Annotated in this window: 59 protein-coding genes (2 of these 59 cut by a window edge); 28 read left to right on the forward strand and 31 right to left on the reverse strand. The window is 69.8% G+C overall.

Annotated features, from left to right (window positions below):
* The 5 genes from SK224_RS11405 to SK224_RS11425 all read left to right on the forward strand — a co-directional run.
* A protein-coding gene (locus tag SK224_RS11405; protein ID WP_320434807.1) for a hypothetical protein crosses the window boundary here: on the forward strand, positions 1-129 show its end. 288 nt of this gene lie to the left of the window's left edge; the window shows 129 of its 417 coding nt (coding positions 289-417); its start codon lies beyond the left edge, outside the window; it ends in the stop codon at positions 127-129.
* Positions 130-149: 20 nt separating this feature from the next.
* Complete coding sequence (locus tag SK224_RS11410; protein WP_320434808.1) at positions 150-638, forward strand: hypothetical protein; 489 nt, start codon at positions 150-152, stop codon at positions 636-638.
* A 50-nt stretch (positions 639-688) separates the two neighbouring features.
* Complete coding sequence (pyrE, locus tag SK224_RS11415; RefSeq protein ID WP_243226451.1) at positions 689-1,267, forward strand: orotate phosphoribosyltransferase; 579 nt, start codon at positions 689-691, stop codon at positions 1,265-1,267.
* A 103-nt stretch (positions 1,268-1,370) separates the two neighbouring features.
* Positions 1,371-1,514: a hypothetical protein gene (locus SK224_RS11420; protein WP_320434809.1), complete on the forward strand. Its 144-nt coding sequence runs from the start codon at positions 1,371-1,373 to the stop codon at positions 1,512-1,514.
* Positions 1,515-1,599: 85 nt separating this feature from the next.
* Positions 1,600-1,857 (forward strand): hypothetical protein, encoded by a 258-nt coding sequence (locus tag SK224_RS11425; protein ID WP_137418666.1) that lies wholly within the window; start codon positions 1,600-1,602, stop codon positions 1,855-1,857.
* Between the two features lie 184 nt (positions 1,858-2,041).
* On the opposite strand, the gene SK224_RS11430 is transcribed toward SK224_RS11425, so the two are convergent.
* Together SK224_RS11430 and SK224_RS11435 are read right to left on the reverse strand one after the other, a co-directional pair.
* Positions 2,042-2,368, reverse strand: coding sequence for a DMT family transporter (locus SK224_RS11430; RefSeq protein ID WP_320434810.1), 327 nt, complete (start codon positions 2,366-2,368; stop codon positions 2,042-2,044).
* Positions 2,365-2,715, reverse strand: coding sequence for a DMT family transporter (locus SK224_RS11435; protein ID WP_320434811.1), 351 nt, complete (start codon positions 2,713-2,715; stop codon positions 2,365-2,367). Before SK224_RS11435 ends, SK224_RS11430 begins: the two co-directional genes overlap by 4 nt.
* A gap of 124 nt (positions 2,716-2,839) precedes the next feature.
* Between SK224_RS11435 and SK224_RS11440 the strand changes: the two genes are divergently transcribed.
* Positions 2,840-3,463 carry a TetR/AcrR family transcriptional regulator gene (locus SK224_RS11440; protein WP_320434812.1) on the forward strand — a complete coding sequence of 208 codons (624 nt, stop codon included), beginning with the start codon at positions 2,840-2,842 and terminating at the stop codon, positions 3,461-3,463.
* Between the two features lie 51 nt (positions 3,464-3,514).
* Here SK224_RS11440 and SK224_RS11445 read toward each other — a convergent pair whose 3' ends face one another.
* Positions 3,515-4,324 (reverse strand): HAD-IIA family hydrolase, encoded by an 810-nt coding sequence (locus tag SK224_RS11445; protein ID WP_137418668.1) that lies wholly within the window; start codon positions 4,322-4,324, stop codon positions 3,515-3,517.
* Positions 4,325-4,470: 146 nt separating this feature from the next.
* Between SK224_RS11445 and SK224_RS11450 the strand changes: the two genes are divergently transcribed.
* Positions 4,471-5,424, forward strand: coding sequence for an SDR family NAD(P)-dependent oxidoreductase (locus SK224_RS11450; RefSeq protein WP_320434813.1), 954 nt, complete (start codon positions 4,471-4,473; stop codon positions 5,422-5,424).
* A 27-nt stretch (positions 5,425-5,451) separates the two neighbouring features.
* On the opposite strand, the gene SK224_RS11455 is transcribed toward SK224_RS11450, so the two are convergent.
* Together SK224_RS11455 and SK224_RS11460 are read right to left on the reverse strand one after the other, a co-directional pair.
* Positions 5,452-6,099, reverse strand: coding sequence for a metal-dependent transcriptional regulator (locus SK224_RS11455; RefSeq protein ID WP_320434814.1), 648 nt, complete (start codon positions 6,097-6,099; stop codon positions 5,452-5,454).
* Between the two features lie 9 nt (positions 6,100-6,108).
* A complete protein-coding gene (locus SK224_RS11460; protein WP_320434815.1) occupies positions 6,109-7,362 on the reverse strand; it encodes an Nramp family divalent metal transporter in 1,254 nt (417 codons plus the stop codon).
* Positions 7,363-7,449: 87 nt separating this feature from the next.
* On the opposite strand from SK224_RS11460, the gene SK224_RS11465 reads away from it, so the two are divergent.
* Both SK224_RS11465 and SK224_RS11470 read left to right on the forward strand, forming a co-directional pair.
* Positions 7,450-8,091: a TrmH family RNA methyltransferase gene (locus tag SK224_RS11465; RefSeq protein WP_320434816.1), complete on the forward strand. Its 642-nt coding sequence runs from the start codon at positions 7,450-7,452 to the stop codon at positions 8,089-8,091.
* Between the two features lie 62 nt (positions 8,092-8,153).
* A complete protein-coding gene (locus SK224_RS11470; RefSeq protein ID WP_137418673.1) occupies positions 8,154-8,579 on the forward strand; it encodes a VanZ family protein in 426 nt (141 codons plus the stop codon).
* Here SK224_RS11470 and SK224_RS11475 read toward each other — a convergent pair.
* The gene (locus tag SK224_RS11475; RefSeq protein WP_238343716.1) at positions 8,564-9,637 is read right to left on the reverse strand and encodes a sensor histidine kinase; all 1,074 of its coding nucleotides are present in this window, start codon (positions 9,635-9,637) and stop codon (positions 8,564-8,566) included. The two genes, SK224_RS11470 and SK224_RS11475, sit on opposite strands and share 16 nt — an antisense overlap.
* Complete coding sequence (locus tag SK224_RS11480) at positions 9,634-10,293, reverse strand: response regulator transcription factor (RefSeq protein WP_320434817.1); 660 nt, start codon at positions 10,291-10,293, stop codon at positions 9,634-9,636. Before SK224_RS11480 ends, SK224_RS11475 begins: the two co-directional genes overlap by 4 nt.
* A gap of 87 nt (positions 10,294-10,380) precedes the next feature.
* On the opposite strand from SK224_RS11480, the gene SK224_RS11485 reads away from it, so the two are divergent.
* Entirely contained in the window at positions 10,381-10,974 is a 594-nt protein-coding gene (locus tag SK224_RS11485; RefSeq protein ID WP_320434818.1) for a M15 family metallopeptidase, read from the forward strand.
* Positions 10,975-11,434: 460 nt separating this feature from the next.
* Here SK224_RS11485 and SK224_RS11490 read toward each other — a convergent pair whose 3' ends face one another.
* Positions 11,435-12,751, reverse strand: coding sequence for an MATE family efflux transporter (locus tag SK224_RS11490; protein ID WP_320434819.1), 1,317 nt, complete (start codon positions 12,749-12,751; stop codon positions 11,435-11,437).
* Between the two features lie 213 nt (positions 12,752-12,964).
* On the opposite strand from SK224_RS11490, the gene SK224_RS11495 reads away from it, so the two are divergent.
* The 5 genes from SK224_RS11495 (at position 12,965) to SK224_RS11515 (ending at position 21,029) form a co-directional block, all read left to right on the forward strand.
* A complete protein-coding gene (locus SK224_RS11495) occupies positions 12,965-14,929 on the forward strand; it encodes a M13 family metallopeptidase (RefSeq protein ID WP_320434820.1) in 1,965 nt (654 codons plus the stop codon).
* Between the two features lie 71 nt (positions 14,930-15,000).
* Positions 15,001-15,921 carry a serine hydrolase gene (locus tag SK224_RS11500; protein WP_413816787.1) on the forward strand — a complete coding sequence of 307 codons (921 nt, stop codon included), beginning with the start codon at positions 15,001-15,003 and terminating at the stop codon, positions 15,919-15,921.
* Positions 15,922-16,017: 96 nt separating this feature from the next.
* Complete coding sequence (locus tag SK224_RS11505; RefSeq protein ID WP_320434821.1) at positions 16,018-16,890, forward strand: PaaX family transcriptional regulator C-terminal domain-containing protein; 873 nt, start codon at positions 16,018-16,020, stop codon at positions 16,888-16,890.
* A gap of 113 nt (positions 16,891-17,003) precedes the next feature.
* Positions 17,004-19,796, forward strand: a complete 2,793-nt coding sequence (locus tag SK224_RS11510) for a DUF6351 family protein (protein ID WP_320434822.1) — start codon at positions 17,004-17,006, stop codon at positions 19,794-19,796.
* A 120-nt stretch (positions 19,797-19,916) separates the two neighbouring features.
* Positions 19,917-21,029, forward strand: coding sequence for a 5-methyltetrahydropteroyltriglutamate--homocysteine S-methyltransferase (locus SK224_RS11515; protein ID WP_320434823.1), 1,113 nt, complete (start codon positions 19,917-19,919; stop codon positions 21,027-21,029).
* Between the two features lie 6 nt (positions 21,030-21,035).
* Here SK224_RS11515 and SK224_RS11520 read toward each other — a convergent pair whose 3' ends face one another.
* From SK224_RS11520 to SK224_RS11535, 4 genes are read right to left on the reverse strand one after another with little or no spacing between them, the layout of a single operon-like run.
* Positions 21,036-22,052 carry a VOC family protein gene (locus SK224_RS11520; protein WP_320434824.1) on the reverse strand — a complete coding sequence of 339 codons (1,017 nt, stop codon included), beginning with the start codon at positions 22,050-22,052 and terminating at the stop codon, positions 21,036-21,038.
* A gap of 19 nt (positions 22,053-22,071) precedes the next feature.
* Positions 22,072-23,145, reverse strand: coding sequence for a PrpF domain-containing protein (locus SK224_RS11525; RefSeq protein ID WP_320434825.1), 1,074 nt, complete (start codon positions 23,143-23,145; stop codon positions 22,072-22,074).
* Positions 23,132-23,839 (reverse strand): 4-carboxy-4-hydroxy-2-oxoadipate aldolase/oxaloacetate decarboxylase, encoded by a 708-nt coding sequence (locus tag SK224_RS11530; RefSeq protein WP_320434826.1) that lies wholly within the window; start codon positions 23,837-23,839, stop codon positions 23,132-23,134. Before SK224_RS11530 ends, SK224_RS11525 begins: the two co-directional genes overlap by 14 nt.
* Positions 23,836-24,591 carry a PIG-L deacetylase family protein gene (locus SK224_RS11535; RefSeq protein WP_320434827.1) on the reverse strand — a complete coding sequence of 252 codons (756 nt, stop codon included), beginning with the start codon at positions 24,589-24,591 and terminating at the stop codon, positions 23,836-23,838. Before SK224_RS11535 ends, SK224_RS11530 begins: the two co-directional genes overlap by 4 nt.
* Before the next feature lie 210 nt (positions 24,592-24,801).
* Between SK224_RS11535 and ligM (SK224_RS11540) the strand changes: the two genes are divergently transcribed.
* The gene (gene ligM / locus SK224_RS11540) at positions 24,802-26,205 is read left to right on the forward strand and encodes a vanillate/3-O-methylgallate O-demethylase (RefSeq protein ID WP_307320793.1); all 1,404 of its coding nucleotides are present in this window, start codon (positions 24,802-24,804) and stop codon (positions 26,203-26,205) included.
* A gap of 93 nt (positions 26,206-26,298) precedes the next feature.
* Here the strand turns inward: ligM (SK224_RS11540) and SK224_RS11545 are convergent, their stop codons facing one another.
* Positions 26,299-27,225 (reverse strand): LysR family transcriptional regulator, encoded by a 927-nt coding sequence (locus SK224_RS11545; RefSeq protein ID WP_320434828.1) that lies wholly within the window; start codon positions 27,223-27,225, stop codon positions 26,299-26,301.
* A 128-nt stretch (positions 27,226-27,353) separates the two neighbouring features.
* On the opposite strand from SK224_RS11545, the gene SK224_RS11550 reads away from it, so the two are divergent.
* On the forward strand, positions 27,354-28,712 hold the full coding sequence (locus SK224_RS11550) for an aminomethyl transferase family protein (RefSeq protein WP_320434829.1): 1,359 nt from the start codon (positions 27,354-27,356) through the stop codon (positions 28,710-28,712).
* A gap of 1 nt (position 28,713) precedes the next feature.
* On the opposite strand, the gene SK224_RS11555 is transcribed toward SK224_RS11550, so the two are convergent.
* The 4 genes from SK224_RS11555 to SK224_RS11570 all read right to left on the reverse strand — a co-directional run bounded on the left by SK224_RS11555 (position 28,714) and on the right by SK224_RS11570 (position 32,283).
* Positions 28,714-29,142, reverse strand: a complete 429-nt coding sequence (locus tag SK224_RS11555) for a hypothetical protein (protein WP_320434830.1) — start codon at positions 29,140-29,142, stop codon at positions 28,714-28,716.
* A gap of 469 nt (positions 29,143-29,611) precedes the next feature.
* Entirely contained in the window at positions 29,612-29,923 is a 312-nt protein-coding gene (locus SK224_RS11560) for a metal-sensitive transcriptional regulator (protein WP_320434831.1), read from the reverse strand.
* 27 nt (positions 29,924-29,950) lie between these two features.
* Positions 29,951-31,582: an FAD-dependent oxidoreductase gene (locus SK224_RS11565; RefSeq protein WP_320434832.1), complete on the reverse strand. Its 1,632-nt coding sequence runs from the start codon at positions 31,580-31,582 to the stop codon at positions 29,951-29,953.
* Between the two features lie 257 nt (positions 31,583-31,839).
* On the reverse strand, positions 31,840-32,283 hold the full coding sequence (locus SK224_RS11570) for a MarR family transcriptional regulator (RefSeq protein WP_320434833.1): 444 nt from the start codon (positions 32,281-32,283) through the stop codon (positions 31,840-31,842).
* 117 nt (positions 32,284-32,400) lie between these two features.
* On the opposite strand from SK224_RS11570, the gene SK224_RS11575 reads away from it, so the two are divergent.
* From SK224_RS11575 to SK224_RS11595, 5 genes are all read left to right on the forward strand, one after another.
* On the forward strand, positions 32,401-33,234 hold the full coding sequence (locus SK224_RS11575; RefSeq protein ID WP_320434834.1) for a hypothetical protein: 834 nt from the start codon (positions 32,401-32,403) through the stop codon (positions 33,232-33,234).
* A 103-nt stretch (positions 33,235-33,337) separates the two neighbouring features.
* Complete coding sequence (locus tag SK224_RS11580; RefSeq protein ID WP_320434835.1) at positions 33,338-33,802, forward strand: MaoC family dehydratase; 465 nt, start codon at positions 33,338-33,340, stop codon at positions 33,800-33,802.
* Positions 33,803-33,841: 39 nt separating this feature from the next.
* Positions 33,842-35,473 carry an AMP-binding protein gene (locus tag SK224_RS11585; RefSeq protein WP_320434836.1) on the forward strand — a complete coding sequence of 544 codons (1,632 nt, stop codon included), beginning with the start codon at positions 33,842-33,844 and terminating at the stop codon, positions 35,471-35,473.
* 214 nt (positions 35,474-35,687) lie between these two features.
* Positions 35,688-36,215, forward strand: coding sequence for a VOC family protein (locus tag SK224_RS11590; protein WP_320434837.1), 528 nt, complete (start codon positions 35,688-35,690; stop codon positions 36,213-36,215).
* Positions 36,208-37,002 carry a MerR family transcriptional regulator gene (locus SK224_RS11595; protein ID WP_320434838.1) on the forward strand — a complete coding sequence of 265 codons (795 nt, stop codon included), beginning with the start codon at positions 36,208-36,210 and terminating at the stop codon, positions 37,000-37,002. The genes SK224_RS11590 and SK224_RS11595 overlap by 8 nt, the downstream gene beginning before the upstream one ends.
* 20 nt (positions 37,003-37,022) lie before the next feature.
* On the opposite strand, the gene SK224_RS11600 is transcribed toward SK224_RS11595, so the two are convergent.
* From SK224_RS11600 to SK224_RS11625, 6 genes are all read right to left on the reverse strand, one after another.
* Entirely contained in the window at positions 37,023-37,616 is a 594-nt protein-coding gene (locus SK224_RS11600; protein ID WP_320434839.1) for a YdcF family protein, read from the reverse strand.
* Between the two features lie 21 nt (positions 37,617-37,637).
* Entirely contained in the window at positions 37,638-38,888 is a 1,251-nt protein-coding gene (locus SK224_RS11605; RefSeq protein WP_320434840.1) for an MFS transporter, read from the reverse strand.
* The gene (locus tag SK224_RS11610) at positions 38,885-39,406 is read right to left on the reverse strand and encodes a helix-turn-helix domain-containing protein (protein ID WP_320434841.1); all 522 of its coding nucleotides are present in this window, start codon (positions 39,404-39,406) and stop codon (positions 38,885-38,887) included. The genes SK224_RS11605 and SK224_RS11610 overlap by 4 nt, the downstream gene beginning before the upstream one ends.
* A gap of 59 nt (positions 39,407-39,465) precedes the next feature.
* On the reverse strand, positions 39,466-40,239 hold the full coding sequence (locus SK224_RS11615; protein ID WP_320434842.1) for an NAD(P)-dependent oxidoreductase: 774 nt from the start codon (positions 40,237-40,239) through the stop codon (positions 39,466-39,468).
* Complete coding sequence (locus tag SK224_RS11620) at positions 40,236-41,117, reverse strand: IclR family transcriptional regulator (RefSeq protein ID WP_320434843.1); 882 nt, start codon at positions 41,115-41,117, stop codon at positions 40,236-40,238. Before SK224_RS11620 ends, SK224_RS11615 begins: the two co-directional genes overlap by 4 nt.
* 161 nt (positions 41,118-41,278) lie before the next feature.
* Entirely contained in the window at positions 41,279-42,643 is a 1,365-nt protein-coding gene (locus SK224_RS11625; protein WP_320434844.1) for an aminomethyl transferase family protein, read from the reverse strand.
* Positions 42,644-42,877: 234 nt separating this feature from the next.
* On the opposite strand from SK224_RS11625, the gene SK224_RS11630 reads away from it, so the two are divergent.
* From SK224_RS11630 to SK224_RS11650, 5 genes are read left to right on the forward strand one after another with little or no spacing between them, the layout of a single operon-like run.
* Positions 42,878-43,660 carry an ABC transporter ATP-binding protein gene (locus SK224_RS11630; protein ID WP_137418706.1) on the forward strand — a complete coding sequence of 261 codons (783 nt, stop codon included), beginning with the start codon at positions 42,878-42,880 and terminating at the stop codon, positions 43,658-43,660.
* Entirely contained in the window at positions 43,647-44,357 is a 711-nt protein-coding gene (locus SK224_RS11635; protein WP_320434845.1) for an ABC transporter ATP-binding protein, read from the forward strand. The genes SK224_RS11630 and SK224_RS11635 overlap by 14 nt, the downstream gene beginning before the upstream one ends.
* A 2-nt stretch (positions 44,358-44,359) precedes the next feature.
* Positions 44,360-45,241: a branched-chain amino acid ABC transporter permease gene (locus SK224_RS11640; RefSeq protein WP_320434846.1), complete on the forward strand. Its 882-nt coding sequence runs from the start codon at positions 44,360-44,362 to the stop codon at positions 45,239-45,241.
* Positions 45,241-46,293: a branched-chain amino acid ABC transporter permease gene (locus SK224_RS11645; RefSeq protein ID WP_320434847.1), complete on the forward strand. Its 1,053-nt coding sequence runs from the start codon at positions 45,241-45,243 to the stop codon at positions 46,291-46,293. The genes SK224_RS11640 and SK224_RS11645 overlap by 1 nt, the downstream gene beginning before the upstream one ends.
* Entirely contained in the window at positions 46,290-47,546 is a 1,257-nt protein-coding gene (locus SK224_RS11650) for an ABC transporter substrate-binding protein (RefSeq protein WP_320434848.1), read from the forward strand. Before SK224_RS11645 ends, SK224_RS11650 begins: the two co-directional genes overlap by 4 nt.
* Positions 47,547-47,692: 146 nt before the next feature.
* Here SK224_RS11650 and SK224_RS11655 read toward each other — a convergent pair whose 3' ends face one another.
* From SK224_RS11655 to SK224_RS11690, 8 genes are all read right to left on the reverse strand, one after another.
* Positions 47,693-48,352: a GntR family transcriptional regulator gene (locus tag SK224_RS11655; RefSeq protein WP_320434849.1), complete on the reverse strand. Its 660-nt coding sequence runs from the start codon at positions 48,350-48,352 to the stop codon at positions 47,693-47,695.
* Positions 48,353-48,420: 68 nt separating this feature from the next.
* Positions 48,421-49,002 (reverse strand): GTP cyclohydrolase I FolE, encoded by a 582-nt coding sequence (gene folE, locus SK224_RS11660; protein ID WP_320434850.1) that lies wholly within the window; start codon positions 49,000-49,002, stop codon positions 48,421-48,423.
* Positions 48,999-49,595, reverse strand: coding sequence for a PadR family transcriptional regulator (locus SK224_RS11665; RefSeq protein ID WP_320434851.1), 597 nt, complete (start codon positions 49,593-49,595; stop codon positions 48,999-49,001). Before SK224_RS11665 ends, folE begins: the two co-directional genes overlap by 4 nt.
* Positions 49,596-49,687: 92 nt before the next feature.
* Complete coding sequence (gene ligM / locus SK224_RS11670) at positions 49,688-51,091, reverse strand: vanillate/3-O-methylgallate O-demethylase (protein ID WP_234073899.1); 1,404 nt, start codon at positions 51,089-51,091, stop codon at positions 49,688-49,690.
* Between the two features lie 48 nt (positions 51,092-51,139).
* Positions 51,140-52,015 carry a formyltetrahydrofolate deformylase gene (gene purU, locus SK224_RS11675; RefSeq protein WP_137418715.1) on the reverse strand — a complete coding sequence of 292 codons (876 nt, stop codon included), beginning with the start codon at positions 52,013-52,015 and terminating at the stop codon, positions 51,140-51,142.
* Positions 52,016-52,027: 12 nt separating this feature from the next.
* Positions 52,028-52,903, reverse strand: a complete 876-nt coding sequence (locus tag SK224_RS11680; RefSeq protein ID WP_413816788.1) for a methylenetetrahydrofolate reductase — start codon at positions 52,901-52,903, stop codon at positions 52,028-52,030.
* A 111-nt stretch (positions 52,904-53,014) separates the two neighbouring features.
* Complete coding sequence (locus tag SK224_RS11685; protein ID WP_320434852.1) at positions 53,015-53,569, reverse strand: MarR family winged helix-turn-helix transcriptional regulator; 555 nt, start codon at positions 53,567-53,569, stop codon at positions 53,015-53,017.
* A gap of 87 nt (positions 53,570-53,656) precedes the next feature.
* The gene (locus SK224_RS11690) at positions 53,657-55,159 is read right to left on the reverse strand and encodes an aldehyde dehydrogenase family protein (RefSeq protein ID WP_320434853.1); all 1,503 of its coding nucleotides are present in this window, start codon (positions 55,157-55,159) and stop codon (positions 53,657-53,659) included.
* A 215-nt stretch (positions 55,160-55,374) separates the two neighbouring features.
* On the opposite strand from SK224_RS11690, the gene SK224_RS11695 reads away from it, so the two are divergent.
* A protein-coding gene (locus SK224_RS11695; RefSeq protein ID WP_320434854.1) for a transketolase crosses the window boundary here: on the forward strand, positions 55,375-55,849 show its 5' portion. The gene runs 401 nt beyond the window's last position; 475 of the gene's 876 nt are visible here — the first part of the coding sequence; it begins with the start codon at positions 55,375-55,377; the stop codon falls past the right edge of the window.

A 55,849-nucleotide genomic window follows, 5' to 3' on the forward strand; every position in this document is an offset into this window, starting at 1 on the left:
GAGCTGGCGATGCTGCTGGTGTGGTCGCCGCTGCACGGCATCTACTTCGGCACCGGACTCCTGCAGACCGTGCTCGCGGTGCTCGCCCTCGGCGCGTGGCCGCGTCCTCTCCTCTCGCGCACGCCGTGACGCCCTGAGACACTGGCAGTGTGCGAGCCGAACCGAGGGCGCTCTGGCCGCTGCTGGAGGCGCTGGACGATCCCGCCCACATCGAGACGCCGGCTGGTTTCGACCGGGCGGCCGCGCGGCGCGCGTTCGTCGAGCTGACCGAGCGACTGTCCGGCGGCTTCGAGGCGGAATGCGCGGCGGATCTGCACGTGCAGGATGCGAGCTTCCATGCCCAGGTCGTCGTCCCTGCTGAGGCCACGGCGACGGGGCAGCGCTTCGTGGTGCGGGTCTCCAACTTCGGCATGCTCGCCGTCATGGCCCTCGAGAACCCGGGTGTGCACGGTGATGAGGAGTTCAGGGCGCGAGCCGATCCGCACGATGTCGAGCGGATCGCGGCGTGTCTGGATGCCGGCGGGTACGTCCTCGTTCCCGAGGAGCCGCTCTGGACGCCGTATCGTGGCGCGATTCCTCGACACGTCTTCGGCAGAGGCGAGCCGACATGGTGGGACCGGTACTTCGACTACCTGTGACGAGCCCGCGCCCTCACGGTGCATCGGTCCACGCGCCTAGACTCGACGGTGTGACCGCGGCATCCACTCCCGAGCTCGAATCCGACCGCCAGGCGCTCATCGCGCTGATCGGCGCAGAGGCCGTCTTCCACGGCGACTTCACCCTCTCCAGCGGCAAGAAGGCGTCGTACTACGTCGACATGCGCAAGCTGACGCTCGACCACCGTGCGGCGCCCGCGATCGGCCGGATCATGCTCGACCTGATCCGCGATGTGGACGGGGTCGTCGCCGTCGGTGGCCTCACCCTCGGTGCCGACCCGATCGCCAATGCGGTCATGCACGAGTCGGTGCATGCGGGCACGCCCCTGGACGCGTTCGTCGTGCGCAAGGAGCCCAAGGACCACGGCCGCGGTCGCCAGATCGAGGGCGCGGATGTGGCGGGCAAGCGCGTCGTCGTCGTCGAAGACACCTCCACGACCGGCCAGTCCGCCCTGAAGGCCGTCGAGGCGCTGCGCCGAGAGGGTGCCGAGCCCGTCGCCGTCGCTGTGATCGTCGACCGCAAGACCGGCGCCCAGGCGGCCGTTGAAGCCGAGGGCCTGCAGTGGCTCGCCGCGATCGACCTCGACGATCTGGGTCTTCCCGCTCAGTGATGGCGGCGGCCCGCATCCGCAATTCAGGAGATCTCCGCTCTGGAGGACAGATGCGGAGCGATCGTCCTGTTCACGGGCTTCCTCCTGCAGGGCGGTGCTGACGATGGACGATCGCACGCTCATGCTGCTGGTCGCGCTGGTCATCACGGCGGGCGCGCTGGTGACGTTCGTCCTGCAGCTCATCCGCTTCCTGCGCCGCGAGCGCGACGATCGGGAGCATGACGACAGGGAGCCGCGCGACCGCTGACGCGCGGCTCAGTTGTGGATAATCTCTGCGCGGCCTGTGCGCCCCGTGGCACCCTTCCGGGACACCCCTCGGAAAGGACACGCACATGAAGAAGCGCACTCGCCTGGCTGCCGGGCTCCTCGCTGCCGCGACTCTGACCGGAGCCGGTGCCGCAGCAGCCGCCCCGGCGTTCGCGGATGAGACCGTCGTGCTGCACGGCTTCCCCACGAAGGGCATCTGCCAGATCGCCGAGCAGGTCACGGGCTGGGCCATCAACGCGACGGGTGGCGAGATCTTCGCCGGCGATGCCTGCGGCTATTGGGGCCCGGACAAGCTCTACGGCTTCAGCATCACCTACCGCTGATCCTCTTCTCGAGATCCCCCGGTGCCCGTGCGCGCCGGGGGATCTTCTTTGCCCGGCCCAGGCAGGGGGCGATGTCGCATATGACTCGACAGGCCACGAGATCCTGGCGAAGGCGCGGCCGGTGCTCGGGCTGCGATCTGTCTCACGTCGCAGCCCGAGCCTGGTTGGCGTGTGGGCTCGGCTGTCAGTGCGTCGCCACCCCGAGCTCGATGATGAGCACCCCGACGGCGATGAGGAGGATGCCGGCTCCCATCCTGCGCGTGAGTGGGTCCTTGAAGAAGAGCCGCGCGCCCACCGCGGTCAGTGCCACGCCGCTTGCCGCCCAGATGCCGTACGCGATTCCCACGGGCATGCCGGCCGCCAGTGCGACGGTCAACAGGCCGAATGCGGCGGCGTAGCTGATGGCGATGGGGGCGATCCATGCCTTCTTGCGGAGGCCTTCGGAGGCGCGGAGGGACAGCGTCGCCGTGACCTCGGCGAGGATCGCTCCAGCGAGGATGAGCCAGGTCACGGCGCCACCTCCGTGCTCGCCGAGGCAGGCTTCTCGTGCCCCGTCTCGACGAGCACGACGCCGGCGATCACGATCGCGATACCGAGGCCGATGAGGATCGTGAACGGCTCGCCGAACACGACAGAACCGAGTACCGCGGTCAGCGCAACGCCCGCTGCGGCCCAGATGCCGTAGATGACGCCGATGGGTGCGCCCCGTCGCAGCAGAGCCGACAGCGAGACGAAGGCGCCGGCGTAGCCGACGACGGTCAGCACCGTCCACCACGGGGTGTCGATCGCGGCACGAAGCGCCAGCGTCGCAGTCACCTCCAACGCGATTGCGACCCCCAGGATCAGCCAGTTCTTCATCCGTTGCTCCTTCCGGCGACCCCGAGCGGGTTCCGCGACAAGAGTAATCAAAGTTGGTCATCTGACAAAGTCGAACGACCAAGGCGATTGACACGCGACGGCTTCGGGGCTCTACAGTGCTGGTATGGCTGATCACGGTTCGACCCGAATGAGCCTGGCTGAGCGGCGTGCGCAACTCCTCGATGCGGCCACGGCGGTGATCAGTCGACGCGGCCTCGCGGCGGCGAGCACACGGGCCATCACGGAGACCGCCGGAGTTCCGCAGAGTGTGTTCCACTACTGCTTCGACTCCAAGGCGGCGCTCTTTCGCGCGCTGCTCGAGCGCGAGAACGAGCGCATTCAGGCGATCGTCGAGGCGAGCTCGCCGAACTCCGTGCCCCTCAGCGCCGCACTCGAGGCTGCCTTCGTCGCGCACCTGCGACGGGCGCAGGCCGACCCGTCGCACTTTCTCGCGCTGAGTGAGCTCGGTGTCCACGCGCGCACCGACGAGGAGCTCCTGGCGCTGACCCAGCGGGCCCGTCGTCGTGATCTCGACGCCATTCAATCGCTCCTGCAGGAGTGGCGCACGGGCCTTGATCCTCATGCCGTCGACGCGTGGGCATCGGTCATCCTGGCGGGTGTCGACGGGATCACCGAGGCATGGCTCACGGATCGCGATGATGAATCCGCGCTGCGCTCCACCCGGTTACTCGCTCGCGCCATGGAGACGCTTGCCGGCGATCACGCCGTGCCGCATACGAACGGCTAGTGCGGGGGCTGAGACTCGCCCCGCCGGCGTACGCGCGACGCGGAGACGCGTTCAGATGCCCTCGGGCATCTCCGACTCGACGGGCTCCGGTGCGATGAGCTCGGCGACGGAGGTGAGCACCTCGTCGGGGCGGAAGGGGTAGCGCTCGATCTCCGCCGGGTCGCTGATCCCGGTCATCACGAGCACGGTGTGCAGTCCCGCCTCGATGCCCGCGACGACGTCGGTGTCCATGCGGTCGCCGATCATGCCGGTGTTCTCAGAGTGCGCGCCGATGCGGTTGAGCGCCGAGCGGAACATCATCGGGTTCGGCTTGCCGACCACGTATGGCTCCTTGCCGGTGGCCTTCGTGATCATCGCGGCGAAAGACCCCGTCGCAGGCACGATGCCGTTCGGAGTGGGGCCCGTCGCATCCGGGTTGGTCACGATGAACCGCGCACCCGCGTTGATGAAGCGGATGGCCTGCGTGATCGCCTCGAACGAGTACTGGCGCGTCTCGCCGACGACCACGTAGTCGGGCTGCGTCTCGGTCATGACGACGCCCGCCTCGTGCAGCGCGGTCGTGAGCCCCGCTTCTCCGATGACGAAGGCCGAGCTGCCGGGCATCTGCGACTTGAGGAACTCGGCCGTCGCCAGCGCCGAGGTCCAGATGCGCTCCTCGGGCACGTCGAGGCCGGAGCGCTTCAGGCGCGCGCTCAGATCGCGGGGGGTGAAGATCGGATTGTTCGTGAGCACCAGGAAGGGTGTGCCGGTGTCGCGCCACTGCGCGAGCAGCTCGGCCGCCCCCGGGATCGCCTGGTTGTCGTGCACCAGCACGCCGTCCATGTCGGTGAGCCAGCATTCGATGTCATCGCGCGTGCGCATGGCCTCAGCCTAGGGCTCCCGCGGGCGGTATCCGAGTCTGCGAAGCCAGGTCATAGCGGTGTCCGAGGGGCGGCCAGGCTACCCGGGTGCGAAGGAGTGCTCAAGAGTGGAGGGGGCACCTCACGCAGCGCACTAGGGTCGTACGCGTGAGCGCTCGCGAGGCGGATTGGGATCCGCGCCGGCTGCCGGACCTGACGGGCCGGACCTACCTGGTGACGGGCTCGAACGCGGGCCTCGGGTACTTCGCCAGCGAGCAGCTCGTGAACGCCGGAGCGCGCGTCATCATGACGGGGCGCAACCCCAACCGGCTCGCGGCCGCCCGCGCCGCCGTGTCGGCCCGCCTGCCGCACGCGACCGGCACCGCCGAGACGCTGCTGCTGGACACGAGCAACCTCGGCTCGGTGCGTGCGGCGGCCGCCACCGTCCGTCAGCGCGGCCGCCTCGACGGCCTCCTGCTGAACGCGGGGATCGTTCACCCGCCGGCCCAGCGCGAGACCACGCGAGACGGCAACGAGCTCGTGCTCGCCACCAACGCGCTCGGCCACTTCGCTCTCGCGGGCGCGCTGCTGACCACGCTCGCCGCCCGACGCGGCCGGATGGTGTGGCTCGGCAGCATGTCGACCTCGATCTCGAAGTACGACCCCACCGATCCGCAGCTCGTCGAGCGCTACTCGCCGTGGCGCGCATACGTGCAGTCGAAGGCCGTCACCACGGTGGTCGGCCTCGAGGCGGACCGGCGGTTGCGTGAGGCCCGCGTTCCCGTGACGAGCGTGATCGCCCACCCCGGCTACTCGACGAGCGGCCGCACGGTCGGCATCCGCGGGGTCAACGAGCCCTCGCGCTGGGGCCGGTTCCTCGACAATCTGCAAGCTCCTTTCACGCAGTCCAAGGAGCACGGCGCCTGGCCGCTCGTGCGCGCCCTCGTCGACCCTGACGTCGAAGGCGGCGAGATGTGGGGACCCGGACGCATCGTGACCGGGCAGCCCCGAGCAGCGCAGCCGACGGCGTTCCTGCGGGAGCCGGCCATCGGCGAGCGGCTGTGGCTCATGTGCGAGGCGGCCACGCGGATGCGGTGGCCCTTCGACGCAGCCCGCCGCTGAGCGCGGCCGGAACCGCATCCGATCGCGTCAGGCGGAGAGCCAGATCGCGTCGTACGCAGCGGGAGGGATGCTGATCTCGGTGCCGTCCACGCGCACGCGCAGGCCGGGCGCGGGCTCGAGCACCTCCACGCGGTGGTCGACGTCCAGGCCGCGGCGTTCGAGCTCGCGCAGCAGGTCGGGGTCGCGGTCGTTGACGCGCAGGACCCGACCCACGTGCCCGGCCGGTGCGTCGGCGAGCAGCACGAACGGCACACGCTCGACCTGACCCAGCGCGTCCGGGATGGCGTCGCCGTGCGGATCGAAGCGCGGCCGTCCGAGACGTTCGTCGATGCGATCGAGCAGTCGGTCGCTGAGCGCGTGCTCGAGAATCTCGGCCTCGTCGTGCACCTCGTCCCAGGTGTAGCCGTACTCGCGCACGAGCCACGTCTCGACGAGGCGGTGGCGACGGACGATCGCCGCGGCGCGCGCCAGGCCCTTCTCGGTCAGCGTGATCGGGCCGTAACGGCGATGGCTCACAAGACCCGCCGCGGCGAGCTTCTGCACCATCTCGGTGACGCTCGACGGCGCGAGCCCCAGCTGCTGTGCGAGCTGCGACGGCGTGATCCGCTCGTCCTGCCATTCCGTGTGCTGATACACGACCTTCAGGTAGTCGTCGACGGCTGCGGATGTGGGCACCCCGTCAGGCTACCCGCCCGTGATGACGAGCCAGATGAGCAGCGCGTTGAGGGCGACCAGGAACACGGATGCGGCCGCTCCGGCGACGGTCGTCGCGATCCGGTTGCGGTACCGGCCGAGCAGGCCGCGCTGCGCCGTCAGCCAGACGAGGGGGATGAGGGCGAACGGAATGCCGAAGGAGAGGACCACCTGGCTGAGCACGAGCGCGAGCGTCGGGTCGAGGCCGAGCCCCAGGATCACCAGGGCGGGGATGAGGGTGACGAGCCGCCGAGCCAGCAGCGGCACGCGCACGTGCAGCAGCCCCTTCATGATCTCGGAGCCGGCGTAGGCGCCGACTGAGCTGGAGGCCAGTCCGCTGGCGAGCAGGCCCACGGCGAAGAGGGTGGCGATGACCGGTCCGAGTCCCGCCGACAGGGCCGCGTACGCGCCCTCGAGGGAGTCGGTGCCAGGCACCCCGGCGAGGCTGGATGCGGCAAGCAGCAGCATGATGAGGTTCGTCGTGCCCGCGACGGCCATGGCGATCGTGACGTCCCACCGCGTGGCGCGCAGCAGCCGCCGTTCGCGATCGGCAGGGGCGGCATCCGTCAGTGGGAAGCGGTCGCGCGCCAGCGAGGAGTGCGCGTAGATCGCGTGCGGCATGACCGTCGCGCCCAGGATGGATGCGGCCAGCAGTACCGAGTCGGTGCCCTCGAAGCGCGGCACCAGGCCCTGCACCAGGCCGCCCGCATCCGGCGGCGAGAAGATGATCCCGGTGCAGAAGCCGATCACGATGACGATGAGCATCGTGATGACGACGGTCTCGAAGGCGCGCGCCCCGCGTCGCGACTGCACCGTCAGCACGGCCATCGACACGACGCCGGTGATCACGCCGCCCCACAGGAGGGGAATGCCGAAGAGGAGGTTGAGCGCGACCGCGCCGCCGATCACCTCCGCCACATCGGTCGCCATCGCCACGAGCTCTGCCTGCAGCCAGTACAGCCGCCGGGCCCACGGGCGGCGGATGCGGTGGCCGAGGAGGTCGGGCAGGCTCTGGCCGGTGACGATGCCGAGTTTCGCGGACAGGTACTGGATCAGCCAGGCCATGAGGTTGCCGAGCACCACGACCCACACCAGCAGGTAGCCGAACGTCGCGCCCGCGGTCATGTTCGCGGCGACGTTGCCCGGGTCGAGGTAGGCCACCCCGGCGACGAGTGCAGGCCCCAGCAGCCATGCCATCCGACGCACGGGCGCCTGCACGGGCGCGGCGGTCAGTGTTTTCGGCATGCCGAAACCGTATCGCAGTTTTCGGGGTACCGAAAAGGGCTGTTCCGCTGGGTGAGAAGCGAGCGCGGGCGCGGCTAGCCTGGGTGGATGACGGATGCGGGCGAGCCGGAGGACACCACCGCGGACACCGCTCCCGAGCACGGCGTCGGGCCCTGGGAGGGGCCGTGGCCCGACGGCACGCACTTCGATCCCGATCTGCTCGCCGCTGGGGACCGCCGCAACGTCATCGATCGGTACCGCTACTGGCGCATGGAGGCGATCGTCGCCGATCTCGACGCGCACCGGCACGGCTTCCACGTGGCGATCGAGAACTGGCAGCACGACATGAACATCGGCTCCATCGTGCGCAGCGCCAACGCCTTCGCCGCCGCGGAGGTGCACATCATCGGTCGCCGCCGCTGGAACAAGCGCGGCGCCATGGTCACCGACCGCTATCAGCACGTGCGCCATCACGATGACGTCGCAGCGTTCGCGGCATGGGCTGCGGCGGAACAGCTGCCCGTGATCGCCGTCGACAACGTGCCCGGCTCCGTCCCCGTACAGGACGCGGAGCTTCCCGAACGCTGCGTGCTCGTGTTCGGTCAGGAGGGGCCGGGCCTCTCGCCCGAGGCCGTGGCGGCCGCATCCGGGGTCGTGGAGATCTCGCAGTACGGGTCGACGCGGTCGATCAACGCGGCCGCTGCCGCCGCCGTCGTGATGTACGAGTGGTGTCGTCGCTGGGCGCGCTGAGGCGCATACGCTCCCGCAACATCGCGTGACGTGGACTGATCCTCCCGAACCCCGGAGGACACATGCCTCACACGCGCATCTCACCAGCCCGCCTCGCCGCCGCCGTCGCGGCCGTCGCGGGCGTGGCACTGCTGACCCTCGCTCCCTGGGCCATCGTCCATCCGCTGCGGGGACGCGTCGTCTGGCTGCTGCAGGATCTCGCCGAGCCCGTCCTGATGTGGCTTCCGGGCGGGCCGGATCAGGTGCTCAACACCCTGCTGTTCATCCCCGTCGGCGCGACCCTCGCGCTGCTGCTGCCCCGCCGGGCCTGGCCCGTCGGGATCATCGCCGGATTCGCGCTGTCGGCGCTCGTGGAGATCGCGCAGGAGGCGATCCCCGGCCGTGTGCCGGATCCCGGCGACGTGCTGTGGAACACCTGCGGGGGCGCGATCGGTGTGATCGTGGTGACGCTCGTCCGCGCGGCCGGAGCGGCTCAGCGCGGCAGGTGAACCGTGATCTGCAGCCCGCCGGTGGGTCGCGCCGCCACGGCCAGCGTCGCCCCGTGCGCGCGCACGATCGAGGCGACGATCGCGAGTCCCAGACCCGCCCCGGAACGGCCGTGTGCCCCGCGGGTGCGGCCGGCGCCGCGTACGAAGGGCTCGGTGAGGGTCGCGGCGACCTCGGGGGTCAGCTGCTCGCCGCCGTTCTCGACGATCAGCGTGCCCTCCCGCACGCGCACCAGCATCCATCCGTCGTCGACGTTGTGCACGACGGCGTTGCGCAGGAGGTTGGCGGCGAGTCTCAGCAGGAGTGCCTCATCGGCGGTGACGACGGACGCCCGCAGATCGGTGTCGACGCGGATGCGGGCGGCGTCCGCATCCGGGCGGACATCCGCGAGCGCCGTCTCGACGACCGCCGCCAGGTCCACCCGCTGCAGGGCGAGGGGCGTGCCGCGGCCCACCCGCGCGAGCGCGAGCAGCGCCTCCGTCGCCTCGATCGCACGGTCGTTCGTCGCGCCGATGCGGGCGAGAGTCGTGTCGATGTCGCGTCCGGCGGGATCCGCCTGCGCCACCTCGACGAGCGTGCGGATGACGGCGTGCGGGGTGCGCAGTTCGTGTGACGCGTTCGCGGCGAACCGGCGCTCCTCGTCGAGGGTGCGCTCGATACGGTCGAGCATCGCGTCAAGGGTGTCGGCGAGCTCGGTCAGCTCGTCGCGGCGTCCGGGCAGCGCGACTCGGTGGTCGAGGCGGCCGTCGCGCACGAGAGCGACCGCATCCGTCATGCGCTTGAGCGGACGCAGCACGATCCCGGCGAGGATCCAGCCGCCGACGAGGCCGAACAGCACGAGCGCGATGATCGCCCAGACGGCGTACCGTGTGAAGACCTCGAGCAGGTCGGCGCGGTTCGGCGCCCAGTCACCGTCCATGCCGAACAGGGCGCCCTGGGGCACGAAGCGCAGCACGAGAAGCCCGACGGCCACCAATGCGCCGCCGGCGACGATGAGGAAGCCCGCGTAGCTGAGCGCGAGCTTCAGGCGCATCGAGACCCCGACGCCGCGGGGCGTCACGGCAGCATCCGGTAACCGACGCCGGGCACCGTCTCGATGACCCACGGTTCGCCCAGACGCTTGCGCAGCGTGGAGATCGTGATCCGCACGGCGTTCGTGAACGGATCGGCGTTCTCGTCCCACGCGCGCTCCAGCAGATCCTCCGCGCTGACCACACCGCCCTCGGCGCTCATCAGCACGTCAAGCACCGCGAACTGCTTACGGGTGAGGGCGACGTAGCGTCCGTCGCGGAACACCTCGCGCCGGAATCGATCCAGAGTCACCCCCGCGCGCTCGGCCGTCGGAGGCGCGCCCGCAGCGGGGCGGCGCCCCAGAGCGCGCAATCGCAGCACGAGCTCCCGCAGGGCGAACGGCTTTGTGAGGTAGTCGTCCGCGCCGCTCGCGAAGCCCGCCTCCTTGTCGTCGAGTCGGTCGGCGGCGGTGAGCATGAGGATGCGGGGAGCCGCGGCTTCGGCTGTCAGACGACGGGCGATCTCGTCGCCGTTGGGGCCGGGGATGTCACGGTCGAGCACCACGACGTCGTAGGCGTTGACGGCGAGCTGCTCGAGCGCCGTGTCGCCGTCGCCGGCGATGTCCGCGGCGATCGCCTCGAGACGCAGCCCGTCGCGGATCGCTTCGGCGAGGAACAACTCGTCCTCGACGATCAGCACCCGCATGCGGCGAGTCTAGGTGGGAGCGCATATCGCGGACATATCCGATTGTGCTGACGCTGTGATAACACGGCGACGCGTGGGATGTGGGGCATGCACAGTTCCGTCGCACCCGCGTCCGCCATCGCTCCGGCCCGGTCCCGCCGCCTCGCGCTCGCCGCGCTCGGTCTCGTCGCCGCGATCCTGCTCGCCGCGCTCGCTGGTGTGTGGCTGCGGGCCGCGCTCACCACGGACGGGTCGTTCGCGCCCGACGAGGCGAACGGCCTCATCCGGGGAGACCAGGCCGTCACCGTGGCCGACGATCACCTGCCCGCCATCGCCGGGCTCGACGCCGGGCTGCGCGACGCGATGCACGCCGCGACGACCGACGCGGCAGGTGACGGGGTGGCGCTGCTGATCTCCAGCGGATGGCGCAGCGAGGCGTACCAGCGGTGGCTGCTGGGCGACGCCATCCGCTACTACGGTGACGAGGAGACCGCGCGTCAGTTCGTGGCGACGCCGGAGGCTTCCCAGCACGTGACGGGCGACGCCGTCGACATCGGACCGCTCGACGCTCAGCTCTGGCTCGGGGAGCACGGGGCCGCGTACGGCCTGTGTCAGACCTACGCCAACGAACGCTGGCACTTCGAGTTGGCGACCACTCCCGGCGGCACCTGCCCCGACATGCGCGCGGATGCCACATCCTGACGTGGGGGGCATGACGGTGCAGGTGCCGTCGGGCCGGACCGGCGGCACGGACCGCCGAGGCACGACCGTCGAGTGGGCAGTCGATCGCCGAGTGAGCACTCAATTGGACGCTCGCTCGAGGATCGGGTGCTCACTCGGTGAGAACGACGTAGCGGTCGGACTCCGCGGCTGAGGTGCGTGCCCGCATCCGGCCTATCCCTTCGTGTCTCGTTTGTGCACGTCTGGTGCGCTCCACCCGTGCATGAGTGAGACACGAAGGGGGCGCCCGGGCATGCGTGTCTCAGTTGTGCACGGAACAGCTGGCGTTGGGGTGAACGTTTGAGACACGCAGTACGGGGGTCTCGCGCCCGCCCGCGCGCGGTGCCGGTGAGCTGCGGGCCGCGGGCGGGGATGCGGCTGAGCTGCGGGCTGCGGCGAGGCGCGGGGATACGACTGAGCGGCGCGCCTCAGGTCGGCATGTTCAGGCGGGGATGCGCATCCAGGCGCCGGTGCGCACGCGCCAGCCGAGCGTGACGGCGCGAGCGAGCATGTAGACGCCGAAGAAGGCGACCGCGAGCCAGGCCAGGCCCGCGGCTCCCGCGGCGCCGACCCACATCACCACGAGCAGCGCCGGAACGAAGGGCACCAGGTTGGCGAGTCCCGCAAGGGCGAGGTACTTGCCGTCGCCGGCGCCGATGAGCACGCCGTCGAGCACGAAAACCACGCCGCACAGCGGCTGAGCGATGGCGAGCACGATCAGCGCGGGCTGCACGAGCGCGGCGATGGCCGCATCCGAGGTGAAGACGAGGCCGATCACGCCGGAGAAGCCGCCGATCAGCGCCCCGACGATCACCCCGAACCACACGCCCCAGGCGACCGTACGGCCGAGCACACGGCGCACGAAGGCGGGGTCGTCCTCGCCGAGCCCACGACCGACCAGGGCCTGCGCGGCGATCGCGAGGGCGTCCAGGGCGAACGCTGCTGTCGAGAAGATCGTGAACGCCACCTGCCAGCCGGCGAGCTCGGGGGTGCCGAGCGCCGTCGCCACGGCGACCGTCGCCAGGAGGGCTGCGCGCAACGAGACGGTGCGCAGGAACATCCAGCCGCCACTGCGCGCGGCGCCCGACACGCTGTCGCGCCGCGGACGGATGGATGCGTCGTGTCGCCGGGCCAGGCGTCCCACCACCAGCGCGTACACGGCGACCATGCCCCACTGCGCCACGACGGTTCCGACCGCGGAGCCGGCGATGCCCCACCCGAACCCGTAGATGAACAGCCAGTTCAGCCCCGCGTTCGCCGTGAAGCCGGCGCCGGCGATCCAGAGCGGGGTCACGGTGTCTTGCATCCCCCGCAGCAGACCGGTCGCCGCGAACACGATCAGCATGGCCGGCAGACCCCACATCGAGATGCCGAGGTACGCCTCCGCCTCCGCTGCGACGTCGGCCGCGGGAGCGAAAAGACCCACGAGCGTGGGGGTCGTGAGGTATCCGGCCACGGCGAGGATGAAGCCCAGGCCGAGAGCCAGCCACATCCCGTCGACGCCGGCCGTCACGGCAGAGCCGTGCTGACCCGCGCCGAAGCGACGTGCCACCGCGGGGGTCGTCGAATAGGCGAGGAACACCATCAGCCCGACGATCGTCTGCACCACGGCCGATGCGATGCCGAGGCCTGCGAGCGGTACGACACCGAGGTGCCCGATCATCGCGGCGTCGATGATGAGGAACAGCGGCTCCGCGATGAGCGCGCCGAGCGCCGGCACCGCGAGGTTCAGGATCTGCCGATTGAGTGTCGCCGCCACCCCTCGACCCTATTGAGCCGCACCGACGCTCCGCATCCGCTCTCCCCAGCGACGCCCGTACCCTCCCGCGAGACTGCATTTCCATCGCGAGATCACGGGTAAACACAGTGATCTCGTGCTCGAGATGCAGTCTCGCGGAGGTTGGCGAAGGGACGCGGCGGCACGTCGCGGCGGCTGCAGCCCTCGCCCAGCGGCGCGGCATATCCTGTGCGCATGACCGATTCCCCCCGTTCCGGTCTCGCGCTCGACGAGCTGAGCAACGAGATCCGCCCGCAGGACGACCTGTTCCGCTACGTCAACGGCGAATGGATCGCCCGGACCGAGATTCCCGAGGACAAGGCGCGCTGGGGCTCCTTCCACCTGCTCGCCGAGCAGGCCGAGAAGGACGTCCGCGCCATCATCCTCGAGTCGCAGGATGCCGATCCCGGCACCGAGGCGCGCAAGATCGGCGACCTGTACGCGAGCTTCATGGACACCGAACGCATCGCCGAGCGCGGCACCGAGCCGCTCGCCGATCAGCTGGCCCGCGTGGATGCGGTGAGCGATGTCGCCTCCCTCCTCCGGCTCGTGGGCGAACTGGAGCGCGACGGCGTCGGCGGGATCGTCGAGCTCTACGTCGAGCCCGACCCCGGCAACCCGCAGCGCTACCTGCCCTTCTTCATCCAGGGCGGTCTGTCGATGCCGGACGAGAGCTATTACCGCCTCGACTCGTTCGAGGAGACCCGCCAGGCGCTGCGCCAGCACATCGAGCGCATCCTGACGCTCGCCGAGGTCGCGGATGCGGCCGACGCCGCCGAGCGGGTGGTGGCGCTGGAGACCGAGCTGGCCTCGCACCACTGGGACAACGTCCGCAGCCGCGACGCCGTGGCGACCTACAACCTCAAGACGTGGGATGAGGTCGTCGCACTGGCCGGCGTGGACCTCGCGCCCTGGCTCGAGGGCGTCGCCCCGCACCATCCGGATGCGTTCGCCGAGATCGTCGTCTCGCAGCCGAGCTTCATCGAGGCGCTCGGGACGGTGCTCACCGAGCAGCGCCTCGACGACTGGAAGGCGTGGCTGCGCTTCAAGATCGTGCACGCCGCCGCCGCGTTCCTCCCCGCGTCCTTCGTCGACGAGAACTTCTCGTTCTACGGCACCCAGCTCACCGGCGTCCCGGTCAACCGCGAGCGCTGGAAGCGCGCCGTCGGTCTGGTCGAGGCGGCGCTGGGCGAGGTCGTCGGCAAGGTCTACGTCGAGCGGCACTTCCCGCCCGCGGCCAAGACCGCGATGGACGAGTTGGTCGCCAACCTCATCGAGGCTTACCGCCAGTCGATCTCGCAGCTGGAGTGGATGAGCCCTGAGACCCGCGAGCGGGCGCTCGCCAAGCTCGACGCCTTCACGCCCAAGATCGGTTACCCGGTGAAGTGGAAGGACTACTCAGGGCTCGAGCTCGACGCGGCCGACCTCGTCGGCAACGTGCGCCGCGCGCACGTGCACGAGCACGACCGTCAGCTGGGCAAGGTCGGGCAGCCGATCGACCGCGACGAGTGGTACATGACGCCCCAGACGGTGAACGCCTACTACAACCCCCTCATGAACGAGATCGTGTTCCCCGCCGCGATCCTGCAGTATCCGTTCTTCGACGAGACCCGGGATGCGGCCGCGAACTACGGCGGCATCGGCGCGGTCATCGGGCACGAGATCGGACACGGGTTCGACGATCAGGGAAGCCGCTTCGACGGCGACGGTTCGCTGCGCGACTGGTGGACGGATGCGGATCGCGAGGCCTTCGAGCAGCGCACGAAGAACCTCATCGCCCAGTACGACGCACTCGTGCCGCAGGGGCTGCCCGAGGAGAACCACGTCAACGGCGCCCTCACGATCGGTGAGAACATCGGCGACCTGGGTGGGCTCGGCATCGCGATCCGCGCGTACCGGCTGTCGCTGGGGGATGCGGAGGATCCGGTCATCGACGGGATGACCGGCATCCAGCGGCTGCTGCTCAGCTGGGCGCAGATCTGGCAGCAGAAGAGCCGTGACGCGGAGGCGATCCGTCTGCTGACGATCGATCCGCACTCGCCGAACGAGTTCCGCTGCAACCAGATCGTGCGCAACATCGATGCGTTCTACGAGGCGTTCGACGTGACCGAGGGCGACGCGCTGTGGCTCGACGCCGACCAGCGCGTCACCATCTGGTAACTGAGCCGTGATCCGTCGGGCGTAGTCTCGCCCGCATCCCCGAGCCCCAACCGGTAGGAAGGACCTGCGCCGTGCCCAGCTCTCCCGAGGCCTCTCGCGGAATGGAATCGGCGCCGCCCTCGCGGCGGGGAGCGAAGCGCCTTCCGCGTCGCGCCGCCGCGGGACGGCGCTCGTTCACCTCGACCCTGAAGGCCCTCGACGCGCTCGCCGCGTCGGGGGCGCAGGTCTCGGTACGAATCGACGACCTCGACCTCGGTTCGCCGGTGCTCGCCGGCGACGATTTCCGCAGCCTTCCCATCGCGGGGCTCGGCGTCGTGCCGCTCCTCGTGGAGACCGCCGCGCAGTTCGAGGCGGGAACCCTGGATCCGCTGGAGATCATCGACCGGGCGGGCATCGAACCCGTCGCCGTGTCGGGGGTCTGGCAGCACCTGAAGGCGCCCGCGCTGCCGCTCATCGATGTGGCGCTGCTCGCAGCCTCGTCGGGCGACGCCCTTGCCGCGAACGCGCTGATGTCGCGGGTGGGGCTTCCGGCGGTGCGCGCTCGCGTCGAGCAGCTCGGGCTCACCCGATCCGCCCTCATGGACAGCTTCCGCGATACGCGCGGCCCCGACGATGCGCCGCACGTGGCGCTGGGGGCGGCGCGCGAGTACGCTCACCTCTTCGCGGAGCTCGTGAACAGCACGGCGGTCAGCGCCGGCGTCAGCGCGCAGGTCGCGGAGTGGCTGAGCCACGGTCACGACCTTTCGCTCGTGGCCGCCGCCACCGGGCTCGACCCGTTCGCGCACGACAACGATGAGCACGGGCTGCTGTTCGTGAACAAGACCGGCCGGGCATCCGGCATCCGCACCGAGGCGGGCGTGCTCGCCGGGCCCCGCGCGGGCGTCGCCTACGCGCTGTTCGTCTGCTTCGACGACCTCTCCATCGCCCATCGACTGCGGGTGCACGATGCCTTCCGTGTGCTCGGGGTGGAGCTCATGGAGTACGTGTACTGACGGCCGCAGCTCGCTGAGCCGCTTCGCTCCACGCGCTCGCGGCCGGTCGAGCGCCGGGCCCCGCGATTCCACGGCGTGCGCTGCCAGAATGGGGCGGTGAGCGACACCCGACAGGCGCCGACCGTCAGCATCGGCCGCAAGCGGTCGCCGGCGCACCAGATCCTGACCCTCTTCGGGGACTACTGGTGGGGGGTGGATGCGCCGCTGCCGACCGGGGCGTTGCTGGCCGCGATGTCCGACCTCGGCGTGAAGGCTCCCGCGACGCGGGCGAGCCTGACGCGACTGACCGACCGCGACCTCCTCGTCCTGAGCAAGTCCGGGCGGCGCACGAGCCACGCCCTCACCGACCGCGGCGCATCGGTGCTGGCAGACGAAGCCCAGTGGCTTCGGCGTTTCGGCCGGGATGATCCGGTGTGGGACGGGCTGTGGAGCGCCGTGCTCTTCTCGATCCCCGAGAAGGAGCGGCCTCTGCGCCATGCCGCCCGCACCCGACTGCGCTGGCTCGGGTACGCCCCGCTGTACGACGGTGTGTGGATCTCGCCGTTCGATTCGGTCGACGCAGCCGTGGGCGCGCTCACCTCCCTCGGTGTCGGGCAGGTCTCCACTCTGCGAGGTGCGTTGGCCACGGCGCCGGGCGACAGCCCGACGCGTGCGTGGGATCTCTCGGAAGCGGAGAGGGAGTATGCCGAGTTCCTCGCGCGCGTCGGCGACGGCGGGCAGGAGCTCACGTCCGCGGCGGCGCTCGAGCGGCGCACCTCGCTCATGCTCGCCTGGCAGTCGTTCCGCCACACGGAGCCCGGTCATCCGATGCGTCTTATGCCCGCGGGGTGGCCGCGCGAACGCGCACGCGGCGCCTTCGTCGCTGTGTACGACGCGCTCGGGCCCGCGGCAGAGAAACGGATGCGGGAGCACGTCGCTGCCATCGAGCCGGAACTCGCGCCGCTGGTCCAACCCCAGCGGCTATCCTGAGTGCAGCTTATGTAAAGATTCATTGACGCTCGTAACAATTACTTCTACTCTCATCCCCGAGGGGGTGCAACGGGGCATCCCCATGACGATGACGTCACATCGGAGGATCCTGCATGCTCAGACATCGACGACCTCGCGCGAGACTGCTCGCGTCCGCCGCTGCCGCGATCGGAGTGGTGGTGGCGCTCGCCGCACCGCTCGGGTCGGCCGCCGCCGCGGACGACCTCTCGCTGACCGTGCTCTCCGGTCGAGCGGATGCCGTGACGGGAGGCGACGCGCTGATCGCGGTGGACGGCGCGGATGCGGCGACGGTCGTGACCGCGGACGGGCGTGACATCACCGGCTCGTTCACCGCCGTGAACGGGCGCCTCATCGGACTCGTCGAGGATCTCCCCCTCGGAACGAGCGAGGTGACGGCGCGATCCGCCTCGAGGTCCGAGACCCTCGAGATTCAGAACCATCCCGCTTCCGGTCCGGTCTTCTCCGGCCCCCAGCATCCGATGTACTGCACCGCATCCGGGGCCCCGTGGAACCTCGGGCCCACGGATGAGAACTGCCACGTCGCCGAGGCGCGCGTCAGCTTCCGCTATCGCACCACGGGCGGCGGCTGGGCCGACTATCCCACCGATGGTTCCACGCCCGGCAACGTCGCCACCGCGACCGTCGAGGGTCGCGCCGTGCCCTATGTCGTCCGCATCGAGCGCGGCACCATCAACCGTGCGGTCTACGAGACGGCGATGCTCGCCGGGCCTGCCGACCCCGCCCCCACGTATGCCGCGCATGCGGCTGGGTGGAACGGGAAGCTGGCGTACACCTTCGGCGGCGCGTGCGGCGTGGGCTACTGGCAGGGCTCGAGCAGCGGCGGCGTCGAGAACGACATGCTGCTCTCGCGCGGCTACATCGTCGCCTCGGCGACCTTCAACGTGTTCGCGCAGAACTGCAACGACGTCACGAGCGCGGAGACCGCGATGATGGTCAAAGAGCACGTGATCGAGCAGGTCGGCCCCGTCACGTACACGATCGGTTCGGGCGGGTCGGCCGGCACCATGCAGCAACTCCTGCTGGCCAACAACTACCCCGGCATCATCGACGGCGTGATGGGCGACATCGGCTACCCGGACGAGCGCACCACGACCGTCGCCGGGCACGACTGCACCAACCTGCTCGGATTCTGGGGGTCGCCCGCAGGGTCGGGATGGACGGATGCGGAGAAGCTCGCCGTGACCGGGCATGCCCAGCTGTTCACCTGCACCGGCTTCACCTGGTTCACCGGTGTCGACAATCCGCGCGCGGGCTGCAACGCCGCCGTTCCGGTCGGCGACCGCTGGTCGGAGGCAAACCCCGACGGGCTGCGGTGCACGATCGCCGACATGGTGCAGAACGTCTACGGTGTCGACGACCAGGGCCGCGGGCTCCGCGTCGTCCCGGACAACGTGGGAGTGCAGTACGGTCTGGCGGCTCTTCAGTCGGGCGCGATCTCGCCCGAGCAATTCGTCGCTCTGAACGAGAACGCCGGGGGGATGGATGTGGACGGCACGCGCACCTCGGCGCGGTCCGAGGCGAGCATCGAGGCCATCGAGCAGGCGTACCGCACGGGCCGCATCAACCTCATGACCGGCGGGCTCGCCTACACGCCGGTGATCGAGATGCGTCGCTACACCGACCCGACGGGTGACTTCCACGAACGGTATCGCTCGGCGATCATCCGTGAGCGGATGCTCGACGCCTACGGCAACGCGGACACCCACGTCAGCTGGACGAGCAAGGACGCGGGGTACGCGAGCGCGATGTACACCGCGGGTCTCGACAAGCTGGAGGAGTGGCTGGACAACATCGTCGCGATGGGCGGCTTCGGTGACCGGGCACGAACGGTCGCCGCTCGTCCCGCCGGTCTCGGCGACGGGTGCTACACCGATGACGGATTCGTCTCGGAGCAGCTCGACTACGAGAACACGCAGAGTGCCTGCAACCAGTTGTTCCCGTACCACTCCGAGCCTCGCTACGTCGCGGGAGAATCCCTCTCTCGCGATGTCCTGAAGTGCCAGCTGGCGGAGCCGGTGCGCGCGGACTACCCCGTCATGACCGACGGGCAGTGGGAGCGGCTGACCGCCGCCTTCCCCACGGGCGTCTGCGACTGGTCGAAGCCCAGCCAGGGCCGGGTGGACTACGCCGGCGTCTGGCAGAGCTTCGACACGCAGCCGGATGCGGCCCTCGAGACGCCCGCGGTCGCGGGGGAGGCCCGCGTGGGCGCCGAGCTCTCGGTGTCGGCGGAGAGCGCAACGCCGGGCGCCACGCTGGGGTACCAGTGGTTCGCCGACGGCGTCGCGATCGAGGGCGCCGTGTCGGCCTCGTTCACGCCCGAGGCGGAGCGCGAGGGCGCGGTGCTCACGGTGCGTGTGTCGGTGGTCGCCGAGGGCTACCGGCCTGCATCCCGTGTCTCCGCCGCGACCGCGCCGGTGGCCGCGGCGTCGTCTCCCTCGAACCCGCCGTCGCCGTCGCCGAGCGCGTCGGTGTGGGCGACGGTCGACGTGGGTGATGGTCGATTCGAGCAGGGCGGCACCTTCGTCGCGCGGGTTGCGGGGCTCACCCCGGGTCAGCGCATCGCCGCCGAGATCCGCAGCGATCCGTATGTGCTGGCCGGGATCCCCGCCGCGGATGCGGAGGGTCGGATCACGATCCGTGCGACGATCCCGGCGAGCATCCCCACGGGTGCGCACACGCTCGTGATCGCCTCGGGCGATCTCGAGCCGCTGCGGGTGCCCATCACGATCGTTCCCGCGGGAACCCTGGCCTCGACCGGCGCAACGGTCCCGTGGGAGCTTCTCGCTCTCGGCGCAGGGGTCCTGGTGCTCGGCGCCGGCGCCTTCGTGTTCGCGCGACGGCGCGGCGGCCAGGCGCGCTCCTGATCGGATGCGGGGAGGTGCTCGACGCCTCCCCGCATTCGCCGCGGTGCGATCGACGTCACGGGGGTTAACTCAGGCCGGGCCGGTCGCCCGTACGCATCGCCGGGTCGGTAGCATCGCGACGTGAGCACTTCAGCGCCGTTCCGTGCCGACATCGTCGGAAGCTTCCTCCGCCCGCCGGGCCTCGCCGCCGCGCGTCGACGTCACGCGTCGGGGGAGCTGACGGACGCGGAGCTGGGCGCCGTCGAGGACGCTGAGGTCGTCGACCTCGTCGCCCGTCAGCGTGCCGCTGGGCTCGAGGTCGCGAGCGACGGCGAGTTCCGTCGCTCGTGGTGGCACTTCGACTTCTTCGGCATGCTGGGCGGCGTCGACATCGTGGAACTCGACCACGGCATCCAGTTCCAGGGGGTGCAGACCAAGCCGCGGGGCATCGAGATCACGGGGCCCATCCGGTTCGACGACGCCCACCCGTTCCTCGCCCACTACCGCTCGCTGGCGGCGATCACCGCCGGCACCGGACTGCTGCCGAAGTTCACGATCCCCGCACCGACCGTGCTCGACTTCCGGGTGGAGCCGGGCCACATCGATGGCGCCGTCTACGACGGACGCGAGGCGATCGTGGACGACCTCGTCGCCGCCTATCGCGACGCGCTCACCGCGTTCTACGCAGCGGGCGCGCGCTACCTGCAGTTCGACGACACCGCGTGGGCGTACCTGTGCTCGGAGGCCGAGCTCGAGAAGGCCCGCGCCCGCGGGATCGACACCGACGGCATCGCCGAGCGCTACGCCGACCTGCTCAACCGCATCCTGGACGACAAGCCCGCCGACCTCACCGTCACCACGCACGTCTGTCGTGGCAACTTCCGCTCGACCTGGATCTCATCCGGCGGGTACGAGCCGGTCGCCGAGCAGCTGCTGGGCAACACGGCGTACGACGGGTACTTCCTCGAGTACGACTCCGAGCGCGCGGGCGGGTTCGAGCCGCTGCGGTTCCTGCCGGAGGGTGATAAGCGTGTCGTGCTGGGGCTGGTCACCACCAAGACCGGAGAGCTCGAGAGCGCCGATGACATCCGTCGCCGCATCGACGAGGCCGCAGCCTTCGCCCCGCTCGATCAGCTCGCTCTGAGCCCGCAGTGCGGGTTCGCCTCCACGGAGGAGGGCAACGAGCTCACCGAGGATCAGCAGTGGGCGAAGGTGCGGGCCGTCGTCGACATCGCCGCATCGGTCTGGGGCTGAGCCCGCTCAACGCTTCTGCGGCGCGGGGATCGGCTCGCCCTTCATCGCTGCTTCGTCGATCTCGGCCTGGTTCGCCAGGAACGGCGTGCCGTGCGTGTGGAAGGTCGGCACGGTCTTCGCACCCCACGCCTGGCCCTTGGCCCGCTCGGCCTGCGACCACTCCACGACCGGCCAGTCCGGGTCGAGGATGAGACGCGCGCCGGCGTTGGCGAGCTCGATGCGGTTTCCGCCCGGCTCCCACACGTAGATGAAGAACGTCTGGTTGATGGCGTGCTTGTACGGTCCGAACTCGATGTGCACGCCGTTCTCGAGGAAGATGTCGGCGGCCTTGAGGATGTCCTCGCGGGTGTCGGGTGCGAGCGCGAAGTGGTGGAACCGGCCGTGCTCGCCGGTCCAATCCTCGCTGTACACCACGTCGTACGACTTCTGCTGGAACCGGAACCACCAGGCCGCGTAGCCACCGCCGTCCAGCCGCACCCGCTCGGACTCGCGGGCGCCCATGACATCGCGCCAGAACTCGCCCGCCTTCGTCACGTCGCCGGCGAGGTAGTTGATGTGGTCCATGCGGCGGGCGTTGACGCCTCGCCCGGGGAACGCCGACGCCTGGTTCTTCAGCGCGGGGCGATCCTCGTCGTCGGGCACGTAGTGCTCGGTCTCGTAGTAGATGCCCATGAGGTGGCCGTCGGGATCCTCGAACTCGTACGAGCGCCCGACGCCGACCTCCGGCTCGCGCCAGCCGTGGCCGAGACCCGCGGCCTCGATGGCCGCGACGCGACGCTCCAGGGCCTCGGGGCTCGTGACGCGGAAGAGCGTACGGCCCACGCCGTTGGTGTCGGATGCGGTGAGTTTGAGCGTGTAGAGCTGGTACTCGTCCCAGCAGCGGAGGTACGCGGAGTCGCCGATGCGGGCGACCTCCCGCATCGCGAGCAGGTCGCGGAAGAAGTGCAGGCTCTCCTCGAAGACCGGGGTGAACAGCTCGACGCCGCCCAGGTGTGCGAGGTCGAAGTTGTCGCGCGTTGCCATGGTGTGTCCTCTCTGACGGTCAGCGGCGGGGTCTCGGGAAGACGAGCCCGTCGAAGATCTTTCGTGCGGTGCGGACCGACGACGAACTCGCGCGCCAGCCGGAAGCGGCGTCGCCGGTGACGGCGACGGTGGCGGCGAAGGTGCCGTCGGGGTGTTCGAGCAGCGTCTGTTCCCCGTCGTCGAGCACCGCGAAGGCGGAGCCTACGGCGCCCGGGATGCGGATGCCGGCGGCGACGGATGCGGCCATCAGCACCCCGATCGTGGGATGCACCCGCGCGGGGATGAACGCTCGGGTGCCGACCGCCCCGCCGCGGCGCGGGGGCGACAGCAGGAACATCTTGGGCACCGTCTGCGCCGAGACGTCGCCCAGCCCGAAGAGCGGGCCCGACGCCCGGCGGATCGACTCGAGGCGCTCGCGGAGCTCGGTGCGGGACTCGAGCTCTTCCGGGGTCTCGTCTCCGGCGACGTCGAACTCGGCGGCATCCATCAGCACGACCGGCATCCCGTTGTCGACGAGGGTGACGCGGTGGCCCGCGATCTCGTCCGTCACCGATCCGGTGGGAAGCAGCGGCTTCTGCCCGCGGGTGGTGAGTTCGATCCGACCGGCGGTTCCCGGCACCCCCGCGATCGTCTCGTCGCCGTCGTAGTCGACTCGCCCGTCGGGGGTCGAGAAGCGGGCCTCGGCGATGTCGCCCGTGTTGAGCAGACGGATGCGCACGACGGTTTCGCCCGCATCCGCCGCGACGAGTCCGCGCTCGATCGCGAACGGGCCGATCGCGGCCAGAAGGTTGCCGCACGTCTGCGCATCGGCGACGACAGGTTCGTCCACGCCCACCTGGAGGAAGAGGTAGTCGATGTCGCATCCGGGCTCGCGCGAGCGCTCCGCGACGGCGACCTTGGAGGTCAGCGGATGCGCGCCGCCCAGCCCGTCGATCTGTGTCGGGTCGGGGCTGCCCATGATCCGCAGCAGCAGGTCGTCGCGCTCGGACGGGTCTGCGGGCAGGTCCTCGGTGAGGAAGAAGGCACCTTTGGAGGTGCCGCCGCGCATGAGCAGGCAGCGGACGCCGTCGCGTACAGGATCAGGAGTCGGCATCGCGTCGCTCCGCCTGGGGCATGTAGGCGATGCCGAGCTCGGCGATGACCGGGCGCAGGCCGTTGATGTCCATGGAGCTGGCCCCGGCCTCGTACTTCGCGCGGTTGGTCGCCTCACGCTCCGCGCGCGAGCGCGCCGCATCGAGAACGGAGGCCGCCCGCATCCGCGGAACGACCGTCACGCCGTCGTCGTCGGCGACCACGATGTCGCCGGGCTCGACCACGACGCCGTCCAGGACGACCGGGACGTTGACCGAGCCCGGGCTGTCACGCAGGCATCCCTGCGCCGAGATGAACCGGCTCCAGGCGGGAAACCCCATCGCGCGCAGTTCGGCGGTGTCGCGCACCCCGGCGGAGGTGACGTACCCGCGGACGCCCTTGACCTGCATCTGCGTGGCCATCAGCTCGCCGATGTGCCCGAACGGGGACGGACCGGTGGCGACCACGACGATCACGTCGCCGGCGCGCGCCTGCTCGATGGCGACGTGCACCATGAGGTTGTCGCCGGGGGCGGTGAGCACGGTGACGGCGCTGCCGGCGATCGCCGATCCCTGCTGGATGGGGCGGATCGCGCTTCCGGCGTAACCGGTGCGGCCGAGCGCCTCGTGCACGGTCGCCGAGCCCAGCGCAGCGAACGCGTCGACGAGGCCGGCCTCTTCGCGCGCGATGTCGGTGACGATGACATGCGGGCTCACTCGAGCACTCCCGTGACCTGCGGGAAGTAGCGCATGTACGCCTCGCCCATCGTGTCGTGGGCGAGACCGAGGTTCGGGCCCGCGTTGCGCTTGACCTGCACACCGCGGCGCACGGCCAGATCGCTGTAGTAGGACCACATGTGCTTCTGGGCGGGCAGGCACTCCATCGCGGCGCGCTTCTTGTCGAATGCCGCGGTGATGTCCAGCAGGATATCCGGGACGAAGCCGCACTGCTCGGGCTGGTGGGGCTCGAAGAAGAACACCGGCGGGGCGCCGATGATCGTCTCCGTCGTCGGGAACGAGCCGTCCGAGTTCGCGACGCCGATCGCCTGGGCCAGCACCCGCGCCTCCAGCGCCATGCGCGCGGCGGCCGGGTGGTCGCCGTTGTACGGGTCGTGCAGCGGATGCGTCAGCACGACGGTCGGCTGCACACGGCGGTACACATCGACCAGTCGCGCGACGGCCTCGGGGGACTCGCGCAGCGGGTAGTCGCCCAGATCGAGGAACTCGATGTCGGCACCGAGTGCGGATGCGGCAGCCTCGGCCTCTGCCCGGCGGATCTCCTTGATCTCCTCCAGTGACTTGCCCGCCAGCCATTGACTCGCGGACTCGCCGCGCTCCCCGTAGCTCAGGCAGACCACTGTGGCGCGCTCACCGCGCATGGTGGCGGCGGCGATCGCGCCGCCGGCCCGCCAGACGAAGTCGCCCGCGTGGGCGCTGACCACGAGTAGCGCCGGGGTGACTGCAGGCATATCCGCTCCTTGGTTCGGCGGCGTCGAGCCGACGCGTGGCGGCAGGCGTCCGGAGTCGACGCCGGTGCCGATTCGTGGGCTCAGCGAATCACACGGTCCGCGAAATGGTCAAGATTTTGTTGACAATCTGGGATCGCGAAACCACTATGGGCAGAGGTAAAAGCCGCCTATCATCGCGGCAGGCCCACAGACGAGGAAGTCGAGGCAATCATGGCGCGGACGCTGCAGGAGCTGCTGGACGAGCGAGGGAACACCGTCGAGATGCTGCGCGATTCGCAGCTCGGCACCTATATCTACCCGGTCGTGCCGGCCGAGTTCTCCAACTGGCGCCGGGAGCAGAAGGCCTGGCGCGAGACGGCCGTGCTCTACGACCAGACGCACCACATGGTCAACTTCTTCGTGTCGGGGCCCGACGCGCTCAAGCTGCTGAGCGACACCGGTATCAACTCCTTCGCGAACTTCCCGCTGAACACCGCGAAGCAGTTCGTGCCCACCGCATCCAACGGTGGTGTGATCGGCGACGGCATCCTCTTCCACGAGGCCGAGAACGAGTACGTCTACGTCGGCCGGGCGCCCGGCGCCAACTGGCTCCAGTTCCACGCCGAGACGGGCGGATACGACGTCGAGTTCCGCTACGACGACCGTTCGCCCTCGCGCCCCTACGGTGCCGCCGTCCACCGCGACTACTACCGCTTCCAGATCCAGGGCCCGAACGCCTGGGACATCATCGAGAAGCTCAATGGCGGACCGCTCGAGAAAGTGCGCTTCTTCCACATGGGTGAGATGACGATCGCCGGTGAGAAGGTGCGCACCCTCCGCCACGGGATGGCGGGTGCACCGGGACTGGAGATCTGGGGGCCGTACGCGCAGCACCAGAAGATCCGCGACGCCGTGCTCGAGGCGGGTCGCGAGTTCGGCATCGAGCCCTGCGGCTCGCGCGCCTACTCCTCGAACACACTCGAGTCCGGGTGGATCCCGTCGCCGCTTCCGGCGATCTACACCGGCGAGGCCGAGCGCGCGTACCGCGAGTGGCTGCCCGCCAACAGCTACGAGGCGATCAACGCGCTCGCCGGCTCGTTCGTCTCGGAGAACATCGAGGACTACTACCTGAACCCCTGGGAGCTGGGTTACGGCTCGTTCGTGAAGTTCGACCACGACTTCATCGGCCGCGACGCGCTCGAGAAGATCGACCCGGAAACGCAGCGCAAGAAGGTCACGCTCGCCTGGAACGACGAAGACCTGGCCAAGATCCTCACGAGCGTCATCGACCGCGAAGGCGTCGGCTACCAGTTCTTCGACCTCCCGAACGCGAACTACGGCTCGTCGAACTACGACGCGGTCATCGACGCCGACGGCAACAACGTCGGACTCTCGCTGTTCACCGGCGTCACGGCGAACGAGAAGCGCGGACTGTCGCTCGCGACCGTCGACCGCGACGTGCCGGTCGGCGCCGAGGTGCGCGTGGTCTGGGGCGAGCCCGACGGCGGTTCGAAGAAGACCACGGTCGAGCCGCATGATCAGATCGCGGTGCGCGCCGTCGTCAGCCCGGTGCCGTACGCGGTCACCGCGCGCGCCGAGTACCAGGGCGGGTGGCGCACCACCGGAAGCCTCTGAGCGAGCGCCCCGCGCGACGAAGGGGTCGCGCGGGTCGCTCCGGAACTCCGGTGCCTGCGTGACGCCCCCACTGTGCTGGGGGCGTCACGCAGGTCAGGCCGTCCTCTCGCCGTGGATGGCCTCGAACCGTCCGGAGGAGCCGCGGATCGCGCGGGCGACGGTCTCGAAGAGCCAGTCGAGCGCGGCGGGATGCTGGGAGCTCGACCGCCGGTAGAGCGCGATCTCCAAGGGCGGCATCTCGAACGGCAGCGGGCGCACCACGAGCGGCCACGTCTGGCTCCACCCGAGCGCGATCGTGTCCGGCAGCGTCGCGACGAGATCGCGACTGCGCGCGAGAAGCGGCGGAAGCGACGCCAGGTGGTTCACGGCGATGCGGGCGTCGACCTCGATCCCGTGCGCGCTGCGTGCGCGCTCGAGGGCGGGTGCGCCGGAGTCGCTGGCGACGGCGACGTGGGATGCGGCGGCGTACGCGTCGAGCGTGAGCGGCTCGTCGGCCAGTGGATGCGCGGCCGACATCGCCACGCCGTAGCCCTGCGACTTCAGCACCGTCCGCCCGAAGGGGCCCGGCACGTGGGAGGGCGTCACCGCGAGATCGACGACGCCGCGGCCCAGCCAATCCGGGAGGGCGGCCACGTCCATCGGCACGACCTCGATCCGCATCCGGGGCGCCTCGGCACCCACCGCACGCACGATCGCGGGAAGCCACCCGATCTCGCCGAGCTCGGACAGCGCGATGCGGAAGGTGCGGTCGGAGTCGGCGGGGGCGAAGCGGTGCACGCCGTCGAGAGTGCGGTCGACGGCGGCGAGGGCGTCGCGGAACCCTGGGTAGACGCTGGCCGCCAACGGGGTGGGCTCCATCACGCGGCCGACGCGTCGGAACAGCGGGTCGTCCAGCTCGCGCCGCAAGCGCCCCAGGGCCTGGCTCACCGCGGGCTGGGTGACGTAGAGGCGACGCGCGGCGCTCGTGAGACTCCGCGTCTCGGCGATCGCCACGAACACGCGGATGAGGTTGAGATCCACGGCTGCTCCCGACTGAGGCTTCCTTGCCTCCGCATAAGTATCGGTAATCGAGATACGCCCTGTCGATGCCGTCGGGTTCTTAACCTGTGGATGCGGGCACGGCCGCCCGTCCGAACGAGGGAGTTCACATGTCCGCATCCGCTTTCGACGCCATCGCCCGCGCGGGGAGCCCGGTGGATCTGCTGCGCAACGCACAGAGCAAGCCGACGATCTTCCCGGTGACGCCGGAATTCAGCAACTGGCGCAGTGAGCAGCGGTCGTGGCGCGAGAGCGTGGCGTTGCTGGATCAGTCGCACCACATGACCGACCTGTTCATCTCAGGGCCCGATGCGCTGCGGCTGCTGAGCGATACCGGCGTCAACTCGTTCGCCCGGTTCCCGGTGGATGCGGCGAAGCAGTTCATCGCGGTCAACCACGAGGGCTATCTCATCGGCGACGCGATCCTGTTCCACCTCGAGGAGCAGGTGTACGACCTCGTGGGCTGGTACATGGTGCTCGACTGGGTGCAGTTCATCGGTGAGACCGGCGACTACGACGTCACGTTCGAGCGCGACGCGAACACGCTCATGCGCGCGCCCGGCGTCGACCCCGTGTTCTATCGCTACGAGTTGCAGGGCCCGCACGCGCTCGCCCTCATGGAGAAGCTGACCGGTGCTCCCGTACCGCCCACGAAGTTCTTCGGCATGGCCACGTTCGACATCGCCGGCGTCACCGTTCGCTCGCTGCGGCACGGCATGGCCGGCCAGCCCGGATTCGAGCTGTTCGGGCCGTGGGTCGACGGCGCCCGCATCCGCGAAGCGATCATCGCGGCGGGGGAGGAGTTCGACCTGGTGCTCGTGGGGGCGAAGGCCTACTCGTCGGCGAACCTCGAGTCGGCGTGGGTCCCCTCGCCGCTGCCCGCGATCTTCTCGGGCGCGCAGATGGACGACTACCTCGCGTGGCTGCCCGCCGCCCGTCTGGGCTCCCTCGCCGGCAGCTTCGTGTCCGACCGCATCGAGGACTACTACCTCACGCCGTACGACCTCGGCTACGGGCGCAGCGTCGCCTTCGATCACGACTTCATCGGCCGCGCCGCGCTCGAAGCGCATGCGGCGGGCGAGCAGCGCGTGAAGGTGACCCTGGTCTGGAACCCCGACGACCTCGCCGCCGCGCAACGCTCCCTCGTCGAAGACGGGCTGCCGGCGAAGTACATCGACTTCCCGAAGGCGCGGTACGGCCTGTATCAGGTCGATCGCGTGCGCGCCGACGGCGTGGATGTGGGCATCTCGCACGACTGCGGCTACATCACGAACGAGCAGGCCTTCGTGTCGCTCGCGAGCATCGCCGCATCGCACGCCGAACCCGGGACCGAGGTGGTGCTGACCTGGGGCGAGGATCCCAACTCGGCGAAACCCGCCGTCGAGCGGCACCGGCAGGTGGAGATCCGCGCGACGGTCGCCCCCGCGCCGTACTCCCGCTTCGCCCGGGAGAACTACCGCGCGGGGTGAACTAGCCCTGCCCGGGAGCTCCGTACATGCCGCCCTCGGGCAGGGGTGGGCAGGTGGCGGTGTCCGTTTGAGCGGCGACCTCTGCGCGGATGGCAACGTCCGTGTCCACCTTCGTCAGCGTGTAGACGACACCTTCTTGCGCGCCCTCGGTGGGGATGTAGCCGATGATCGCCGAATCGGAGCCGGGGCCGTCCTCGGCCAGCGGCCAGAAGTGGGTGGTGATGAGGCCGGCCGGTGGATTCTCGAGCAGCCAGTTGCCGGCATCCGCGACCGTCGTGGCGGGGACCAGCCAATAGCCCTTCGCCTCTGCGTACGGTCCGCAGGGCCAGCTCGTGTACGAGCCAAACCGCGGGGGCGTGCCCTCAAGAGTGACGGCTCCCGCGGGAAGGTTGGTGGCGTCCAGCCATGCTTGAGCTTGCGCCAGAGCCACAACCTCGCCCGCCGAGGGCGACGGGGACTCGCTCGTTGCAACCGAAGTGGGCTCCGCGCTTTCGTCTAGCGCGTTCGCGCCGGAGGCGCACCCCGCCAACGCGACACAGGTCAGGAGAACCACACCGGGAGCCGAGAGTGAGCGAAGCCGCATAGGCCAAACATAGTGTCCGGCGGGCGCCGCATGTCGGGGTGGAGGGGAGCGGCCCGCGCGGTGTGCCGCTTTCGCCTGTTCGCCCCGCGAATCTGCACAACTGAGACACGCAGCGCATCTCGACGCATCCGTGTCTCACTTGTGCACGCAAATCGCCCCGCGAACCTGCACAACTGAGACACGCAGCGCATCTCGACGCATCCGTGTCTCACTTGTGCTCGTGAACCGCCCGCTATGCGTGAACAACTGAGACATGCAACGCCTCGCCCCCTGCCGGAGCGGCAGCCCGTGCGAGTGCCCGGGCGGCTGAGGCGCCCTAGGCGAGGGTGAGGAACAGCTTCTCGAGCTCCTCCACCGTGAGCCGGTCCTCGGCGGCATCCCCATCCGCCGCGTCCCGGTCGGCCGGAGCGTCGGCGAGGCACTCGCGCATGGCAGTCGAGATGATCGCGAACCCGGCGCGGTCGATCGCGCTGCTGACCGCGGCGAGTTGGGTGATGACGTCGCGGCAGTCGCCGCCGTTCTCGACGGCGGCGATGACCGCGGCCAACTGGCCCTGCGCGCGCTTGAGTCGGTTGGCGGCCTTCTTCACGGCCTGGGCGTCGTGCAGGGAGCGGTGGGAGGTGTCCATGGTGTCTCCTCGGTGACGGATGGTGGGTCAGGCAGCGGTTCCGGCGGCCCAGGTGCGATACCCGCCGTCGAGGTTACGGACGTCGTGGCCGAGCTGGGCGAGCAGCCGTGCGGCGGTGTGCCCGCGCTGGCCCACCTGACAGTGCACGATGATCGCACGGTCGCCGAGCTCACGGTGCCGGGCGCGGATCTCGTCCAGGGGCAGGTTGATCGCCCCGGGGATCGCGCCCGCGGCGTGCTCGGCCGGTGTGCGCACGTCGACCAGGATCGCGCCTCGCTCGAGCGCGGCGTCGAGTTCGTGCCACTGCAGCGTGCGCGTGGCGCCGGAAGCAGTGTTCTCCGCGACGTACCCGAGCATGTTGACGGGATCCTTCGCGGAACCGTACTGCGGCGCATAGGCGAGTTCCAGCTGCGACAGCGCGGTGGCGGTCAGTCCCGCCGTCATCGCGACTGCGATGACGTCGATGCGCTTGTCGACCCCCTCGCCGCCGACGATCTGTGCCCCGAGGATGCGGTCGGTCGCCGGATCGACGAGCAGTTTCATCGCCATCGGCTGCGCACCCGGGTAGTACGTCGCGTGCGACGCGGGATGCGTGTGGACGATGCGGTGCGGGCGCCCTGCATCCCGGAGCCGCTGTTCGTTCCAGCCGATCAGCGCGACCGTGGTGCCCAGCAGCCCGAGGATCGCGGTGCCGAGAGCCGGCGCCGCCTCGTCCGGTTCGATCCCGGCGATGTCGTCCGCGACCGCTCGGCCGTGCCGGTTGGCGAGGCCGGCCATCGTCACGAGTGTCGGTGCTCGGTCGAGGCTGTCGCGCTTCTCGACCCCGTCGCCCACGGCCCACACCTTCGGCGCAGAGGTGCGGTGGCGCGCGTCGACCGCGATCCCGCCGGTCGGCCCGAGGCGGATGCCGGCAGCATCCGCGAGACGCCGGTCGGGACGCACGCCGCTCGCCTCGATCACCAGGACCGCGTCGACCGTGCTCCCATCGCTGAGGTGAACCTGCCCGGGCGCAGCACCCGTGACGGTCACCCCGAGCCGCACATCGACGCCCGCGTCACGGAGGAGGGTCAGGATGGGGGCGGCCATCTCCTGGTCGAGCGGAGAGAGCACCCGTGCGCCGCGGGTCACGAGCGTCACCTGTGCGCCGCGCGCGAGGAGGTTCTCGACCGCTTCGAGCCCGATGAATCCGGCGCCCACCACCACGACGCGCGGCGACGGTCCGGCAGCATCGAGCACCTCGGTAACCCGGTCCACGTCTTCGATGCTGCGCAGCGTGTGGGTGGGCACGTGCTCGGCGGACGGACCCGGGGTGGCCGTGGCGCCGGTGGCGATGACGAGTTCGTCGTAGTGCTCGATCCGCTCCGCATCCGATTCGAGGTCACGCACCGTCACCGTCTGTGCCGCCGTGTCGATCTCGACGACCTCGTGGCGCACGTGCACGTCGAGGGCGAACCTGCTCGCCAGTGATTCGGGCGTCTGCAGCAACAGCGACGCGCGATCCGGGATCACGCCGCCGACGTGATACGGCAGCCCGCAGTTCGCGAATGACACGTGCGCACCGCGTTCGTACACGGTGATCTGCCGCGACTCGTCGAGCCGACGGAGTCTCGTCGCCGCGCTCATGCCGGCTGCGACGCCTCCGATGATGATCGTCCTCATGTGTGAGAATATACCCCCGGGGGTATCGTGAAGGCAAGTGACCGCACAGAGCGGCGCCCCGAAAGGAAACGGAGCAGGACAGATGTGTCGACAGGTGACGTGCCGTACGTGCGGCAAGACGACGTGGGCGGGATGCGGGCAGCACGTCGACGAGGTGATGCGCGGCGTGCCGAAGCGCGATCGCTGCGAGGGCCATGAGCCGCAGCCCTCCGAGGGTGGGCTCTTCGGGCGCCTCTTCCGCCGCTAGAGCGCGGGGCTCACGCGGGGCGGTGGCCTTGCTCGTCGAGCGATCGGCGGGCGCGCCGCAGGAGCTCTGCCAGCGTCTCGCGCTCGGTGTCGTCGAAGTCGGCGAGCATGAGGTCCTCGACCACCGCGATCTGCGGATCGAGGGAAGCGAGGGCGGCGGCGCCCGCATCCGTCAGGTACAGCAGGATCCGCCTGCCGTGCGCCGGGTCGCTCTCTCGGCGCACGAAGCCCTCGGACACGAGCGGGTCGATGATCCCGGCCATCGTCTGCGCGCGCACGAAGGAGCGGCGGGCGAGCTCGGAGCTGCTGATGCCGGGGCGTCGATGGAGCACGGTGAGCGCCGTGTACTGCGCGCCCGTCATTCCTGCCGCCGCGCACGCGGCGAGGAACCGGGGGCGCAACGCGAGCTCGAGCTGCTTCACCATGTAGACGAGACTGCCTCGCTGTGCCGACATCCGGGCCTCCTCCGCGGCGATCACGCTAGCGCACCCGAGGCGGGATTCTCGCACCGTCGCCCACGGCGCGCACACCCCGTGGAGCGCGTTGCGCCTGCGCTGATAGCGTGCCCGACCATGGGTTATCTGCATGCCGACGCGCGCTCGTGGGCGCAGGACCACTCGCCGTTGGCCGAGGTGAAGTTCACTCAGCTCGAGGCGACCGCATTTCAGCGGCATCCGGAGATCGTCGAGCACTTCGGTCTGCAGGGTGTCGTCATGGCCGGCCGTCATGATCGATCGACGAGGATGTCGCCGCGGCAGAGGCTCGCGCTGATGTTCTTCGCGGTGCTCCTGCTGGTGGCCTTCTTCGCTCCCATCACGGCGGTGGCGGTGATGTCCGGCGACCGTTTCGGCTACTACTTCATCGATCCCGAACAGTCGCTGCCGATCGCCGCGTTCTGTCTCACCATCGGGGCGCTGGGCCAGGCGGCGCTTTTCGTCGCGTGGCTCGTGCGCGGGGCGCGGTTCACGTGGGTCGAGTGGGGTGTGCACCTCGTCGGGGTCGCGATGTCGCTCATCGCCCTGACGATGATCTCGGCGGTCGTCGATCTCGATGCCATCGCGGGCGGGGGTCAAGCGCGGTTGTGGGCGGTCGTCAGTCTCGCGGTGGCGGGTGCGGCCGCTCTCGGGATGCTCGTCCGCTTCCGTGTCCGCCCTCTCGAAGCGCGGTCGACGGTGGATGCGGACGCAGATCCGGGCGAGGATGCGGAAGTGGGCACGGGCGCGGAGGCCGATGCCATGCGCGGTCGCGTCGCGGCGCTGCCGGCCGAGGAGCGGGAGGCGATCCTGGCGGACCGCGACGCTGCCCTCGCCGTGCTCCGGGAACGCCGGATCATCTCCGACGCGACGCTCCAGCGGGCCAGAGCGCAGGAGCTCGGGATGCTCTACCGGCTCGACGCGCGGCGGTGACGCCGCGGCAGCGGGCGTGGTGAGGAGTGTTGACGGATATCCACGCACCCTCTACTGTTTCAGGCATCCTGAAATACGCGCGACGATGCGCAAGGAGGACACCGTGGCTGAATCCCCCCGACTCATGCTCACCATGGCCGATCTCGCCGGTTCCGCCGGCCGCACGTTCGGACCGTCGTCGTGGCGGCAGATCACGCAGGACGAGGTCGACCTCTTCGCGCGCGTGACCGGCGACGACAACCCCATCCACCTCGACGCCGAGGTCGCTGCCGCCACACCCTTCGGCACGCGCATCGCACACGGCCTGCTCACGCTGAGCCTCGTCGTGCCGCTCATGGCGGAGGTCTTCGACGTCGAGGATGCGGGCATGGGCGTCAACTACGGCCTCAACCGCGTGCGCTTCCCCGCCCCCGTGCCCGTCGGCAGCCGCATCCGCGTGTCGGGAGAGGTACGCACCGCGAGCGAGGTCGCCGGGGGCGTGCAGATCGAGGTGCCGGTGACCTTCGAGGTCGAGGATGCGGCGAAGCCCGCATGCGTGGCGGAGCTGGTGCTGCGCTACTACCACTGACGCGCCGCCACGCGGGAGACATCGAACGAAGGGGTTCGGATGAGAGGCCACTACAGCGACGTGTGGCAGGAGGTCGCGCGCGCGTTCGGAGACCGCCCCGCGATCATCACGCCCACGGGGACGATGAGCTACGAACGGTTCGCGCGCGACGCGGGCGCCCTGTCGGGCTATCTCGCACAGGCGGGACTCCGGCCCGGGGACTCGGCCGCGATCCTCCTCTACAACCGTCCCGAGTACCTCGTGACCCTCTTCGCCTGCTTCGCCAGCGCGATCGCGCCCGTCCCGCTGAACTACCGGTACCGCGCGGTCGAGGTGCGCGCGCTGCTCGAGGACTCGGGCGCGAGGGTGCTCGTGTACCCGACGTCGCTCGCGGATGTGGTGCGCGATGCGCTCGAGGGCTGGGACCGTGCACCGCAGCTCATCGTGATCGACGACGGACCGAGTCCCGTGCCCGCCGCAGGTACGACGTGGACGGATGCGGTCGCCACGCCGCACGAGCTTCTCCCGACCCCGCCCGAAGGGGCGGAGCTGCGCCTGTACACCGGCGGCACGACGGGCAAGCCGAAGGCGGTCGTCTGGGCCGCCGAAGACATCCTCTCGGTGCAGCTCTACTCCATCTACGGCACGGCAGGGCTCGAGGTGCCGACGTCCATGGCTGAAGTTGTCGCTGCGGCTGCCGACCCGCCGGTCACCCGCACGCTTCCGCTCGCGCCGTTCCTTCACGGCACGGCCCTCTTCACGTCGATGAACACCCTCGTGCTCGGCGGCACCGTGCTCATCCTGCCCTCCGCGCGCTTGGACGCCGATGCCGCAGTGCGCTTCGCCCTCGACGAGCGGGCCACGCGCCTCATCATCGCCGGCGACGCCATCGGGCGGCCGCTCGTCGACGCGCTCGAACGTGCGGGCGTCTCGGGCTTCGGCGAGGTCCGCTCGATCATCAGTTCGGGGATGCGGCTCAGCGCCCAGGTGAAGCGCCGGTTCCACGAGCGGGCCGAGATCGTCATCACCGATCTGCTCGCCTCGACGGAGGGCGGTCCCTACGCCGTCAACGTCACCGCATCCGCCGCCGATCTCCCGGGCGAGCTGCGCCTGCTGCCGGGCGCGGTCGTGCTCGACGAGCACCTGCAGCAGGTGCAGCACCTCGACGGGGGAAGCGGCATCCTGGCGTTCCGCGGCACGCTTCCGAAGGGCTACTTCCGCGATGAGGAGAAGACGCGAGCCACCTTCCCCGTCATCGACGGCGTGCGCCACGTCATGCCCGGCGACTGGGCTCTCGCGCACGGCGACGGGACGGTCGAGCTGCTCGGCCGAGGGAGCTCCGTCGTGAATACGGGCGGCGAGAAGGTGTATCCGGCGGAGGTGGAGGAGGCGCTGCTCGCCTTCCCCGCCATCGGCGACGCCGTCGTGTTCGGGATGCCGGACCCGCGCTACGGCGAAGTGGTGACCGCCGTCGTCGTTCCCGCCGACGGGGCGGTGATCGACGGCGATGCCCTGCGCACGCATCTGGACGCCCGCCTCGCCGGGTACAAGAAGCCGCGGCACCTCGTGATCCGCGACACCCTCGAGCGCAGCCCCCACGGCAAGGTCGACCTGCCGCGGCTCAAGGCCGGGCTGCAGGCGCTGGTCGGCGGCGTCGATGCTCCGACCGGCACCATGCGCATCGTGCACTGACGTTGCCGCTGTCCCTGCATTCCTGCCGCGAGACGGTCCTCACGCCCGCTGCGCGGACGCGGAGCCTCCTCTGCCGCGAGACTGCACTTCGGGCACGAGCTCACTGTGTTTACCCGTGATTTCATGCTGGGAATGCAGTCTCGCGCGCGTGGGGCTCACGGGTGGTGGCCCGGCGACTTGACCCTCACGCGGCGTGAGGGCGCACGGTGGTCCCATGAGCGACTTCTTCCACGCCTTCGACATCAGCCTCGTGCCCGCGCCCGGGCCGGATGCCGCCGCCCCGGAACTGTTCCGCGGGATCTACGGCATGCCCATGTTCGTCACGATCCCGACGGTCGATCTGCCCGCATCCGTCGACTTCTGGACGCGCGGGCTCGGCTTCTTCGAGCTGTTCGCCATTCCGGGGCAGCTCGTGCACCTGCGGCGGTGGGCGTTCCAGGACGTCCTCCTGGTGACGGCGGCATCCGCGGCGCAGGCGCCGCCGGAGATGAGTGTCAGCTTCGCCTGCGTGCTGGGCCAGATCGACGACATCGCGGATGCGGTCCGCGCCGTGGATGCGGAAGCGATGACCGGCCCCCGCGACACCACCTGGAACACTCGCGACCTCGAGGTGCTGACGCCCGAGAACGCCCGGGTCGTGTTCACTGCGGCCAAGCCGTTCGATGCGTCGGGCGAAGCGACGGCCGCTCTGCGCGCCGCCGGTATCGGCGTCGAGGAAGACGACAATGGTGAGCATGTCTGACGGGAGCGACCTCAGCGTCGGGCAGGCGGCGCGCCGGCTCGGTGTCACGGTGCGCACATTGCACCACTGGGACGAGATCGAGCTCGCCAAGCCCTCCGTCCGCGAGGACAGCGGTTATCGCCGGTACTCCGGTGCCGACATGGAGCGGCTGCAGCGCATCGTCGTCTACCGCGAGCTCGGGATCGGGCTCGAGGACATCCGCATCATCGTGGACGGCTCGGCGCTCGAGGCGGCCGACGTGCTGCGCACGCAACGCGCGCGGCTGGGGGAGCGCATCGAGGAGCTGCGGCGTCGCGGCGAGGACGTCGAGCGGATGATCGACGCGTACGAGAACGGCCTCACGCTCACCGTGCGCGAGCAGGTGGAGGCGTTCGGCCCCGAGTGGGATCCGCGGTGGCCGCTGCAGGCGCGCGAGCGGTACGGCGACACCGGCCAGTGGCAGCAGTACGCGGAACGCGCGGCGAAGCGGGATGCGGCGGACTGGACGCGCATCGTGCAGACCGTCAGCGCGCTGGACGCGGAGCTGGCGGTCGCGATGGATGCCGACGCCGAGCCGGGCAGCGAGCGTGCGAACGCGCTCGTCGACCGTCACCGCGAGGTCTTCTCGCAGTACTTCCCGCTCACGCGCAGCATGCAGGTCTGTCTCGGCCGCATGTACGAAGCGGATCCCGCCTTCACCGCGCACTATGACGGCGTGCGCCCCGGTCTTGCCGCGTGGTTGCGCCGCGCGATCGACGCCCGTGCCCGCAGCGAGGGTCTCGATCCCGACACCGCCAGGTGGGAGTGACTCGCGCCCTGATGCGCCCCTCACTCCCTACATAGGCGGCGGAGCTTCTTGCGGCCGAGCAACGCGGCGACCGGCTTCACGAAGACGATCTCGCCGAAGCGATAGTCCGCCCCGCGCGCGAGCCGTGCGGCGAGGTCGGGTCGCAGCATCCACAGGTATCCGCGGGCCAGCTCCGCGTGGATCGAGTTCGACACGATCTTGATGACGTCGGCGGACTCGATCAGGGGGATCGCGTTCTCGATGTTCTGCCACGTGGACCTGCTCGCCGGCTCCAACACGGATGCTCCGCGATAGCCGAGCTCGTCGCGGGCGTACGCATCCATGATCTCCGCCTCAGGGATCGGACCCTCCACTGTCCCGCCGCAGAACACCAGGATGCTGCGAGTCGCCGTCGGGTCGATCGAGCGCAGCCCTGCCCGCACGCGATAGCGGTTCTCGCGGTTGGCCCGCGGCTCGCGGTTGCCGTAGCCCAGAACCACGATGGCTTCCGTGCCCCGCGCGGATGGCGAGCCGAGGCGTCGCCGACTCGCACGCCAATGGGTCACCTCGCCGAAGGCGAGCACCGTCACCGCTGCGACCGTCGCGGCGGCCAGGGCGAAGCGGAGCGGACGCACGTGTTCAGGATAGGAGCCGGATCACGCCGTCGCGTCCTCGTGCGGGAGGTCGCCCGTCTGCACGGTGCGCACGCTCCTCGTGGCGACGGCCGCGCCGGTGGCCATGAGGATGACCGCGGCGCAACCGAGCAGGACCGGGGTCGTGCCGAAGCGGTCGGCGAGCGGGCCCACGAGGATCTCGCCCAGCGGGATGGCGATGAACGATCCGAGCATGTCCCACGAGTACACGCGAGACAGTGCGGCTCGGGGGATGTGCGTCTGCAGCGCGTGATCCCATGCGATCGCGAACAGCTCGATCGCGACGCCGCCCAGCAGGAACCCCACGACGAGCACGGGAAGCGCGGGCAGTACTCCCAATGCCGCGACGGGAATCGCCGTCACGGCCATGAGACCCACGCCGATCCCCACCGCGTGGCGCGGGCGCCAGCGCAGGGCTACGACGGCGCCGATCGCCAGTCCCGCCGTCTGCGCGGCGATGACGAGACCCCAGGCTGCACGTCCGAACGACGCGTCCGCGATCACCGGCCCGAGTACGGTCGTGGCGCCCACGAAGGCGGCGTTGAGCACGGCGAACTGCGCCACGATCGTCCAGACCCAGCGCCGGCTCGAGAACTCGACCCATCCCTGGCGCAGGTCCGTCAGGACCGAGAACCGCTCACCCGCGCCCGGGTTCGTCGCGCGGGGAAGCGAGATCCGCGCGAAGCACGCGGCCGCCAGTGCGAACGCCGCCGCATCGATCACCAGGCCCCACCCCGCTCCCACGACGGCGATGACCGCTGCGCCCGCGGAGGCACCGACGATCGTGCCGCCGTTCAGGCTGAGACGGATGACGGCGTTCGCGGGGCGGAGCGCCTCTGCCGGAACGGTGTCGGGAACCATCGCGGCCGTCGTCGGCAGGCTGACCGCCGCGACGGCGCCGTTGACCACGCTCAGGATCACCAGCAGGGCGACGGTCGCCGATCCGGTCAGCACGAGCGCGGCGATCGTCGCTTGTGTCGCGGCCGCCGCGAGGGCCGTCGAGACGAGCACGACGCTGCGCGGCAGACGGTCGGCGAGGATGCCGCCGAACAGCAGCACGGCGACATTCGCCACCGAGCGGGAGGCCACGACGAGGCCGAGGTCGGCGGGAGAGCCCGTGAGATCGAGCACGGCGAAGGCGAGCGCGATGGGCGCGACCGCGTTGCCGACGATGCCCACCGTGCGTCCGGCGAGCAGCCACCGGAACGCGGCGTGCCGGAGGACGCCGCGTGCGCTGACCGTGCCGGTGGTCACGGTTTGCGCAGGGGGAACATGGACAGCGTCATCGAGACCGGAACCGTTCCGGGAGTGCGGGGTCTCTGGGCGCCCGCGTGGAGGACCGTGGTCGCCTGACCGATGTGGTGCACCACCCGCCGCCAGAGCTCCGGCGCGATCCAGAGCTCGGCATCCGTCGACAGCGCGGGGCCGTCGATGCGCAGGGAGCTGCGCCTGCGCAGCTCGTCGACCAGAGCCTCGACGTACAGCTGTCGGTCCTCCAGTGGGAGCTGTTCGTGAGGTGCGTCCACGTCGAACGGCTGCGCGGATGACTCATGGCGGTAGCGCTTGGCCTCGCCGCCGCGCACCTTGATCACCTCGACGACCCGCACCAGACCCGCGCGCTCGAGAACACGGAAGTGGTAACTGGCGCTCGCCTGCGAGACGCCCAGGTCTCGTGCGGCCTCGGCGGCGCTCATCGCGGCGCCCGTGGTCAGCGACAGCAGCCGGAGACGGATGGGGTGCGCTGTCGCGCGCAGCGAATCGAGGTCGGACACGACGACAATCGTCGCCAGCGGCCGCCCCTACCGTCAAATGCCTCTTTGGGGGTCGTCGATCAGGCGGACTCGCGCCCGAGTCGCTCGAACCAGGCCAGCGTCCCTCGGGTCATGTCGTCCGGGGCGCCCAGCTCGCCCAGCAGGTCCAGCGCGTCGCGCACCTCCTGCTCCCGGCGCGTGCGATGCGCGTGGGTCCCCGTGATCAGACGCTCGACCAGGGCCGGGGCGTCGGGCCCCAGCTCCGCCGTGAGCTGCCCCCGCATCCAGCCCGCCGCATCCGCTGCTTCCGCGGCCGTGAGCGTTTCGATCAGGAGGGTCGCGAGCCCCTTCATGAAGACGCTCCGCACGATCTTCAGCCGCGCGGCAGCTCCCACGGGGGCGTCGATCGCATCGATCGGAACGTTGAACGGCCGCAGCAGCGCGGCGAGGCGGGCCGCGCCCGGACCGCTCGCGAGCAGCGGCGTGCCGGCGCCGGCGCGTGTGACCGGTGCGAGCACGGCCACATCCGCCATGTGCACACCGGTACGCACGGCGACGTCCTCGACCGCGCGCTTCACCTCGGGTGCCGCCGTGTTGAAGTCGGCGTACAGCGCGCCCGCATTCAGCAGCGGCGCCACCTGCTCGGCCACGGACACCGCGGCGTGCGTGCCCACGAGACTGATGGTCACCTCGGCGGCGGCCACCGCCTCGGCGAGGGTCTTCACGCGGGGAACGGCGGGGTCGTCGGCGCCCGGGTCCGGGTCGTAGCCGCGGACCTCCGCGCCCGCCCGGGAGAGGTCCACGGCATAGCGGCGCCCCGCCTCGCCGAGCCCGATGACGGCGATGCGCGTCACGTGCGGACCTTCGGTGCCGCGTCCGCGCGTTCGGCGAGGTCGGCGATGTACGCCCAGGACTTCGCCGAGACACCCGCATCCGGACGCGGACCGTGGACGACGGCCGCGTCGTCGAGGCCGGAACCGTACAGAGCGCGCAGTGCGCGGGTGATCCCGGCCGACGCCACGCGCAGGGTCTCGAGAACGGCCGCCGCCGGCGAGCCGTCGTTGGGCACGACGGCTCCGAGAGCGGCGTACACCTCGCCCTCGGGCCCGCGCACCGGAACAGCCATGCCCCGCGACTCGAGGTGGATGTGGCCGGATGCCACGGCGAAGCCCTCGGAGCGAATACGGGCGAGCTCGGTGCGGAGCGCCCGCGGATCCGTGATCGTGAACGGCGTGTACGCGCGCATCGGGCTGCGCAGCACCTCGTCCACGACGCCGGCGGGTGCGTGCGCGAGCAGCACGAGGCCGTTCGAGGAGGCGTGGAGCGGGATGCGGCCGCCGATGAGCGTCGCGTTGACGACCGCATCCGGGGCCGACATCCGCTCGATGAACAGCACGTCGAGCTCGGCGCGCACCCCGAGCTGCACGTGCTGGCGGATGCGGGCGTGCGCCGCGGCGAGCCACGGGCGCGCGACCTCGCGCAGCCCGAGCGCGCCGGGGGTGCGTGAGGCGTACTCCCACAGCCGCACGCCGAGGCGGTACGTGCGATCCGGCAGCCGCTCGAGCAACCCCTCCTGCGTCAGCTCCGCGACCAGCCGGTGCGCCGTGGACACCGGGATGCGGGCGGTCGCGGCGATCTCGCCCAGTGTGAGGAACGGATGCAGGGCGTCGAAGGCGTCGAGCACCCGCAGATGCCGATGCAGAGCCGATTCGCCGGCCGATCCTCGCGCCATCGCGACTCCTCCCGCTACCGGGACCCTACCCCGCGCCGAGCGCCTCGACGCGGGGTACGGCGGGTGCCGGGTGGGTTTGGGGCGCGATTCGTGCTTCGGGGCGCGAAATGCGCGCCCCGAAACACGATCTCTGCCCCAAACGGGGGGGCGACGCCGCGCGATCAGGCGCGATAGACCGTGCGCGCCCACTCGTGGTACGGAGCGGGGGCGACCGTCGCCCGCACGATCACCTGGCGGTGGTTCTGATCGACCGAGTCCTTGCACGAGATCGGATCCTCGCCCCACACGATCTCGACCTCGTCGCCGTCGGGGATCTCGGCGGCCAGGGTCGCGAGCGACATGTACAGCTGGTCGTAGGCGATATAGCCCGCATCCGTCGAGATGCCGACGCGCTCGCCACCGCGGCGCACCTCGTCCATCTGATACAGCCCGTAGCGCGCCTTGGGGAAGTCGAGGAACTTCGCGGGAGTGCCGGGCTCGAGCTGCGAGCGCACGACCGCGGCGACGTCGTCCGCGTTCCAGAGCAGGGTGACCTTGCGTCGGCGGGGGTTCTCGGCGTGCCGCTCAAGTGCCTCGCGGCCGTGGAAGTCGTGGTCGAAGCGCACCGAGCGGCCGAGCCCGATGTCGTACGGCGTCAGGTAGAAGTCGCGCACGTCGTCCGAGGTGAGCGAGCCCGCCACCGACCCGATCCGCTCAGCGGGCAACCACGAACGGTACTCGGCCATGTCGTCGTCGAAGACGGCGGGGAAGGGCGTGGGCACCCAGCCCGACTCGAGCGGTGTCGCCGAGTAGGCCTTCGCGCCGACGCGGCGGATGCCGAACTCCTCGCCCGCCTCCAGGATCGTCTGCAGCACGTGTTCGTTGTCTGCCCACGGGCCGAAGAACTCGAAGCCAGGCTGTCCGGCCATGCCGTGACGCAGGGCCTTCACCGCGCGGCCGCCGATCGTGACGTCGCCGATATGGAAGAACTTGATGTCGGGCGCCGGGCCGCCGAAGAGCTTCTCCATGACGCGGTCGGCCTCGGGGCCCTGCAGCTCGTAGCGATAGAAGGTGGGTGGGCCCTGCCGCATGTGCGAGTTCGGCTCCAGGCGCTGATGCACGTCCTTGCCCTCGGCCGCGGCCTTCTCGAGGGTGAAGCGCACCCAGTCGATCAGGATGTGATGGCCGATGAGCACGAGGCCCTCGGGTGCGTCTTCGTTGTAGAACAGGATGCCGTCTCCGACGAGGTAGCCGGACTCGTTCACGCTGATGAGCTGTTTGGCCACGCCCGGGCGGAACGTGGCGAAGGTGTTGGGCGAGATCGAGGAGAGCACCTCGATGAGATCACTGCCGCCGAGGAACAGCTGCGTCATGTGATGGGACTGATCCATCAGTGCGACCGTGGTGTTCCAGGCGCGCTGTTCATCGCGCCAGTTCGTGAACTCGGGGGCGACCGGGAACGTGAACGCCGGCCAGTTCTGATTGCGCAGCAGCTCGAGCGGGCTTGCGGTGCGTTCGATCGCCGCGGCGAGGGATTCGGATGTCATCGTCGACCTTCCTTTCGTCGAGCCGAGCATGCGCCGGGCGCGATCGGCGATGGGAAGAACTTCCGTTCATGTGAAATCCGAGCGCCGCACCGCGCCGCACGAGGGAGAGTGTCACCAGAACGTGCCTCGGAATCGACGCCAAAATCGTTGACAATCCTGGGGTGACTCCGTACCGTCCCAGGAACGGGGCGAACCCCCGGTCTCGCAATGACGCGACGACACGGAAAGGCGGCCATGGCGGCTCGACTCACCCTCAAGGATGTGAACCTGCGGTTCGGTGGGATCACGGTGCTCCACGACGTCGGCTTCGATGTGGAGCCCGGTCAGATCTTCGGCCTCGTCGGACCGAACGGTGCCGGGAAGACCTCGCTGTTCAACTGCATCAGCGGGCATTACCGGCCGAGTTCGGGCTCGATCACGATCGACGGTGACGAGGCATCCGGGCAGACCCCGGCGCACCTCGCGCGGCGTGGGCTCGCCCGCACCTTCCAGCACCCGGCGCTGCAGCTGCACGCATCCGTTCTCGAGAACGTCATGCTGGGCGCACACACGCGTCTTCCGGGCGGCCCCGGCGAGTGGGCCATCCGCACGCCGCGCACGTGGCGCTCGGAGCGGGAGATGCGCACAGAGGCCCTGCGGCTGCTGGAGCGCTCGGGCCTCGGGTGGGCGGCGAACCGCCATGCCGACGAGCTCTCGCACGGACTTCACAAGGCGATCGAGCTGTGCCGGGCTCTCATGTCGCACCCGAAGCTGCTCCTGCTGGACGAGCCGGCGGCGGGTCTGCCGCATTCCGAGGTCGAGCAGCTCATTGCAACCGTCCGCGCCATCCGCGACGAAGACGACATCACCGTCGTGATCGTCGAGCACCACATGGGGCTCATTGCGGCACTGACCGACCGCGTGGTCGTGCTGGATCACGGCCGCAAACTCATGGAGGGCTCGGCCGCCGAGGCGCAGAGCGATCCCCGGGTGATCGAGGCCTACATCGGCAAGGAGGCCGCCGATGACGCTGCTTGAACTCGTCGACGTGACCGCGTCGTACGGTCCCGTGCAGGTGCTCGACGGAGTGTCGCTGAGCGTGCCCGAGGAAGGTGCCGTCGGCATCCTCGGGGCGAACGGCGCGGGCAAGACGACCACGCTCCGCGCGATCAGCGGGATGGTGCGCACGACCGGCACCATCCGCTTCGACGGCCGCGACATCCGCGGGATGCGGCCGGAGAAGGTCGCGTCCATCGGCATCGCGCACGTGCCCGAGGGCCGCGGGACCCTCGGCGCCCTCACCGTGCGCGAGAACCTGCGGGTCGGTGCGTACCAGCGGCGCGACCACAAGGCGATCCAGGGCGACATCGACTACTGCCTCGACCTGTTCCCCAACCTCAAGGAGCGATACCGCTCGCACGCCTCCGCGCTCTCCGGAGGCGAGCAGCAGATGCTCGCCGTCGCTCGCGCCTTCATGGCGCGTCCGCGCCTGCTCCTGCTCGACGAGGCGTCTCTGGGCCTGGCCCCGAGCACCGCGCGCACGGTCTACGACGCGATCGCGAGGCTTCGCCGGGAGTCGGGCATCGCGATGCTCGTCGTCGAGCAGAACGCGACGCTCGCCTTCCACCTCGTCGACACCGCGACCGTGCTCGAGACCGGCCGCAACGTGCTCACCGGCACCTCGGCCGAGCTCAGGGGCATGGACGAGATCCGCCGCGCCTACCTGGGAGGTTGAGAGTGGGAACCTTCATCCAACTCGTCGTCGACGGGCTGTCCGTCGGCTCGGTCTACGCCGCGCTCGCACTGGCGATCGTGCTCGTCAACCAGGCGACGGGCCTGATCAACTTCGCGCAGGGCGGGATGGCGGTGCTCTCCGCCTACCTCGCCTGGTGGTTCACGGGGATGGGCGTCCCGCTGATCCTCGCGATCCTGCTCTCCGTGGGCGTCTCATTCCTGTTCGGCGCCGTCGTCGAGCGGTATCTGATGCGTCGCTTCGAGGGCGGCGATCCCGACACCGCCGTCGTGGTGACGATCGGTCTGCTGACGCTCATCACCGGTGTCTGCGGCTGGCTCTTCACCTACAACAACCAGCAGTTCCCCTCGCTCTTCCCCCTCGACACGATCTCCGTGCTGGGGGCGTCGGTGAGCGTGCGATCGATCGGGACGACCGTGGTCATCCTCGCCATCATGATCCTGCTGCAGGCGCTGTTCGCCGGGACCAAGCTGGGCCTCGCGCTGCGTGCGGTCGCGGTGAACCCGCAGTCCGCTGCCTTCTCCGGCCTGCCCGTGAGTCGCCTGCTGATGGTCGGATGGGGGCTTGCTGCGGGTCTCGGCGCTGTGGCCGGCGCGCTCGTCGCCCCGCAGCTCACACTCACCCCCGGGATGATGGACAACGCCCTCGTCTACGCGCTGGCCGCCGTCATCCTCGGCGGCCTCTCGAGCCCCGTGGGCGTGGTCGCGGCGGCATGGATCATCGGAGTCCTGGAGAACCTCGCCGCGGTCTACGTGCCGTTCATCGGCTACGACCTCAAGGTCGCTGTGCCGTTCGTACTCATCTTCGTCGTGCTGCTCGTGCGACCACAGGGCCTGTTCGGCCGCAGAACGGTGGTGCGTGTCTGATGGCTTCCACCGCATCCGTCTTCTCGCGTCGGTGGGTACGCGTCGTCGCCGTGCTCGCGGTGATCGCGCTGCTGGTGCTGCTCCCACTCATGCTGCCCGAGTTCGCGAACCAGACCATCGCGCGCATCGGCGTCTTCGCCGTCGCGGTCCTGGGACTCAACGTCGTCATGGGCTATACCGGGCAGGTCTCGCTAGGGCAGATCTTCTTCGTCGGGCTCGGCGCCTACGTCACCGCGTACGGCGTGCAGAACGACTGGAACATCGCCCTGGTGTTCGTGCTCAGCATCCTCATCCCCGGCGTCGTCGGGCTGGTCATCGCCCTTGCCGCGGCACGGCTGGGCGGGCTCGCCATCGCGATGGTGACGATCGCGCTGCCGATCGTCGGCGTGCCGCTGGCCAAACGGCTGTCGGATCTGACGGGCGGCTCGCAGGGCGTGTCGGCGCGCTTCACGGATGCGCCGGAATGGACCGGGCTGTACGACGATCAGTGGCAGCTGTACCTCGTGATCATCATCGGCGGCATCGCCTTCCTGCTCACCCGGAACCTGGTGCGGGGCAAGTACGGGCGTGCCTTCGCGATCGTGAAGGACAACGAGGCGGTCGCTGCGGCGATGGGCGTCTCGCCCTATCGGTACAAGGTGCTCGCCTTCACCGTCGCCTCCCTCATCGGCGGGGTGAGCGGCTTCCTTTACATGGTCGTCGTGCAGTACACCTCGCCCGAGACCATGAGCTTCGGGCACTCCATCCAGCTGCTCGCCGCGATGGTCATCGGCGGTGCCGGCAGCATCATCGGATCGCTGCTGGGCGGTGCGTACTACGTCCTCGCGCCGCAGCTGACGAACCTCGTCGACCCGAACCTCACGGCCGTGCTCCAGGGTGCGCTGCTGCTCGTCGTGCTCTTCGTCCTGCCGGGAGGACTCGCATCCCTTCCCGCTCGACTGAGACGGATGCGGCGTCACCCCGATCGAGGACCGAGCCACCCATCGTCCGGCGACCTTCCCGCGTCGCCCGGCACCGAGGGAACCACCACAGAGAGGCAGAATCACCCATGAATCTGAGGAAGAGGAGCGTGCTGGGCATCGTCGCCCTGACGTCCGCTCTCGCACTGACCGTCGTCGGATGTTCGCGCGGCGGGGGAGGCTCGGACGCCACCGGTGGCGCCGCAGCCGCGAGCCCCGGCATCACCGACACGTCCATCAGCCTGGGCATCACCACGCCGCTCAGCGGCGGGACGGCCGGCCCCGGAACCTGCACGGTCGCCGGCGTCACGGCGTACTTCGGTGCGAAGAACGCCGAGGGCGGCGTGAAATTCGGCGACGGCAAGACCCGCAAGGTCGACATCAAGGCGCTCGACGACGCCTACGACCCCCAGAAGGCCAAGGCCAACTACGACCAGCTGAAGGACAGCGTCTTCGCGATGACGGCGGGACTCGGCACGCCGACCAACCGCGCCTACCGCGAAGCGGCCATCGCCGACGAGGTGCCGCAGGTGCTCGTCATGACGGGTGACCCGATCTTCAGCGAGACGAACGAGAGCCCGTGGCAGCTCGGCTTCGTGCCGATCTACCAGAACGAGGGTGAGGCCTTCGGGAAGCTCTTGGCCGCATCCGGCGAGAACCACAAGGTCGCCGTGCTCTACCAGAACGACGACTACGGCGAGGGCTACCTCGAGGGCTTCAAGAGCGCGGTCGAGGGGGCGAGCAACATCGAGATCGTCAAGGAGCTCACCTACGAGGCGACCGACACGACGGTCGATGCGCAGCTGACGGAGCTTGCGAGCTCGGGTGCCGACGTGTTCTTCAACGCGATGTCGATCACTCCGCTCGTGATCTCGTCGCTGCAGAAGGCGCAGCAGCTCGGATGGAGCCCCAGCTGGTTCCTGCCGTCGAACACGTCGAGCCCGACCGCCATCCTGCAGCCCGGCAATGCCGGCGCGTTCCCGGGCGTCTACTCGGTGTCGTTCTCCAAGGCGCCCGCGAGTCCCGCGTTCGCCGACGACGAGGATGTGCAGACCTTCCTGACCGACCTGAAGCAGTACGCGGACTACCAGGACATGCCCGCCTTCCCGCACTGCATGTGGAGCTTCATGGTGGGCGCGACCCTCGAGCAGGCCTTCGAGAAGATGACCGAGCCGACGCGCGAGAACTTCATGGAAGCCCTGCGCTCGATCAGTGACTTCCAGGCGCCGCTGATGCTCGACGGAACCGCCGTCGACACCACCGTGGACGGTCAGCCGGCCGTGTCGTCGGTGGTCGTGCAGAAGTACAACGGACAGGGCTACACCACGGTCGAGTCGTTCGGCTGACCCGCATCCGCCCCGTCTTCCTCTAGATCCCGCGAGACTGCATCTTTCGCACGAGATCACGGTGAATACCCGTGATCTCGTGGCGAAAGTGCAGTCTCGCGGGCTTTTGCGCCGGTCGCGCGGATGCGGTCAGTCGACGGATGCGGTCAATCGAGCGAGCGAAGGACGTCGACGATGCCGGCGAGGTGCCGCCGGGTGGCGAGCTCCGCCGCATCGGGATCGCGGGCGACGACGGCGTCGATGATCGCGATGTGCTCGGGGGCCGACTGCGCGGCGCGGCCGGGGTGGAACGCGAGCCGGAACTGGTGCCGCGCGGACTGCGCACGCAGGCGCTCCAGGAGCTGGGATGCGGTCGCGTGCCCGCTGAGCTCGCGCAGGCGTCGATCGAGTTCCTGGTTCAGCCGGGAGTATCCCACCAGATCGCCCACGCCGATCGCCTGCTCGATGTCGGAGCGCAGCGTGCGGAGGCCTTCGATGTCGTCGTCGTCGACCCGCTCGGCCGCCTTGCGGGCGCAGAGCGACTCGAGTCCCATGCGCACCTCGACGATCTCGACCGCCTCGTCGACCGTGATGGCGCGTACTCGCGCTCCACGGTTGGGCAGGCGCTCGACCAGGCCCTCTCCCGCGAGGGTCAGCAGGGCGGTGCGCACGGCCGCCCGCGGCGCCGCGAAACGCTCGCTGAGATCGGCTTCGATGAGGCGCTGGTGGGGGGCGAACTCGCCGCCCAGGATCGCGTCGCGGATCTGCGCGGCCAGCTCAGGACGCGCCGCCTGATCGGCCTCGTCGGCCACGGAGGGAAACGTCATCGTCATCCCCTTCTCGGGCGGAAACGCCGCACCGGATCGTCAACACTATTGTGTCCGATCCGCGACCGTCACGGGGTGGACGGTACGGCGAGGCGCCAGGTCGCGTCGGGGATGTCGCCGAGGGTGGCCACCGTGACCACGCGAGCGGATGCGGCGCTCGGCTCCAGATGCGCGACGCAGCCGTGCCGGGCCTCCACGCGCACGGCCACCCCGTGCGGGCGCAGCACCGTCATGAGCGCCTCGGCGATCTGGTGCCCGAGGCGCTCCTGCAGCTGCGGCCTACGCGAGGCGAGCTCGACGAGGGTGGCGATGCGGCTGAGGCCGGCGATGTGACGCACCGGCGCGTAGAAGACGTCGACCGTGCCCTCGAAGGGCAGCAGGTGGTGCTCACACACCGAGCGGAACGGGATGGCGGTCATCCCGACCAGTTCGCCGGGGTGCTCGTTGTCGGTGAGGGCGACGGGCGCGCCGAGCGCGGAGGCCGGGTCGACACCGAGTCCGGAGAACAGATCGAGGAAGAGGTCCGCCACCCGCTCGGGGGTACGGGTGAGCCCGAGACGGTCGGCGTCCTCGCCGACGGCTTCGAGGAGCTCGCGAACGGCCGCGACCGCCCGAGCGCGGTCGGTGCGCGCTGCCGTGTCGATGGTCATGATGCTCCTTCTGCGCCTTCGAGGCGCTCGACGAGGGCGAGGCCGCGCTGCGCCCACGAGATCTCTCCCCGCGCCCGCTCCACGAGGCCCTCGTAGGCGAAGCGCTTGTAGGCGATCGTGCGTTCCCTGTCTGCCTCGGCGGTGACCGCGAGCCGGCGCAGCAGCATGGGGTTGTCGACGGCGTCGATGCGCGCCAGCTCGCCTTCCCACTGCTCGAGCTCGCTTTCCCATTGGGCGATGTGCGCCCGCAGGAACGCGCGGGCGTCGGCGGGCGTTCCCGCCTCGAGGTAGGCCGCTCGCAGATGGGCGGGGTCGCGCACGCGCTGGTAGTCGAGGGGGGCAGCCATCCACGCGAGGAAGGCCGCGTCCCCCTCGGGGGTGATGTGGTACATCCGGCGGGTGCCGCGCTCGCCGCGCGCCTGCTCCTCGCCGCGCACGAGGCCCTCGGACTCCATCTTGCGCAGCTCGGGATAGATCTGGGAGTCCGGGGCATGCCAGACGTGCCCGACCGAGACGGCGAACTGCTTCTGCAGGTCGTAGCCGGACTGGGGTCCCACCCGCACGAGAGCGAGGAGCGCGTAGCGCAGGCTCATTCGCCGTTCTCCTTCCGAGGTGTGGCTCTGAGGCTATCCATAAACGCCGACGCGGGGCCCGGGCGGACCGGACCCCGCGTCGCGTCGAAGGCTCAGCCCTTGTAGCCGGTGCGCCAGCCGCCCTGGTAGGTCTGGCGGGCGACGGTGGAGTACGGCACGGGGCTGACGACCACGCGCACCTCGGTCTGCTCGTGCGGCTCGACGGAGGCCTTGGAGGTGCCGCCGTTCGGCTCGCCCCAGACGACCTTCAGCTCGGTGCCCTCGGGCACGTCGGGGTCGACCGTGCCGAGCGAGAGGCCGCGACGCTCGTTGGCGCTGTAGCCGGTGAACATCGAGAAGCCGACGACCGTGCCGTCCGCGTCCACGACCGAGTCGTAGTTCGCGGAGCCGTAGTTGGCCAGCGGCAGGTCGAAGAACTTGTAGTTGGGTCCGTCGACGTTCAGCAGCGAGCCCCAGACCTTTGCGAGATCCTCGGCGTTCCAGGCGAGGGTGACCTTCTTGCGCTGGGTCGAAGGATCGATCTTCTCGAGCGCGTCGCGGCCGATGAAGTCGTGGTCGAACTTCACGAACGAGCCGTATCCGAGCTCCCAGGGCGTGAGGTAGTAGTCCTCGATGTTGTCGGAGACGAAGGAGCCCGCGAGGGTTCCGGTGGCCTCGTAGCTGTCGACACCGAGCCACTCGCGGTAGCCGCGCTCGGCCTCACCGGAGTAGATCGCGGGAAGCGGCGAGGGGATCCAGCCGGACTCGAGCGTGTTGGAGGGGTAGGCGCGCGACCCGACCGGCACGAGGCCGAACTCGACACCGGCCTCGACGATCGCGTCGCGGATGGCGTCGTGGTCCTCGTAGGGGCCCCAGATCTCCAGGCCCGGAGCGCCGGCCATGCCGTGACGGAGGGTGCGCACGGTCTTGCCGGCGATCGTCATGGTCGACATGTTGAAGAAGCCGAGCTTCTCCAGCGGGCCGCCGTTGAGCTTCTCGATCACGTCCCACGCCTTCGGGCCCTGGATCTGGAAGCGGTAATAGCGGCGCGTGACGGCGTGACCGTACGGGCGCGAGGGCGAGCGGCGGTCGACCTGGACGTCGAGGTTCTGATAGCCGCCGGTCTCACCGTGGTACATCAGCCAGTTGGATGCGGGCGCGCGTCCGACGTAGACGTACTCGTCCTCGGCCTCGCGGAAGAGGATGCCGTCGCCGATGACGTGGCCGCTCGCGGTGGTGGGCACGTACTGCTTCGCCTTGTTGACCGCGAAGTTCGCGACCGAGTTGATCGCGGTGTCGCTGATGAGCTTGATCGCGTCGGAGCCCTTCAGGAACACGTTGTCCATGTGGTGGGACTGGTCGTAGAGCACGGCGGTGTTGCGCCAGGCCTGCTGCTCCTTGATCCAGTTCTGGAAGTCGGCGGGGACGACCGGGTAGATGTAGGAGCCGATCTGCGAGTTGCGCAGCATCTCGACCGGGTTGTTCTGGTCGATGAGTTCCTGCAGGTTGCTGGCCACGATGAACCTCTCTGTTCGGGGGCCGGCGCCTCGGGTGAGGCGTCGGAGTCAGGTGAAGACGATGGTGTGGTTGCCGTGTCGGATGACACGGTCTTCGGCATGCCACTGCACGGCGCGCGAGAGTACGGCCCGCTCGACGTAGGCACCGCGGGCCTGGAGATCGGCGGCGGTCATCGAGTGGTCGACGCGGGCGACGTCCTGCTCGATGATCGGGCCTTCGTCGAGGTCCTTGGTGACGTAGTGGCTGGTGGCGCCGATGAGTTTGACGCCGCGTTCCTTGGCCTTCTTGTAGGGGCCGGCGCCGATGAAGGCGGGAAGGAACGAGTGGTGGATGTTGATGACCGGCACGCCGACGCCCTCGAGGAAGTCGTCGGTGAGGATCTGCATGTACCGCGCCAGCACGACGAAGTCGACGTTGCCCGCGAGGAGCTTGACGATCTCGCGCTCGGCCTCCGACTTGTCCGGGCCCTGCGAGGGCACATGGAAGAAGGGGATGCCGAACGAGCGAACGTCTTCTGCGGTGTTGGTGTGGTTGGAGATCACCATGGGGATCGTGACGTTGAGCTCGCCCCGGCGGTGACGCCACAACAGCTCGAGGAGGCAGTGGTCGCTCGTGGAGGCGAGGATCGCCATGCGCTTGGGCACCGACTGGTCGGTCAGGCGCCACTGCATCCCGTACGGCTCCAGCGTCTGGGCGAGGTCGGCTTCGATGTCGCCGATCGCCGCCGCGAGGTCGGGCCGGTGGAAGACGACGCGCTGGAAGAACGCGCCGCCCTCAGGGTTGTCCGAGTACTGGTCGAGGGTGACGATGTTCGCCTTGTTGCGCGTGATGAGTGCGGTGACGGCGGCGACGAGCCCGGGCTGATCGGGGCCGTGCACGATCAGGCAGGCGTGGTCACGCAGAGCGTCTTTGTGCAGGGACATGCGGGGATCTCCTCAGGACTGCGCGGCGATGTAGTCGCGGGCCCAATCGGATGTCGCCCGCAGACCGCCGAACGTGTAGAAGTGAATTTTGACAGGTCCGCGCGAGTCCTTCTGCGCGACGAGGGCGCCGAGGTCGCCGATGAACCGGTCGGGGCCCGCCGTTCCCATCAGGTTGGTGAGGGAGAACCCGTACTTCTTCACGATCATCGCGTTGGCGCCGACGCCGAAACGGCGCGCGAAGGAGATCAGGCGCTTGATGCCGGCCGGGCCCGGGGTGCCGATGCGGATCTCCGCGGTGATCCCACGACTGCGCACCCCGTCGATCCAGTCGATGACCGGGTCGGTGTCGAACGCGAACTGCGTGAGGATGACCTGGCCGAGGCCCGCGTCGGTCAGGGCGGCCGACTTGTCCTCGAGGTGGCGCCACAGCACGTCCGTCGGGATGTCGGGGTGTCCCTCGGGGTAGCCCGCGATCGAGACCTCGCGCACGCCGTACTTCTGCAGGATGCCGGAGCGGATGACGCTCAGCGAGTCGGGGTAGGGGCCCTCGGGCTCGGCGGGGTCGCCGCCGACGGCGAAGACGTGCTCGGTGGCGCCGACCTGCTGCAGGCGGTCGAGGAACTCCTCGAGCTGAGCCGCCGAGGCGAGTCGCCGCGCGGAGACGTGGGGCACCGGGACGAATCCGGCATCCTTCACGGCCTTGGCGGCGGCGACGCGCATGTCGAGGTCCTCGTTGCCGAGGAAGGTGACGTTGATCTTGGTGCCGGCGGGGATGACGTCGCGGGCTTCTTCGAGACCGGGGATGTCCTTGCCGGTCATCTCGAGCGAGAAGCCGTCGAGCAGGGCGAGGGATGCGGCCGGGTCGGGTGCGGGGGTGTTACGTGCCACGAGTCGTGGTCCTTCCGCTGTCGGGAGGGCTTCGTTGCGCCTCGTCAGCGAGAGTACCTATGTCGATAGGTAATGACAAGAGGTATTTCAGGATGAGGACGCGGGAGCGGTTCAGCTCCTGCGGGAGGCACCCGCATCCGCGAGCCAGGACTCGTTGTCGAGGCTCTGCAGTACCCGCATCTCGTCGAGCATCTTGCGCAGCAGCGCATTCAGTCGCGTGACCTCGGCGGGCGTCATGTGAGCCAGGATGATCTCCTGCCCCCGAAGAGAGATCGGCAGCATGTCGTCGTGCATGGCCGCACCGGCCACCGTCAGGTACATCGGCCGTGATCCGCGGGCGCCCTCTGCGAGCACGACGAGATCCCGCTCCACGAGGGTCGTCACGCTCTTGGAGACGATCGCCTTGTTGACGACCAGGAATTCGGAGACCTCGGAGGCGGAGAAGCCCGGGTTCATCGCGAGCGCGGAGATGACGCGCCATTCGTTGGTGCCGAGATCGAACTGGCGCCGGAGCTCGTGCGATTCGCGCCAGACCAGCGCATTGGAGAGCAGGGCGAGCAGCCGCGGGGTGAACGCGTCCGGGTCGATCACATCGGCCAGTGGCTCGACGACCGCGCTCTCGGGCGGCTCCACGCCATGGGCATGGCGGTTGCGATCTGTTGGCATCGGGTTCCTCTCCGTGGGTTGGGTGCGGCCGAGGCCGCGGCGACGGATGCGGGCCGGGACGCGTGATCCCGGCCCGCATCGCGTTCGTCAGTGCGCCATCGCCGCCAGGGCCTCGGGGTCGATCGTGGCGATCGACCGGGTGTCCTGGAAGGCGCGCACGCCCTCGATGCCCTGCTCGCGTCCGAAGCCGGACTGCTTCATGCCGCCGAAGGGCGCGCGCAGGTCGAGGCGGGTGGCGCCGTGGTCGTTCACCCAGACGTAGCCGCAGACCAGCTGCGATCCCACGCGCTGCGCCGACTCGGACGATGCGGTCCAGACCGAACCGCACAGGCCGCCCCAGGTGTCGTTCGCGAGCGCGATCGCCTCCTCCTCGGAGTCGAACGGGATGATCGGGATGACCGGGCCGAACTGCTCCTGGGTCACCACGCGCAGCGACGGGTCGGGGTCGATCACGATCGCCGGGCGCAGGAAGTTGCCGCCGGCCAGCTCGCCGCCGGGCAGAGTGCCGAACTCGCGCACGTCGGCACCGGCATCCTTCGCCTCCTGGATGATCTCCTCGACGAACGCCTTCTGCGCCGGCTGGTGGAGCGGGCCCATGGTCGTGCCCTCGTCGAGGCCGTATCCGATCACGACCTTCTCGAGGCGCGCCTCGAGCCCCGCGACCAGCTCATCCAGGCGCGAGCGGTGCACGAACACCCGCTTGGCATTCATGCAGATCTGGCCCGTGGTGTCGTAGATCGCGGCGTAGAGGCGGTCGAGGTGCGCGTCGTCGAGGATCGCGTCCTCGAGGAACACCGCCGCGTCGTTGCCACCGAGTTCGAGCGTCACACGCGTGAGCGTCTGCGCGGCCATCTGCATGATGCGCTTCCCGCCGTTCACGCTGCCCGTGAAACACACCTTCGCGACGTCGGGGCTCTGGATGAGCTCCGCCATGTTCTCGTCGCGCCCCGTGACCACATTGAGCACACCGGGCGGCAGCTTCTCGGCGATGCGCTGCACCACGCGGGTCGTCGCCAGCGGTGCGGAGGGCGGCGGCTTCACGATCGCGGTGTTGCCCGCGAGCAGCGCGTGCGGGAGCGCTGCGCCGAGGATGGCGATCGGCCAGTTGAACGGCACGATGATCGTGACGACGCCGAGGGGCTGGTACGCCACCTCCGTCGTCACCGGGATCGCGCCGGGGACCACGGGGAGTGTGTGCCCCTTCTCGACCTCGTCCTTCAGCATGAGGGCGAGATTCCACCGGATCTCGAAGACGAGGGCATCCACCCACCCCTCGAAGCGGATCTTGCCGTTCTCCTGCGACAGGACGGCGGCGTCCGTGTCGCGCTCGTCGGCGATGCCGGCGATGGCTGCGGCCATCGCCTCCGCGCGCTGGGCCGCCGACAGTGCGCTCCACGACCCGAAGGCGGCGGATGCGGCGGCCACCGCATCCGCGACGTCTGCGGGCGAGGCCGCAGACGCCTCGCCGACGACGACTCCGGGCTTGCCCGGATCGGCGATCTGTAGAACGTCATCGGTGAAGCGCTCCGCGCCTCCGATGTAGAGCCCTGTCCGCACTGCGGCGGACGTCTGGGCGATCGAACTCGACATCCCTGCACCTCTCTGTGTCTCGGATATGTGCGGGATCGCGACCGTCGCCACCCCCGCGGCACGAGTTTACGTCCATTCTTGTTTACATGTAAATGAGATCGTGCTACGTTCACCGGGTCGCCCTCCAGAGCCGGATGGCGACACCCGAAACGACGTCGATGAAGACGCGATTCTGCGCACATTCGACGTCTCCCTGCCATCGACGAGGAGGCATGATGAGCAGTTCCCCCCTGCAGACGGACCAGCGTCCGAACGTGGCCGAGCTGGAGGATCTGGCGTTCGAGCTGCGGCGCAAGCTCCTGCAGCTGTGCGGCACTTACGAGGGCGCCGTCCACATCGGCGGAGACCTTTCCTCGGCGGACATCTTCACCGCTCTCTTCCACTACGGCCTGAACGTCGACCCGACCGACATCGCCAACCCCGATCGCGACCGCTTCGTGCTCAGCAAGGGCCACGCCGCCGTCTGCATGTACATCGCGATGGCGATGCGCGGCTTCTTCTCCTACGAAGGCATCGTCGACACCTACGGTCAGCTCGACAGCGCGTACGGCATGCACCCGTGCAAGGTGCAGTTGCCGGGCGTTGAGGCGTCGACGGGCTCGCTCGGCCACGGCCTTCCCCTCGCCGTGGGCATGGCGCTCAGCGCCCGCCACCGCGGCGACGCCCACCGCGTGTTCACCCTCCTCGGTG

It is taken from the genome of Microbacterium sp. BG28 (assembly GCF_034044005.1).
Taxonomy (GTDB): Bacteria; Actinomycetota; Actinomycetes; order Actinomycetales; family Microbacteriaceae; genus Microbacterium.

What these genes read in the sequence shown, in the direction of transcription:
- SK224_RS11585 (WP_320434836.1), top strand. Translation starts at nt 33,842, where the DNA reads ATGAGAGGCCACTACAGCGACGTGTGGCAGGAGGTCGCGCGCGCGTTC.
- SK224_RS11630 (WP_137418706.1), top strand. Translation starts at nt 42,878, where the DNA reads ATGGCGGCTCGACTCACCCTCAAGGATGTGAACCTGCGGTTCGGTGGG.
- SK224_RS11590 (WP_320434837.1), top strand. Translation starts at nt 35,688, where the DNA reads ATGAGCGACTTCTTCCACGCCTTCGACATCAGCCTCGTGCCCGCGCCC.
- SK224_RS11595 (WP_320434838.1), top strand. Translation starts at nt 36,208, where the DNA reads ATGTCTGACGGGAGCGACCTCAGCGTCGGGCAGGCGGCGCGCCGGCTC.
- SK224_RS11565 (WP_320434832.1), bottom strand. Translation starts at nt 31,582, where the DNA reads ATGAGGACGATCATCATCGGAGGCGTCGCAGCCGGCATGAGCGCGGCG.
- SK224_RS11535 (WP_320434827.1), bottom strand. Translation starts at nt 24,591, where the DNA reads ATGCCTGCAGTCACCCCGGCGCTACTCGTGGTCAGCGCCCACGCGGGC.
- SK224_RS11520 (WP_320434824.1), bottom strand. Translation starts at nt 22,052, where the DNA reads ATGGCAACGCGCGACAACTTCGACCTCGCACACCTGGGCGGCGTCGAG.
- SK224_RS11485 (WP_320434818.1), top strand. Translation starts at nt 10,381, where the DNA reads ATGCACAGTTCCGTCGCACCCGCGTCCGCCATCGCTCCGGCCCGGTCC.
- SK224_RS11440 (WP_320434812.1), top strand. Translation starts at nt 2,840, where the DNA reads ATGGCTGATCACGGTTCGACCCGAATGAGCCTGGCTGAGCGGCGTGCG.
- purU (WP_137418715.1), bottom strand. Translation starts at nt 52,015, where the DNA reads ATGTCCCTGCACAAAGACGCTCTGCGTGACCACGCCTGCCTGATCGTG.
- SK224_RS11420 (WP_320434809.1), top strand. Translation starts at nt 1,371, where the DNA reads ATGGACGATCGCACGCTCATGCTGCTGGTCGCGCTGGTCATCACGGCG.
- SK224_RS11620 (WP_320434843.1), bottom strand. Translation starts at nt 41,117, where the DNA reads ATGGCGCGAGGATCGGCCGGCGAATCGGCTCTGCATCGGCATCTGCGG.
- SK224_RS11645 (WP_320434847.1), top strand. Translation starts at nt 45,241, where the DNA reads ATGGCTTCCACCGCATCCGTCTTCTCGCGTCGGTGGGTACGCGTCGTC.
- SK224_RS11445 (WP_137418668.1), bottom strand. Translation starts at nt 4,324, where the DNA reads ATGCGCACGCGCGATGACATCGAATGCTGGCTCACCGACATGGACGGC.
- SK224_RS11560 (WP_320434831.1), bottom strand. Translation starts at nt 29,923, where the DNA reads ATGGACACCTCCCACCGCTCCCTGCACGACGCCCAGGCCGTGAAGAAG.
- SK224_RS11635 (WP_320434845.1), top strand. Translation starts at nt 43,647, where the DNA reads ATGACGCTGCTTGAACTCGTCGACGTGACCGCGTCGTACGGTCCCGTG.
- folE (WP_320434850.1), bottom strand. Translation starts at nt 49,002, where the DNA reads ATGACCATCGACACGGCAGCGCGCACCGACCGCGCTCGGGCGGTCGCG.
- SK224_RS11495 (WP_320434820.1), top strand. Translation starts at nt 12,965, where the DNA reads ATGACCGATTCCCCCCGTTCCGGTCTCGCGCTCGACGAGCTGAGCAAC.
- SK224_RS11655 (WP_320434849.1), bottom strand. Translation starts at nt 48,352, where the DNA reads ATGACGTTTCCCTCCGTGGCCGACGAGGCCGATCAGGCGGCGCGTCCT.
- SK224_RS11435 (WP_320434811.1), bottom strand. Translation starts at nt 2,715, where the DNA reads ATGAAGAACTGGCTGATCCTGGGGGTCGCAATCGCGTTGGAGGTGACT.
- SK224_RS11425 (WP_137418666.1), top strand. Translation starts at nt 1,600, where the DNA reads ATGAAGAAGCGCACTCGCCTGGCTGCCGGGCTCCTCGCTGCCGCGACT.
- SK224_RS11570 (WP_320434833.1), bottom strand. Translation starts at nt 32,283, where the DNA reads ATGTCGGCACAGCGAGGCAGTCTCGTCTACATGGTGAAGCAGCTCGAG.
- SK224_RS11510 (WP_320434822.1), top strand. Translation starts at nt 17,004, where the DNA reads ATGCTCAGACATCGACGACCTCGCGCGAGACTGCTCGCGTCCGCCGCT.
- SK224_RS11575 (WP_320434834.1), top strand. Translation starts at nt 32,401, where the DNA reads ATGGGTTATCTGCATGCCGACGCGCGCTCGTGGGCGCAGGACCACTCG.
- SK224_RS11480 (WP_320434817.1), bottom strand. Translation starts at nt 10,293, where the DNA reads ATGCGGGTGCTGATCGTCGAGGACGAGTTGTTCCTCGCCGAAGCGATC.
- SK224_RS11685 (WP_320434852.1), bottom strand. Translation starts at nt 53,569, where the DNA reads ATGCCAACAGATCGCAACCGCCATGCCCATGGCGTGGAGCCGCCCGAG.
- SK224_RS11460 (WP_320434815.1), bottom strand. Translation starts at nt 7,362, where the DNA reads ATGCCGAAAACACTGACCGCCGCGCCCGTGCAGGCGCCCGTGCGTCGG.
- SK224_RS11550 (WP_320434829.1), top strand. Translation starts at nt 27,354, where the DNA reads ATGTCCGCATCCGCTTTCGACGCCATCGCCCGCGCGGGGAGCCCGGTG.
- SK224_RS11465 (WP_320434816.1), top strand. Translation starts at nt 7,450, where the DNA reads ATGACGGATGCGGGCGAGCCGGAGGACACCACCGCGGACACCGCTCCC.
- SK224_RS11690 (WP_320434853.1), bottom strand. Translation starts at nt 55,159, where the DNA reads ATGTCGAGTTCGATCGCCCAGACGTCCGCCGCAGTGCGGACAGGGCTC.
- SK224_RS11470 (WP_137418673.1), top strand. Translation starts at nt 8,154, where the DNA reads ATGCCTCACACGCGCATCTCACCAGCCCGCCTCGCCGCCGCCGTCGCG.
- SK224_RS11525 (WP_320434825.1), bottom strand. Translation starts at nt 23,145, where the DNA reads ATGCCGACTCCTGATCCTGTACGCGACGGCGTCCGCTGCCTGCTCATG.
- SK224_RS11665 (WP_320434851.1), bottom strand. Translation starts at nt 49,595, where the DNA reads ATGAGCCTGCGCTACGCGCTCCTCGCTCTCGTGCGGGTGGGACCCCAG.
- ligM (WP_307320793.1), top strand. Translation starts at nt 24,802, where the DNA reads ATGGCGCGGACGCTGCAGGAGCTGCTGGACGAGCGAGGGAACACCGTC.
- SK224_RS11650 (WP_320434848.1), top strand. Translation starts at nt 46,290, where the DNA reads ATGAATCTGAGGAAGAGGAGCGTGCTGGGCATCGTCGCCCTGACGTCC.
- SK224_RS11625 (WP_320434844.1), bottom strand. Translation starts at nt 42,643, where the DNA reads ATGACATCCGAATCCCTCGCCGCGGCGATCGAACGCACCGCAAGCCCG.